Consider the following 57,671-nt stretch of genomic DNA (forward strand, 5'->3'; position numbering starts at 1 on the left):
AGGGCGCTTCCAAGCCCAGGCCGAGTGTTAGAATCTGGGTGCCGTCCATGTCATACCTCCTGCCGCTGTGGAGGTCATATTCTGGCCCAGCTCAGGGGGCGAATTCCACACCCAACGTCGAAGAGCCCTTTTTTGATGCGGGCCTTGCCTGGGTAAGCAAAACGTTTGGCTGGTACTACATGCTAGCGATCGTGGCCTACCTCGTGTTTGTGGTGTTCATCGGTATGTCGCGCTTTGGCAGTATTCGGCTTGGGCCCGACCACTCCCGCCCTGAGTTTTCGTTGCTGTCGTGGTCAGCCATGCTGTTTGCTGCTGGCATTGGTATTGACCTGTTGTTTTTCAGCGTAGCCGAGCCGGTTGCCCACTACTTGGCACCGCCCGACTTAACTCCTGAAAGCCAAGAGGCCATGCGCAACGCCGTCGTGCAAACCTATCTGCACTGGGGCCTTTCCGGTTGGGGACTGTACGTGCTGACGGGCATGGCGCTGGCTTATTTCAGCTACCGCCATCGCTTGCCGCTGGCTATTCGTAGCGCGCTTTACCCACTGCTGGGCAAGCGCATTCACGGCCCGATTGGTAACGCGGTCGATATTACGGCGGTGATTTCTACCGTGTTCGGTATCGCCACCAGTCTCGGTATTGGGGTGATTCAGCTTAACTACGGCTTGAACTATATGTTCGACGTGCCGGAAACCCTGACGGTCCAGGTAGTTCTGATTGCGCTGGTAGTTGTTCTAGCAACCATTTCGGTGGTGACTGGCGTTGAGAAAGGTATCCGTCGCCTCTCCGAGTTCAACATGCTGCTGGCCCTGGCGCTGATGCTGTTTGTGCTGTTCTCTGGCGATACTCTTGTACTGCTGGATAAAGTGGTCAACAACGCAGGCGACTACCTCTCAGGCTTCGTTGCTGCCAGCTTCGATACTTACGCCTTTGCCGATGAAGGTGCCCAGGAGTGGAAGATGTGGTGGACCATCTTCTTCTGGGGCTGGTGGATCGCCTGGACGCCTTTCGTCGGGCTGTTTCTGGCGCGCATCTCGCGCGGCCGTACCATTCGCCAATTCGTGGCTGGCGCTCTGTTCATTCCGCTGTCGTTCATGATGGTATGGATGTCGATTTTCGGTAATAGCGGCATCGAGCTGGTGGCCAATCAGGGCGTTGTCGAACTGGGTGAGCAGGCGCTGAACTCGCCGCAAACCACGCTGTATACGCTGCTTGAGTACTACCCCTATGTGGGCATTACCGCCGCCGTCGTGACCGTTCTGGGTATCGTGTTCTTCATCACCTCAGCGGACTCTGGCGCGCTGGTACTGGCTAATTTCACCTCGATTTTAAGCGACGTGAACCACGATGCGCCGGTGAGGCTGCGTATCTTCTGGTCGGCAGTGATTGGCCTGATTACCGTGGCCTTGCTGATGGCGGGTGGCTTAAACGCGCTACAAAGCGCAGTCGTGATTACGGCGCTGCCCTTCTCGGTGGTGATCTTCGCCATCATGGTGGGGACTTACAAAGCGCTGAAGCTGGAAGGCAGCAAAGCCGACGCCCGCCGCATGATTGCGGGCAGCGCGCCCGGCGGCGACTGGCGTGAGCGTTTGGACCGCGCGCTGGATACCTCTAACCGCGCAGGTGCCGCCGCGACCATTGAGCACTCGATTCGCCCGGCAATGACCCAGTTTGCCCAAGAGCTTGAGAGCCGTGGCCAAACCGCTAACGTCACCGAAGAGCAGGTTGAGGGGGAATCCCTGCCCAACCTAATGCTGCAGGTCGACTTTGGCGACGCCACCAGCTTTGTCTATCAGGTATGCCCGCATCGTATGCGTACACCGAACTTCATTCCCGCGGACGATGATTTCTACGTGCGTTTAGATGTGTACCTTGCCGAAGGTGGCCAGGATAAAGACCTCAACGGCTACACCCGTGGTCAGGTGATCGGTGATCTCGTGGCAGAGTACGAGCGCCACCTACAATTCCTTGCTCTGGCGGGTGGCCATGCGCAGGCAATGCCTGGCACCATCGGCGAACCGCCTGAAGATGCGCAGATGTAAGTAGCGCTTTACGTACAACGCGTAAAACGAAGAATCCCGGCCACGCGGCCGGGATTTTTTATGCGCGCTGGGCGTTTAACCCGCCATGTCTAGCACAATACGCCCTTCGATTTTACCGTCTATCATGCGCTGAAAAACATCGTTGATATTGTCCAGTGTATCCGTTGCGACGGTGGCTTCCACTTTACCTTCCGCCGCAAAATCGAGCGCTTCCTGAAGGTCGCTACGCGTACCGACAATCGAGCCACGAATAGTGATCCCATTGAGCACGGTGCTAAAGATGGGCAGTGGAAAATCCCCTGGCGGTAAGCCATTAAGTACCAGCGTACCGCCACGGCGCAGCATATTTTGCGCCTGATCGAAGGCCTTCGGCGACACTGCGGTGACCAGCGCACCATGGGCACCGCCAATGGTCTTTTTAAGGTATGCCGCGGGGTCGGTTTTCATGGCGTTTACCGTAACCGTCGCGCCCAAGCGCTCAGCCAGCGCCAGCTTGCCGTCATCAATATCGACAGCCGCCACGTTAAGCCCCATGGCTTTGGCATACTGCACTGCCATGTGGCCAAGGCCACCAATGCCCGAAATCACCACCCATTGGCCGGGGCGGGTATCGGTCATTTTTAAACCTTTATAAACCGTTACGCCGGCACACAGCACCGGAGCCAGCTCGACAAAGCCAACGTTATCCGGCAGCCGACCCACATACCCCGCATCGGCCAAGGTATAGTCGGCAAACCCACCATTAACGCTGTAACCGGTATTTTGCTGGGACTCACATAAGGTTTCCCAGCCGCCTAAGCAGTGTTCGCAAAAACCGCAGGCCGAGTAGAGCCAAGGAACACCAATACGGTCGCCCTCTTTGACATGGGAGACACCGGCCCCGACCGCCACAACATGCCCAACGCCTTCATGCCCTGGAATAAAGGGAGGTGAAGGTTTGACTGGCCAGTCGCCGTGCGCTGCGTGTAGATCCGTATGGCAGACCCCCGAGGCCGCCACCTTCATCAATACCTCCCCCTGCTTTGGGCGTGGAACATCGACTTCTTCTATGACTAACGGCTGTCCGAACTCGCGCACGACGGCCGCCCGCATTGTATTATCCATGATGCGACTCCTAATAATGGTTAACGGCAGTTCTAAGCTGCTCTTATCCGTAGAGTTAGCGCCAGAGGATGTGCAGCATCGCCCGGCCTAGGCCGGGCGATGGGACGACATAACAAACGTTTAGAAGAACCCAAGCGGATTGATATCGTAGCTGACCAGCAGGCTTTTGGTTTGCTGGTAATGCCCAAGCGCCATTTTATGGGTTTCACGACCAACGCCTGACTTCTTGTAGCCGCCGAAGGCTACGTGGGCGGGGTATTGGTGATAGCAGTTTGTCCAGACACGACCCGCTTGAATGCCACGCCCCATGCGGAAGGCCACGTTAATATCGCGGCTCCATACGCCTGCGCCCAGGCCAAACTCGGTGTCGTTGGCAATCGCCAGCGCTTCTTCTTCATCTTTGAAGGTCGTGACCGCGACCACTGGCCCAAAGATCTCCTCTTGGAAAACGCGCATCTGGTTATTGCCTTTCAGCAGCGTGGGCTGAATGTAGTAACCGCTGTTGATGCTGTCATCCAGCGTTTCTTTGTCACCACCGGTAAGGAATTCAGCGCCTTCATCCCGGGCAATATCCATGTACGACATGATCTTATCGAACTGCTCTTGGGATGCCTGAGCGCCCACTTGGACGTCGGTATCCAGCGGGTTACCCCGTTTGATGGTCTTGGTGCGCTCAATGACTTTCACCATGAACTCGTCGTACATGCTCTCTTGAATCAGCGCCCGCGACGGGCAGGTGCACACTTCGCCCTGGTTAAAGAAGGCCAGCACCAGCCCCTCTACCGCTTTGTCGATGAACGTCGGCTCGGCGTTCATAATATCGGCAAAGTAGATATTCGGAGATTTGCCGCCTAGCTCCACCGTGGAAGGAATAATATTCTCTGCCGCGCACTTCAAAATATGTGAGCCCACCGGCGTCGAGCCGGTAAAGGCGATCTTAGCGATGCGTTTACTGGTAGCCAGCGCTTGGCCTGCCTCTGCGCCAAAGCCATTAACGATGTTCAGCACGCCTGGAGGCAACAGATCGCCGATCACTTCTACCACTTTCAAAATTGACGCTGGGGTTTGTTCGGCAGGCTTCAGCACCACGCAGTTACCCGCCGCTAGTGCTGGGCCTAGTTTCCAAGCCGCCATCAAAATCGGGAAGTTCCACGGAATAATTTGCCCTACCACGCCCAACGGCTCGTGGAAGTGGTACGCCACCGTGTTGGCATCAATATCAGCGGCGGTGCCCTCTTGGGAGCGCAGGCAGCCTGCAAAGTAGCGGAAGTGGTCAACAGCCAGCGGAATGTCCGCATTGAGGGTTTCACGCACCGCTTTGCCGTTATCCCACGTTTCGGCCACGGCCAGCATTTCGAGGTTTTGCTCGAGACGGTCGGCGATTTTGAGCAGGATGTTACTGCGCTCTTGTACCGAGGTCTTGCCCCACGCCGGAGCGGCTTTATGGGCGGCATCCAGCGCTTTTTCGATATCTTCAGCGCTAGAGCGGGGAATTTCACAGAACACTTTGCCATTAACTGGGCTAATGTTGTCGAAGTATTGGCCCTTCACTGGGGGAACAAACTCACCGCCAATGTAGTTACCATAGCGTTTCTCAAACGAAACAACAGAGCTCGCTTCACCTGGGTTGGCGTAGATCATGGTACTGCTCCTGAGTATTATGATTATTAAAAGGTGCCTACCCAGTGTTGGTCATTCGCGCCATTCTCGATATAGCCCGATGGCAGGACGCACCCTCATCCCTTGGAAGGAGACGCCATGTACTCGCTGTTAGTCGCAGATGATCATCCGCTGTTCCGCGATGCGCTGCACGCGGTGATCAGCAGCGGATTCACCGATGCCCAACTGCTGGAAACCGACAGCCTAGCGGGGGCCATGGCACACATTGAAGCTTTGGAAGGGTTAGACCTGCTGCTCTTAGATTTAAGCCTGCCGGATGCCGATGGGTTAGAGGGGCTGAAAACCCTACGGGAGACCTTCCCCGGGCTGCCCGTTGCCATCGTGTCAGCCCATCAAGAGCGCCAGCTGGTGCTGGATGCGATTACTCTGGGGGCCGTGGGCTATATTCCAAAATCAACGCCAAGGGAGCAGCTTCTTAGCGCGCTGCATCAAATTCTTCAGGGCCAGCTCTACTTGCCCGCCGATATTATGCGCCGCCCGCCTCCTCGCGGCATGCCGTCTACCACGGCAGAGAGCACCGACAGCAAACCAACCCGACTGCCGCGGCTCACCGACAAGCAGTTGGATGTATTGAGCTGTATGAGCCAGGGAATGTCGAACAAACAGATAGCCCGCGAGTTAGCGATTGCTGAAACCACGGTAAAAACACACGTATCGGCCATTTTGCGCAAGCTAGGAGCTAGCAGCCGAGTACACGCTATTGTGATTGCAGGGGAAGAGGATTTAAGCGGTTTTCTCGCCAAACGTACGGCCCCGGCAAAGGGATAGATAGCGTAGGGCTAGCGGCTATCTAGCAGCGTGCCTAGCAACATTTTTAAGCGCAGCGGTTTGAGTGGCTTTAACAGGCAGTGCATGCCCGCCTGCCGCGTGGCACGTTTCACCTCCGCTTCATGGTTAGCGGTAATCACCACTGTGGCTAAACCGGGGTAGCGGCGACGCAAGCGGGCGGCTAAATCAATACCGTTTTCTCGATGCTCCCCTAAATGGTAATCCACTAGCAGCACGGCCGGGCGTTCCCCGTCGCTGGCGGCTTCCAGTGCGCTTACCGTTGCCGCTGCCCATACTCGGCACCCCCAACTGCCCAGCAGCGCCTGCATCCCTTCAATAATCGCGGGGTCATCGTCCACTACCCACACCACGCAGCCCTGCAGCGGGTCATCGCCCCACTGCGCGGATGGCACCGGTCTGGATCCGCCTTCTAACGCGCCGCAAGAGGCTGCGTAGGGCACCAAAATAGAGAACAGCGAGCCATGACCTAGCCGTGATGCCAGTGTGACGGGGTGATCCAACATGGTACTAATACGATCGACAATGGCTAGGCCTAGCCCCAGGCCGCGACTGTGGTTGGCCTGTGGCTGGCTGGCGCGACGAAACTCCAAAAAAATGGCTTTGCGCTGGGGCTCTGGAATACCGGGGCCAGTATCACCCACCATAATCTCCAGGCCATCGGCCCGGCGGCGGCAGCCTAACAGCAGGTGGCCGTGCTCTGTGTAGCGCACCGCATTGCTAAGGAAATTACGCACCACCCGCGCCAGCAGCGCTAAATCGGACTCCACCCACACCCGCGAAGGTACATAGTGAAGGGTGAGCCCGCGTACCCCCGCCACTTGGCGATACTCCTCCGCCAGCGCATCCAGCAGCGTACTTACGGCAAAGGGAGCTTTATCGGCATGAAGCACTCCGGCATCTAAGCGGGAGATATCCACCAGCGTCCCAAGCAAGCCCTCGACATCTTTCAGCGAGCGCCCGATATGGCCGACAAGCGCCTGGGAGGACTCAGGTAGTGCATGGGTTTCCAGGGCGCTGGCAAACAGCCGTGCCGCATTGAGCGGTTGTAAAAGGTCATGGCTAACGGCGGCCAAAAACTTGGTTTTAGAGACGTTAGCCGCGTGGGCTTCAGCGTTGGCTGCCAGCAAACGAGCGTTGACCTGGCTTAGCTCGTCCAACGTGCGGTGCAGCGCATCGGTGCGCTCACGCACCTGTTCGGCAAGCAGCACCGAGCGCTCAAAGGCTGCATAGGGCGCGCCATTAGGGCTACCGCCGGATTCCACTCGCTCCATTAACGCCGTACACACTTTGCGTAGCCGGTGGTTCTCTTCACGCAGGGCCGCAATATCATCGTCTTGTTGCGAATCAGGGAGTTGGAAGAGCGCCAAAGGCCACCCCCGTAAACGTCTGGTTAACATGCATGCCGTGGTGCTGCTCGCCGTAGGTATTAAATCCCACGACACGGGCTTGGCGCAGCAGCGTCGATGCCTGGTCAAGTTGCCCCAACGACTCCAGCGCCATCCGTCGCAAAAAGCAGTCGCAGCCAATAATCGCAGCGGGCTCGCCTAAGCGGGCTTCCACTCGCTGCAGCATGTGGGCTAAATCGGTGAGCAGCGGCGCGGGCTGCATGGCAGTCAGCACAATGCCGTTTTCCACCGCGCAGTAGAAGCTCAGGCTGCCGTCATCATTAACCCGTTGAATCGAGCGAATATAGTGCTGGCCGCCCAGGTGTACTGCCAGCGGGTGCTGGGCAAAAATGGGAGGCGCAAGCGCCTCAACCGAACAGCCCACCAGCGCGGCATACAGTTCGGCCGCGGGGACACCGTTAAGCTCCAGCACGCGGCGGCGCTCACGATCCGCAGCGGTGACCACTAGCTTGTGCTCAAGTGGCTCAAGGTGGTGGGTGGAGAATACTTCAAATGGTAGCCGAGTATTCATCATGACCACCACCGCCGCACGGGTATGAAAGCGCCCGTTGGCGTATACATGGGTATGGGTTAAGTGGTTATCGTCCCCTGCGGAACCACCAAAGCTCGGGATGCGCCCCAAGGCCGCATCCAGCGTTGCCAGCACTTGCTCTTCACGGCTGGATAGCCCATCCAGCAGCGTCAGGGCAAAGCTGTGTTCGTTGACCGGCGCCACGGCTTGCCGACGACAGCGCTCCAGTAGCCCATCGACCAGCGGTTGAGCGGTGGGCAAATCAAAGTGTTCGAGGTCATCGATCAGCGCGGTCTCGACGGCAAACAAGCGTCTATCGAAACAGATGGCGACAATAGAGCCGCGATCGTAGCCATCGGGCGTCAGCTCACCTGCCGTCGTACAGCCACTGACTGGAAGCTCGCCAAACGCCTGACAAAGCGCGTCCGCTAGCTGCGACAACGGATACTCAGCGCTACAAAAGAACAGCACGAAACCGGCGTGCTCGTGACACAGCGCGAGAGCCAGCGCATGGGCAGCATCCTGAGGGTTGGGCTCACGGCTCGCGGCCGCACTCAAACCATGATTAGTGAAGAGGGTGGTCACGACGCCATCTCTCCAGCGCGGCATAAGTTCGTGCAGCGCAGTGACGCAGCGTGTCAAAACACGCTGTTAGCGCCTCGAGCGATGCCTCGTCAAGCGCAGCCATGCTCTCCAACCGCTTGGCTTGCGCAGCCAACTGCTCTGCGCCCATGCTCACTGACTCGCCCCGCAGTTGATGCGCTAGCCGCTCGACCTGACGCCAGTGGTCACGACTCGATGTGCTCCCAGCAGCAAAGTAGCCAGAAAGCTGGGCAATGTAGTCGCTCGCCTGCTGATGATAGAGCACCGCCAGTTGATCGACACTATCAGCCCCGAGCGAGCCGACGAGAGTGGCCAACGTCGTTTCATTGAGTAGGGCCGCGTCACCTTCTTCCTGACGCAACGCAGAAGGGATCGGAGTCATCGGTGTTGGTGTCGTTGACAGCTGCAGCGCCAACACGTTGCCCAGCGCCAACAGCGAGAGCGGCTTGGTGATGTAGTCATTCATACCCGCAGCGAGACAGCGGCGACGATCATCCTCTGCCCCCCCTGCGGTCATGGCCACGATGGGCACCTCGCTGCACCAGCCGCCCATTTCACGCAATCGCTGGGTCACCGTCACGCCGTCGATATCAGGAAGCTGTATGTCCATAAAAATAAGATGTACCTGCTGGCGCCGTACCATGGCAAGGGCTTCGCGGCCGTTTTCTGCGCACACCACCTCGCAACCAAGTCGCGACAAAAGTCCCACCGCGACTTTGCGATTGACCGCATTGTCCTCGACCAGCAGCAACGAGATACCGTCAAAATCTCGCGCTGGCTCAACGGGCAGTGGGGAGCTGACAGGAGAAGCCTCGACTAACGGCAGTTCGCACCAAAACGTACTGCCTAGACCCGGCGTGCTGTCGACACCCAGACGTCCCTGCATGGCTTCGCTCAGCCGTTTACAGATTGCCAATCCCAAACCGGTGCCGCCGTAGCGGCGCGCGACGCTCTCATCCGCCTGCTGAAAGGGTTCGAAGAGCGTCTCTTGCTGTTCACTGTTCAAACCACAACCGGTATCGCTGATATCAAAAAGCAAATGCCCGACGGTCGAGGAGACACGTACCGAGACGCTGCCGTAGTCAGTGAATTTGATCGCATTAGCAATGAGATTGAGCAGTATCTGTCGCAGACGCCCCGCATCGATCATGACCCATGCTGGCACGAGTGGGTCCACATGAAGCGATAGTTGCAGCCCTTTTGCTTGCGCTCTTGGCTCGAATAGCGCCATGACACCTTCGACTAGCGGCGTCAGCGCCGTAGGCGACGTCTCCAGGGTCAAATGGCCGGCCTCGATTTTAGAAAAATCGAGAATCTCATTGATCATCGCCAGTAACTGATTGGCACTATCGTGAATAGTGCGAGCATAGTCTTCGACCTGGGCGGGGCTGGCGGGCTCGCGCAGCAGCTCGCTCATGCCAATCACACCATTGAGCGGCGTACGAATTTCGTGACTGACCATGGCGAGAAAGTCTGACTTTGCATGATTGGCCGCTTGGGCCTGCTTCGCTGTGACCTGGAGCTGTTTACTGAGCTGCTCTTGTTCTCGACGCGCCGCTGCGCTTTCGCGCATTTCACGCACCAAAAAGACGATGACCGTCAACACGGCAAAGCTGATTCCAATCAGCAGCGAAATGAGCAGCTTATAGAGCGTACTTAGCAGCGCCCTCTCTTCGGTGGCGGATTCCGCTAGATAACCGTTGATCGCAATCACCAAGCGCTCGGTCAAACGGGTAAGCGATTGAAGCTCGCTCTCCAAGGCCGTGACGGGCAGCCGATCCATGTCCTCGTGGGGTTCGAACATGGGATCGAGGGTGTCGAGCTGCTGCTGAATCTGATCCAATAGCTCGCTCGCTGCACTGATACTTTGCAATAGCGAACTAATCTCTCCCTCTCGCAGCAGGGTGATCCGGCTATAGAGCAATTCGAAGCGAAGATTGAGGGCATCCTGGGCGGCAGGCGATAGTCGGCCCCGCGTGTCGGCCAACAAATGATTGAGCAATTGCACGGCATCGCGGTCGAGTTTATAGACCACCCAGGCGGTGTCCTCTCGCAAACTCTGCGTCAAATTATCCTGCCGCCATGCCGAAAGGCCAGCCACCACCAACGCAGCCGCAAACAGCAGTACGGTGATAATCGCTACCAGCTTGAGGCGGCGCGGGTAGCGTAGCAGGCGGGGTGCCCGAGCGGACTCACTAACGGACATTGATGTGCATGACCTGCCATACGGCCCTGAAACGCATACGCTCGCTCAACAGCGCCTCATCATGGTCGAATGGATATAGCACCCATAGTGGGCCATATTCGCGGATAGGAATGGCCTGCCCGTCCCGCTCTAGTGCCAAAATAACGTCGTAGTCGTAAAAATCCTCAATAGGAATTTCGGCCTCATAACCGTTCAAGGCCGCTACGTTAATGGTGTTGCCTTCGGCCCCTGCATGCTCGAGCAGTGTGCGCATCAGCGGGCCGCGGTAGTGGCTCGCTCCCTCGGTCCACGGTGTACCGGTCGTAAAAGCGTGCTGCGGCAGCGCGCCCAACATCTCACGGTCAAAATGGGCCTCTTCCTCGACGTTGGCTGCCGTTACTTCACCATCTATTTTGAGGATGACGGGCCCATCAGGAGCGGCCAATTTATCCACGCCTGCCTCAGCCGCGTCCGCTAGCCCCGTATGGGGAATGCTGAACGCCAGCATAGTCCACCCCAATAACAACGCTTTCACCATCGACTCCTCGTATCGCAGTGCCTAAACGACGCAGCAGCGGCCACTCCAGGCAATAAAAAAAGAGATGGCGTTAGGGTACGCCATCTCTTTTCATTGGTCAGTCGAATGTCGACTTTTTTACTTAGCGATGAGAAATGTAGCGAAGATGTCGTTAAGTACTCAGCTTCTCGACCGGCTCGAACCGAACAAGTTCTTCGTAGGCATGCCAGCTAGCGTGACCAAGCACGGGCAGTATGAGGGCCAGACCGATGTAGAAGGTCATCACCCCAACGACGACGCAGCCGGTTAAAATAGCAGCCCATAACAGCATGGTCCGGAAGTTACGCGCCACGCAGCGCACGCTAGCCTCGATGCCTTCCATGAACGTCAGATCTTGATCCATCAGAGTTGGAATAGCGACCACGCTAATGGCGAAAGCGCCAAAGGCAAGAATGCCACCTGCCACTGTGCCGACCGCCAGCATGCTGAGCCCTTCCGGTGTGGTGACCAAGGCCGTATAAAGCGTTGCCGGACTGGGTACTTCAAAACCGAAGAAAAGCGCAAACAGCAGCGTAGCCAGGCGTATCCAGGCTAGAAAGAAAATCATCATCATCACGCCCATCATGGCCAACTGCCCAGCATGCGGTCGCCAACTGCCGAAGGCATCGCCCAAGTTAGGCACCCGCCCACGCTCGAGGGCCAAGCTGATGCCGTAAGAACCCACCGCCACGAGCGGCCCAATGAACATGAACCCCGCAATCATGGGCAGCAGCCAGTGCCAATAACCCAATGTGTAGGCCCCTAACGTGATGGCAATACTCAAACCAACCCAAAACATGCCATACGAAAGACTGACGGCAGTCGCACGGCGGAAGTCTTCCATACCGGCGGCAAGCCAAGCCTTTGGTCTGTCCATCCCGACTTTGTTGATGATAATTTTAACGTTCGGCGCACCGGATGAGTGGTCGTGTGTTTTTGTTGTTACTGCATTCATGGCGTAACTCCTGTGATTTACCCCAGATGGCTGTCACTGACCCAAGCACCAAGGGAAATAGCTACCATGTGTATTGATGACCATTAATCCAACGTTAATGGCTTAATGTTCTATTAATGTAGCTGAGCCGCTGCTTCGCGAATGCTTTTGAAGGCACTCAGTACAAAAAATCCTTCATCGGCGCTTTTAACGACAATTAATTCGATGCGTTAGCGTTTCGTTATATTCGAGCCAAAAAAAAGCTCCAAGCCGGGGCTTGGAGCTTTATGACGCACGTTGCGCTTACCGCACGATCATCACCGACACTTTAGCGTGGTGAACGACATGCTCGGCGTTGGGGCCCAGTACGTAATCGACGAATTTACGCTTAGTATGGGATGCCATCACAATTAAATCGGCATCAATCTTCTTGCCGACCTTGATGATGGCCTCCCATGGTGAGCCATCGACAATCACACTTTGGGTTTTGATCCCTTCAGGCACATGTTCCTGAATGAATTTATGCTGCGCTTCTTTCATCGCCGCACGCGCTTTTTCAGAGAAGTTTTTCGGAAAGTAAGCGCCAACCATGGGCATTTTAAATTCTGGTAGTACCGTGACCACATGTAATGTTGCACCAAAGGTTTGGCACAACGTTACCGCTGTGGGTAGCGCCTTCTTCCATGAGGCCTCTTCGTTCAAATCCACGGGGAGTAGCACTTTATGGTACATAGCAACCTCCTTAGGCAGCAGCCACTTCGTTGGCTTCTTCACGACGCCGACGGCGACGCTGCATCACGACGACCAAGCCAAAGATGCCCAGTGCTGGGAGCCACATCCACTCTTTTGTCCAACGATCTACCGGGGCCAGCACTTCGAGGATCTCTTGATCGAAATCGAAGCCTAGCTCAGCCGCCTGGCTGCCGAACTCGACGAAATCGACCAGGGTTTGGTCGCCATCTTCGTAAAGCTCTATGCCCAGGTTGGCCATGCGCTCTTCACCTGTTTCACCGCGCGGCACGGGGACGAGCATATAGGTGGTCATCGGCGCCCCGAAATCGTCTTCACCGGCAATTTGCACGCGCAGGTTGCTACCGTCATCGACCCGGCCCAGTGCCTCGGCAAATTGCGCAGGTGGCACCGATTCATAGGGGTCGTGGATTTTGTCCATCCAGAAGCCGGGGCGGAATAGCGTAAAGGCTACCAGCAGCAGCAGCAGCGATTCGTACCAGCGGTTGCGGGTCAGCATGTAGCCTTGCGTACCTGCTGCAAAGATCAGCATGGCGATGGTAGCCACAATAAACACCAAAATACCCTGCATCACCGTGACATCAATCAACAACAAGTCTGTATTGAAGATGAACAGGAACGGCAGCGCAGCGGTACGCAGGCTGTAATAAAACGCCTGGAAGCCAGTGCGCAGCGGATCCCCACCCGACACGGCCGCCGCCGCAAAGGAGGCCAAACCTACTGGTGGCGTGACATCCGCCATGATGCCGAAGTAGAACACGAACAGGTGCACAGCAATCAGCGGTACGATCAGGCCATTTTGCTGGCCCAGCAGCACAATCACCGGAGCCATCAACGCCGATACCACGATGTAGTTCGCCGTTGTTGGCAAGCCCATACCCAGAATCAAACTCAGCAGAGCCGTCAGCAGTAGAATCATCATCAGGTTACCGCCTGAGAGAATTTCCACTACGTCCGCGAGTACTAGACCTACCCCCGTTTGGGAGACCGCACCCACGACGATACCCGCCGTGGCAGTTGCAATACCGATACCAATCATGTTGCGGGCACCGGTCACCAGGCCATCCCACAGATCCTTAAAGCCTTCTTTGATATCGGCCGCCATTTGGCTGCGGCCACGGAAAATCGCGATGATCGGGCGCTGGGTAACCATGATGAAAATCATAAACATGGTGGCCCAGAACGCTGACAACCCAGGCGAAAGGCGCTCTACCATCAAGCACCACACCAACACGACAACCGGCAGAATATAGTGTAGGCCGACCATGACCGTCGGGCGAGTTTGCGGCAGCTTCACGACCTCTGAGTTGGGGTCGTCCATCTCCAGCTCAGGGTAGTTAGCGCCTACTTTCAACAAGCCGACATATACAATCGCCAGCCCTACAGAGACCACCCAGGGGGTCGCTTCACCCAGTACCGGCTTTAACCAGCCCAAGCCGTAGTAGACGGCGATGGAGAGGCCCATCAGCAGCAGCAAACCGGTCATAAAGCCGATCACTTTGTTCAGCAACGGGCGTGCCGGATTGCTGGACGGCAGGCCTTTCATATTGGCCTTGAGCGCTTCCAAGTGAACAATGTAGATCAGCGCGATATAGGAGATCAGCGCCGGTAAGAAAGCGTGCTTGATGACGTCGACATAAGGAATACCCACGTATTCCACCATCAAGAAAGCAGCAGCCCCCATGACGGGCGGCATGATCTGGCCATTCACCGAAGACGATACTTCCACCGCCCCCGCTTTTTCCGCGCTAAAGCCGACTCGCTTCATCATCGGAATCGTAAAGGTGCCAGTGGTAACGGTATTGGCAATCGACGACCCCGAGATCAAACCAGTCATACCAGAGGCTACCACTGCCGCTTTGGCTGGGCCGCCTTTGAAGTGGCCAAGCAGCGAGAACGCCACTTTGATGAAGTAGTTACCGGCGCCCGCTTTATCCAGCAACGCACCAAACAGTACAAACAGGAAAACAAAGCTGGTCGAGACCCCCAGCGCAATACCAAACACCCCTTGGGTACCTAGCCACTGGTGGTTAATCAAACCACCCAGACTAACGCCGCGGTGGGCCAAAATGCCCGGCATGTAAGGGCCAAACAACGAGTAAGCAATAAACACCGCCGCCACGATCATCAGGGGCGGCCCTAATGCGCGACGAGTCGCCTCTAACAGCATCAGAATGCCAACAACGCCCACGATAATATCCTGGGTAATCGGCAACCCAGGCCGCTGGGCCAAATCAGCATAGAAAATAAACAGATAGGCGCCGCAAAACGCCGCTACCGCTGCCAATGCCCAATCAGCTAAGGGCACACGATCACGAGGAGAGCGCTTAAAGGCGGGGTACGCCATAAAGGCTAAAAAGAGCGCAAACGCTAAATGAATCGAGCGCGCTTCCGTGGCGCTAAATACGCCGAAGCCAACAATATAGGGAAGTGGCGATGCAATCCATAGCTGAAACAGCGACCACACTGCTGCAATACTCACCAGCAGCTTACCGGGTACGCCTAAGGGTTTCCGTGCCCCTGTATCGCTGGAAGCGACCATATCCTCCAGGTCGTTCTCAGCGGCTGCCGAAGGTTGTTTGTCATCACGCATACGCTTGCCCTGCCTAATGGTCAGCGCTGACAATCAGCGCTCTCAACAAGAAGCGCGGACACCCAAGGTGCCCGCGCTTTGCAACTCAAAGCGACGCTACTCACCTTCCGTCAGTAGCATCACTCTTTTTACGACTTATTCGATCCAGCCACGCTCACGGTAGTAACGTGCCGCACCATCGTGCAGCGGCGCGGTCAAGCCGTCAGAGATCATGTCTTCTTCGTTGAGGTTCTCGAACGCCGGGTGCAGACGCTTGAAGCGATCGAAGTTTTCGAATACTGCTTTCACCGTTTCGTAAACAATGTCTTCATCAACAGCGGTGGAAGAAACGAAGGTTGCCGCCACACCGAAAGTTTCGACATCTTCGTCGTTACCACGGTAAAGGCCACCCGGAATCACAGAACGGGTGTAGTAGGGGTACTCTTCGATCAAACCGTCGATTTCGTCACCGGTCACAGAGACCAGACGCGCATCAATGGTGGTGGTCGCTTCTTGGATAGAGCCGTTCGGGTGGCCTACCACGTACACCATGGCATCGATGTTGTTGTCAGACAGGGCAGCTGCCTGCTCAGCCGCGTCGAGCTGAGACGCCAGTGCGAAGGTGTCTTCATCCCAACCGAACGCATCCATGACCACGTCCATGGTATTGCGCTGGCCAGAACCAGGGTTACCGATGTTGACGCGCTTGCCTGGGAAATCGCTGATGTCCTCGATTCCGGAATCCGCGCGGGCCACCACGGTCAGCGGCTCACCGTGCATGGTGAAGACGGCACGCATATCTTCCCAAGCGCCTTCTTCTTCAAAGTTGGCTTCACCGTGGTAAGCGCGGTACTGAACGTCAGACTGCACAACGCCCATATCCAGCTCACCGCTCTTCATGCCGTTGACGTTAGCAACGGAACCACCGGTAGACGGGGCGTTACAACGGATGTTGTGCTCATCGCTGCCACGGTTAACCATACGGCATACCGACTGGCCAACCACATAGTAAACACCGGTTTGGCCGCCGGTACCGATGGTGATGTAGCGCTCCTGGGCAACGGCCGGAGAGGCAAAGGTTGCCGCCGCAATGAACGCGCCTGAGAAAGCCGCGGTAGAAAATACATGGCGTTTCATGAACACACCTCTTTATCTTGATGTTGTGAGCGTTATGCGCTTTGAAGCCATCTGCAGAACGGTTCCCTTCAGGTGTTTCGGCTCCAAAACGTTGTCAAGACAGTCTGTTATCGATCTCGGCATTTAGTGCCGACTGTTCCTACTTTAGCGAAAAAAATGCTAATTGGCGAAGCGCGATGTCATTTAACCGAGGATGCAGTGCAGCATCGCCACTTGACGTTTCGTTCTTTTCACAAGTGGTGATCGCTGAGATAGGTACTGACAAAGACGTCACTCGGCCTATTGTTCTGAGCCGCACCAAGCATTCCCGTGAGCACGTTGGGTGATACTCGACAAGTCTAGCGGCCTGTAACGTTTAGTAAGCGTTAAACATAGGCATAAAGGTATGCCGGTTTGGCATGGGCCATCACTGATCGTATCCCTGCCATGCTCAAACGTTATAGCCCAGCACCGTGGGCAGCCACAGAGCAATGCTGGGAAATATCGCCACCAGTGCCAAGGCGCACCCCATGGCAACCACAAACAGCAGCGCCCAGCCGATCGTATGCTCTAGGCGTATCTTGGCAACTTCCGTGGTCACCATCAGGTTCACCGCCACCGGTGGCGTAAATTGACCAATGGCGATATTCATCGCCAGCAAAATGCCAAACCATACCGGATTCCACTCAAAATGCTGCATCACCGGAATCAGAATTGGCATCATGATCAGATAAATCGAAATCGCATCCAGCAGCATGCCCGCCACCAGTACCGCCAACATCACCAGTATCAACAGCAAGACGCCGTTATCGGTCAGGCTGATGATCCATTCCGCTAAATGGCGGAAGGTGCCGAGCATCGTGCCTGACCAGGCAAAAATGCCCGCCAGTGCGATAATCAGCATCACTACGCCAGAGATAATCGCGGCCTCCCCCAGTAGCTCCCACACATCCCGAAGTGTCAGCTCTCGGGTAAGAAACAGGCCTACCACCGCCCCATAGGCAACGGCCACCACGGCGGCCTCTGTGGGCGTAAACAGTCCTGAGCGCAGCCCACCTAAAATCAGCACTGGCGCAAACAAAGCAGGCAGCGCCTCGCGGAAGGTTCCGCGTACCGTCAGTTTTTCGGCTCCCTCTACCGGCGTGCCTTCCCAACCGTAATGCTTGGCGACCAGCATCGCCGGTACCAGCAGCGCCAAACCCGCTAGCACACCAGGGAAAAGCCCCGCGGCGAACAGCGCACGTAGATCAACGCCCGGCACCACAATCGAATAGAGAATCAGCGCCACTGAAGGCGGAATTAAGATAGCCGTGGATGCCGAAGCCGCAATGAGCGTGGCCGAAAACGGCTTGGGGTAGCCTGCCTTCGTCATGCTAGGCAGCATCACCATGGCCACGGCAGCGGCGTCAGCGGGGCCAGAGCCGCTCATGCCCCCCATAATCATGCACACCAATACCGCAACCAGCGCCAGCCCACCGTGACGGGGCCCAATGAGCGCCTGGGCAAAACGCACCAAACGCAGCGCCACGCCTGCTCGCTCAAAAATCAGCCCAGTGAGAATAAACAGTGGAATCGCAATGAGAGGGTATTTAGCGATGCTGTTGTAGGTATTGGTGCCCAGGGTAGCCAGCATATCTGGCGAGAGCCCAAGCACGATGCCCACCGCCCCAGAAAGCGCCAAGGAAAACGCCACCGGCACGCCAGCAATTAACAGCCCGGCAAATGCCAAAATCATCCAAATATCAGGCGTCACTGGTTAGCTCCCCTTTCAAACGGTCACGGGTTTGCTGCACCAAGCGCCATAGCATGGCAGCAGACAAAATAGGCAGCCACACCAAGTACCACCACTGGGGCAGGCCTAACCCGGGCGACAGCGACTCCCACTGATACTCCTGCCACGCCAACTTGCCGCCATACCAGGTAATTAAACCCAATACGATCAGGCCACACAGGGCTTGAAAAAGAATCAGCGCGCCCCGCCACCGCTCAGGCAGGGCACGCTCTAAAAAGCCAATGCGGATATGCCGGTCGCGACGCAAGGCAACCGACGCACCGGCAAAGGTCAGCACGACCAATAGAAAGACGGAAAACTCTTCCGTGAACGAAAATGAGCCACCTGTAAGGTAACGAGTGATCACATTACCCAGGCTAATCAATGAAATCACAATCAGCGCCAGCGCACCTAGCCAGCGCTCTGGGCGTGCATCAGGAAAGCCTTTCATGGCAGCCTCACAGCAAAGAACCGCCGCCCTGGTTAGGCGGCAGTCAAAACCCTCGAAGAATTAACGTGCGTTGATAGCGGCTTGGGCGGCATTTACCACCTCTTCACCAATGCGCGGAGTCCATTTTTCGTACACCGACTGAGTGGCATCCACAAACGCCTGGTACTGCTCATCGGTCAGCTCGGTTACCGTGACACCACGCTCTTGAATCGCGGCTAAACGCTCGCTCTCCTGCTCACGGGTCATGGCAATTTCCCACGCGCCCGCTTCTTCGGCTGTCTCACGCAGCATGGCCTGCTGCTCTTCACTCAGCGACTGCCATACCTGCTGATTAACGGCAAAAACAAGCGGGTCGTTCATGTAGTTCCAGAGCGTTAGATGCTCTTGGCCCACCTGGTCAATACGCGCCACATCAAATACGGAAAGCGGGTTCTCCTGGCCATCGACCGCACCCGTGGTGAGGGCCGGTTGGGCGTCGGTCCAGCTCATCTGCGTAGGGTCGGCACCTAGCGCGGAGAACGTATCCTGGAACAGCGGCGAACCCACTACGCGGATTTTCAGGCCATCCAGATCCTCCGGCTGGCTGATAGGGCCGAGGGAATTGGATACCTGACGGAAGCCATTTTCCCCCCAGGCAAGCGGAATAACGCCACGGGACTCAATCGCCTCGAACACCATAGTGCCCGCATCCCCGCCGGTCACGGCATCGACAGCGGCTTCATCAGGAATAAAGAACGGTAAAGAGAACAGGTTCAATTCCGGCACTTGGGGCGACCAGTTGATGGTTGAACCCACGGCGGCATCAATCAGCCCAGAGCGCATGGCAGAAAATTCGCGGGTTTGGTCACCCGACACCAACTGAGAGTTGGGGTAGACCCGCAGAGTGAGTTCACCACCACTGCGCTCTTCTACCAGCTCCGCCCACTTTTCAGCGGCCTGCCCCCAAGGAAAGGCTTCTGAAAGCACGGTAGAGACCGAGAGTTCGCGCGCTTGCGCGGAAAAAGCAGCCGAGAGCAGTGCAGCGCCAGCCAAGCCAGCGGTAAAACGAGCCATAGAGCGTGTCAGCATCATTATTGTCGATCCTTTTTATCCGTTCTTTTTTTATCAATACTTTTTGCGGTTCTTATGAGATGCCCGGCCCAGTGAAAGGCAACAGGCACACGCCCATTGTAGGCAGTTAGCAAGCGAAAGGAAGCCATCTAAGGTCGGTCTTGGCAACTCAGTGTTGTATCCTCAGGTGTATACATAGCAGAACGCCCTGCGCGTCAGGGCGTTATAGAGACTTACGTTAAAATGCTATTCGCCAGCGGCCAGCCACGTATCGATTAACTCGCGGTTCTCGCCGATCCAGGTGCGCGCTCCCTCTACTGGGTCGCCCTGCTGTTCAATCGTCGCCATCAACCCGCCTAAGGTATCGTCATCCATATGCCACTCGTTCAGCACTTGGGTGAGCCACGGGTCGTCTTCGGCGAAGCCTTTGCGTGAGAACCAGAAAATATCGTCGCTTTCACCGTAAACGCCCTGAGTATCTTCCAGGTACTTGAGATCATATTCAGCAAAGGCCCAGTGCGGGCTCCACAGCGTCACGGCAATGGGCTCTTCACGCTGATAGGCATCGTCCAGGGCCGCCATCATCGCCGGGTCGGAGCTATAGAGCTGACGCATCGGCAGGTCATAAGCATCGATGGCATCATCCGTTGACCCGGCAATCGCGGAGCCAGAATCAATCCCAATAATGGTGGGGCGCCCTTGATAGGAGAATTGTTCAGCGCTATCGCGCAGCGCGTCGATGGTGTCGATCTCAACGTAACTAGGTACCACAATGCCTAGGCCAGTGCCTTCGTACCACACGTCGTGCACATCAATCTCATCTTTATAGGGCGCAAGAAAATCTTTGTCCGTCGTGGGTAGCCAGATTTCCAAAGAGATATCGAAATCGTTATTGGCCAAACCGCTGTACAGCACGCTTTTGCCCACATCGGTCAGCTCAATCTCGTAGCCGTGCTCCTCTTCCAGCACGATTTTCCACATATTGGCGACGGCAATATTTTCAGCCCAGTTATTGGTACCAATGACCAACTGCTTGTCGTTTGCATGGGCGGAAGCCGCTAGCGCCATGGTCAGGCCTAACAACGTTGATGAGATTTTCTTCATAATCGTTCCTCTGTTATTACTATTGATCTCGATACAACGACTGTTGCCGCTTTACTATAACACTATGTTTAGATTATTAGCTTAAAAGCTCTCCAACCGTTATATAAGCACCCTTGATAGCCTCTCCCTCGCCCCCTAACCGAGATAACGCCGTGCCGCTTCGTGATTTTCTCCTGGGCCTGTTGGTCATTGTTATTTGGTCACTCAATATTATTGTGATCAAAGTGGGCGTAGCGGAGCTGCCGCCGCTGTTAATGACCACCCTGCGCTTCATATTGGTGGCCGCGCTGCTGGTGCCGTTTTACCCGGTAGCCCGGGCGCAGTTGCCCTTTTTAGTGCTGCTATCCATCACGTTTGGCAGCCTTCACTTTGCGCTGCTGTTTATTGGTTTGGGGCAAGCGGAAGCTGGAACAGGCGCGCTGCTTGTGCAGATGGGCACACCGTTTGCCACGCTATTGGCGGTGGTATTCCTAAAAGAGAAATTAGGGCCTAAACGCTTGGCAGGCCTGCTGCTCTCGTTTGCAGGTGTGGTGGTGCTGGCGGGCGGGCCAACGCTGCCCTCGCCGCTACCGTTAACCATTTTGCTATTGAGTGCGTTTGGCTGGGCGGTGTCGCAGCTATTGATCAAACGCGGGCCGCCCATTGCGCCACTAGCGCTGGCAGGTTGGGTAGCGCTCTTTGCGGTGCCTCAGGTTGCGCTCGGCTCGTGGCTCTTTGAGCAAAATCAGTGGCAAGCCATCGCTCAGGCAAGCTGGCTGGGCTGGGGCGCGGTGGCGTATACCGCCATTATGTCGTCCATCGCCGCTTACGGCATTTGGTACGCGCTGCTGCGCCGCCACCCGGTGAATCGCGTAGTGCCAATGACGCTGCTTACCCCGGTGTTTGCCGTTGGCCTTGGCGCACTGCTGATGGGCGACCCGATGGGTTTCCATAAACTGGTGGGCGGCGGGCTAGTAGTCGCGGGCGTTGCCCTAATTGTGCTGAATGTAGGAAAACAGCGGCCAACCAGGGCGTAACAAAGCACGTTATTCGGGGCGGCAAAAACCGGCCAGCGCAGGCACCGAGACACAGTCGCCTACCTGTATGCCACGCTCAGCAAAATAGCCCGCGTTCACTTCCAGCGCCGCATGATAGGCCGCCCCGGCAGGGTAAGAGGGGCACTCCTGAGGAGCATCAGATTCGCAGGGCGGCATGGTGTTGATGGCGACGATGCGCCCTTCGCCGTCGATATAAGCGATATCCAGCGGAATTAGCGTCCGGTACATCCAAAAGGCGTTACCGGCAGGCTGCTCGCTCTCAAATCGGAACAGCATGCCTCGTGTTTCTGGCAGATGTTCACGTCCCATCAGGCCGCGCTGGCGCTGGGAAGCGGTTTCGGCGACTTCGACATCCAGGCGATGCGGGCCACCTTCGCTATGGATCGCCAGCGGCAGCGTGTTGGCTGGCGCGGGTTCAGCCGCCCAAGCCGCTAACAGCGGCAGGGGTAAACAGGCGGCAAGCGAACCACAGGCAGCGGTTTTCAGCAGTTGGCGGCGTGTCAGGGTCATAACAGGTTCCTTTTGTTGTGTGATGCCGTTTGGGTACGCTGCGCGGGCATAAGATGAATCCCCTCAGCCAGCAGCGAGACGTGCACCCTTTTCCCCAAGCTAAGCTGATTACGTTTAGCCGCGTGGGTGGCGATGTCGAAACGTAGCATATCTCCGTGGGAAACACGCAGCGAGATTGATGTCATGCCGCCCAACACCACCATTTCACTGACCGTCGCCGCCACCGGGTTTTCGCGTTCGCCTTGGGAAGGCCGTCCCCGACGATGCAGTACAATATCCGACGGCGGCAGGTACCAGGCCAATGACTCTCCTACTTCACACTGGGCGATACCTTCGCTGACTTCTAGCAGCCATTCCCCCCACTGCAAGCGTCGCCCATGGACCGTCTCGACAACCTGCCCGGTAAAAACGTTATGGCGATCCAGCAGCCTAGCGACAAGCGGCGAAGCGGGCCGTCGAAACAGCACTTCAGGTGTGCCCTGCTGCAGGCTCACCCCGTTATGCAACACGCAGATTTGATCGGCGAGCGCGTTGGCTTCATCCAAGTCATGCGTAACGAGAATGATGGGGATGGAGATGTGTTGGCGCAGCAGTGCCAGCTCGCGCTGCAAGCGGCGACGCGTCACTTGATCCACCGCAGAGAACGGCTCGTCCAGCAGCAACGCTTGGGGCTCCCTCGCCAAGGCGCGAGCCAAGGCCACTCGCTGGCGCTGGCCGCCGGACAGCTCACTAGGGTAGCGCGCCTCTAAGCCTTCCAAGCGCACTTTAGTGAGCCACTGAGCAGCCTGTTCAAGCCGCTGGGCGCGGGGTAGATGCCCCATGGCAAGCTGAACGTTCTGCAGCGCCGTTAGGTGGGGGAACAGCGCATAGTCCTGAAACACCATGCCGATCCGGCGCGCTTGCGGCGTCAGCGATCGGCGCTGGCCCTCCTGCGCCCAAAACCACTCCGCGCCCGCGCAGCTCACCCGCCCCTGCTCCGGCTGGTAAAGCCCCGCAATGGTGCGTAGCAAGGTAGTTTTACCACTTCCCGATGGCCCGACCAGCGCCAGCAGCTCCCCAGGAGCGCAGCGAAACGATGCATTGAGTGGAATCGGGCCGGCCTGTTGGGCGGTCACTATCAGATCATCCACGTGACCACCTACGCTTGCTAGCGAGCCCATAGACAAGGCCTAAGGTTGCCAGGGAAATGACCAGCAAGAGGGCAGACATGCTCGCCGCACCCTGCTCGTCAAAGGCCTGGACGCGATCATAAATGGCAATAGAGAGCGTGCGGGTCTCGCCATCAATCGCACCGCCAACCAACAAAATCACGCCAAACTCGCCCAGTGTGTGCGCAAAGGTTAGCGCTGCCGCCGATAGAATGCCCGGCCACACCAGCGGCAATTCAATACGCCACAGGGTTTGCCATGGGCTTAGCCCACTGCACCACGCAGCCTCACGCAGGTTCGCAGGCACATGCTCAAAGGCACGCTGAATCGGCTGAATAGCAAAGGGGAGATTGGCAATCAGAGAAGCCAACAAAATACCGCTAAAGGTAAAGTTGAGCCCGCCCCCTGTCAGCGCCGCCCAGGCACCGCCTAACGGTGCATCACGGCCAAACTGCTGGAGCAGATAAAACCCTAGCACCGTGGGCGGTAGCACCAGCGGCAGCGCAATCAGCGCCTCACACAGCCCCTTGCCACGGAACTGTGCGGTCGCCAGCACGCGCCCCCACCAAATGCCTAGAGGTAATAAGAAGAGACAGGTAAACGCCGCGAGCCGCAACGATACAGAGAACGCCGACCAGTCCATTAATCGGTACTAAATCCGTAGGCTTCAAAAATCGCTTTCGCGTCAGACTGTTGCAGCCACTCATAAAACGCCTGAGCCACTTCTCCAGCCTGCGGCGTTAACACCATGCGCTGGCGCAGCGGCGTATGCCACGTTTCAGGCATCAACACCGCCTCGCTGCGCTCCGCCAGCGCGGGCGCGACTGCTAGCGAGTAAGCCACTAAGCCACCTCGCGCCTCGTCGGAAAGGGCAAACTGCATCGCCTGGGAGACATTCTCCCCTTGCACCCGCAGCGGTTCGCTGGCTTCCCATAGGCCCGCCTTTTGCAACACGTCTCGGGCAGCCACGCCGTAAGGGGCGTGTTCAGGGCTAGCAATGGCGATACGCAGCCGCTGCCCCTCTTCCCAGGCGGTAATGGCCTCCTGCACGCCGACAAGCGGCGCTTGCTCACTGGGTACGGAGTAACGGCCAGCCGGCTGTACCCAGGCTAGCCGTCCTCGGGCGTAAATCACGCCCGCGTTATCCACGTAGCCCTCGTCGTAAAGCGCCTGAACGAACCCTTCATCTGCTGACAAAAACAGCTCGAAGGGCGCGCCTTGGGCGATTTGGCGGCGAAAGTTGCCAGAAGAGCCAAAATTGAGACGCAGCGCCTGGCCGGTTTGCTGAGTGAACTGCTGGGCAGCCTCTTCCAAGGCGAACTGCAGGCTAGACGCCGCCGCCACAATGGGCGCGCCCGCCATCACAGGCGCGCTTAACAGCCAACCGCATAGCAACAGCAGTAAGCGCATATGCTAGGCCTTTGCGCTGTCGGCGTGTTGCTCGGTAATAGCCATCACTTTCATGGTGTTGGTACCACCGTGGGCGTTCATGTGGTCGCCACGGGTCAGGATGACGTGGTCTCCCGGCTTGGCGACGCCCTGCTTCACCAGCAGCGTGAGCGCTTGATCATTCAGCTCGGTGGCGGTCATTTGCGACGTGTCGAATGGAAGCGATACCACGCCCCGGTACAGGGCCATGCGACGCTGGGCAATCGGGTTGTGAGCCAACCCCACGATAGGCAAGCCCGAGCGGATGCGCGAGGCGATCAACGGCGTGTAGCCCGAGGCGGTCATGCAAGCAATCGCCACCACGCCGTTCATGTGATTAGCAGCGTACATCGCCGATAGCGCAATGGTTTCGTCCGGGCGGGTAAAGCCTTCGTGGATACGGTGGCCCGACTCTTGAGCGACCCGCTCACGCTCGGCACCCAGACAAACACGCGCCATCGCTTCTACGGTCTCCAGCGGGTAGTCGCCCGCGGCGGTTTCTGCCGAGAGCATGACCGCATCACTGCCATCCAGCACCGCGTTAGCGACGTCGAAAACTTCAGCGCGGGTGGGTAGCGGCGCGGAGATCATGCTCTCCATCATTTGGGTGGCGGTAATCACCGCGCGGTTAAGCGAACGGGCGCGCTTGATCATCCGCTTTTGCACGCCGACCAGCTTGGCATCGCCAATTTCCACGCCGAGGTCGCCACGGGCCACCATCACCGCTTCGGAGGCTTCGATAATGCCATCCAGCGTGGCGTCATCGGCCACGGCCTCGGCACGCTCCACTTTGGCAACGAGGCCAATTTCCTTGCCCTCTTCACCCAGCAAGCGGCGGGCTTCCTGCATATCCTCCGCTGAACGGGGAAAGGAAATAGCTAAATAATCAACGCCAATCTCGACGGCGGTTTTCAGATCGGCTCTATCTTTTTCTGTCAGCGCGGGGGCAGATAGCCCGCCGCCCTGCTTGTTAATGCCTTTATGGTTAGAGAGCTTGCCGCCCACCACCACCTCGGTGTGTACCTGCTTGCCCTCTACACGGGTAACATCCAGCACCACGCGGCCATCATCCAGCAGCAGGCGGTCGCCCGCAGTTACATCATCCGCCAGGGTTTTGTAATCGCAGCCGACGCCGTGGATATCACCAGCGTCACTATCCATGGCCATATCCAGTACAAACGGCTGGCCCTCTTCTAAATAAACCGCCCCCTCTTTAAAGCGGGCAACGCGAATTTTGGGGCCTTGCAAATCGCCCAGCGCGGCCACGCTGCGGCCTAGCTGAGCGGCGATTTCACGCACACGGGCAAGACGGCGACGATGGTCATCGGCCGTGCCGTGGGAAAAGTTCAAGCGGACCACATCCACCCCCGCCTTCAACATGGCTTCCAGCACGCCTTCACGGTCGCTGGCGGGGCCGAGGGTCGCGACAATTTTGGTACGACGAAGGGGGATATGGGTGTTTGCGCTCATAAATGTCCTAACCGTTCATATAGAGTGGAGTGTCAGCTTATCAGCATAACCCAACCAAGATGACACTCGCATGCACTTGCGGTGGGCTATTCCGCTAAAGTGACGGTAACAGCCAGGGGATATTCGTCACAGTTATTGCCATCCCCACCGCGATCCACCACCAGGAATTCCCCTTCGCGCTCCAGCACCGACTGAATCGCGTGCCAAGTACCGGCGTGGTAGTTCACCCCTTGGCGGCCGTCGGTGACGAACGCCTGCACCTCGTTTGGCGCGATGGTGTCGCCAGGTGGTGCCACCACCACAATAAAGCGCTCCTGATGCAGTGGCATAAACGCCTGACTGCCCTGGGGGTGGCGCTCTAAAAACGTGAGATTGAGCGGCAGCGTCACTGGCTGGCTGACAAAAATATTGATCAGCGTTCGAGCGTTGTCGCCGAGGGTTTCTACCTTGGCGAGATCGTGATGGCGCTGGGTGCACCCGGCGTTAATCGGGAACGATGCGGAGGTGCGGGCATCGATGACGTCTCCAAAGGGCGCAAACGCCTCCGTCGTCAGCGGTTTTGCCGTCAGATTTAACATAGCATCATCCTAACGAGTATTAGTTGTGGTGGGCTTCCCAACTCAGATTTTGAGCGCCGCATGGCGGTTAACGTCTTTGTACAACAGGTAGCGGAACGGGCCAGGGCCACCGGCGTAGCACGCCTGAGGGCAGAAGGCGCGTAGCCACATAAAGTCGCCCGCTTCCACTTCGACCCACTGCTGGTTCAAGTGATACACCGCTTTGCCTTCAAGTACGTAGAGGCCGTGTTCCATCACGTGGGTTTCATCAAACGGAATCACGCCGCCCGGCTGAAAGGTGACGATATTGACGTGCATATCGTGGCGCACGTCGTTAGGGTCGACAAAACGCGTCGTGGCCCAGCGGCCTTCGGTGCCCGGCATTTCGATCGGTGCAATCTCCTGCTCATTGGTCACGAAGGCTTTGGGCACTTCCAGACCTTCTACATACTCGTAGGCTTTGCGCACCCAGTGGAAACGCACCGGCTCGCGGGTTTCATTGCGCACCTGCCAGTGGCTGCCAGGTGGAATAAACGCGTAGCCACCCGGCCCCATCGTATGGCGCTCACCCGCTAAAGTGAGCGTTAACTCACCCTGCACAATAAACAACACGCCTTCCGCCTGGGGGTCTAGCTCAGGCTTATCGCTACCGCCCTCAGGCTGCACTTCCATGATGTACTGGGAGAAGGTTTCCGCAAACCCTGACAGCGGACGCGCCAGCACCCATAACCGAGTGCCCTCCCAAAACGGCAGGTTGCTGGTCACGATATCGCGCATCACGCCTTTGGGAATCAATGCATAGGCTTCGGTAAAGACCGCACGGTCAGCGGTGAGTTGGGTTTGCGGCGGGTGACCGCCGGAGGGGGCGTAGTAAGTCGTTTTATTCATTATGATGCTGCCTTTTAACGAGTCGGTGCCGGATGATGCTCCGCCCAGTGGCGGGCGATATCCACCCGGCGTGCTACCCACACTCGGTCGTGGGCTTCAATATGGTCTAAGAAGCGCTGCAGTGCGCGGAAGCGCCCCGGGCGGCCCAACAAACGGCAGTGCATACCAATTGAGAGCATCTTCGGCGCCTCTTCCCCTTCGGCGTACAGTACATCAAAGGCGTCGCGCAGGTAGGTAAAGAAGTGGTCCGCCGTATTGAAACCTTGCGGAGCAGCAAAGCGCATGTCGTTGGTATCTAAGGTGTAAGGCACGATCAGGTGGTTATGCTCAGCCCCCTGGCTATCGCTCACCTTGGTCCAGAACGGTAGGTCGTCGCCGTAGTAATCGCTGTCGTAAAGGAAACCACCTTCGTCCAGAATTAAACGGCGCGTATTGGGGCTATCGCGCCCGGTGTACCAGCCTTCAGGCTTTTCACCGTACAAGCGCTGGAAGATCTCCATGGCTTTTTGCAGATGTTCGCGCTCGACATGCTCAGGAGTTTCTTGGTAGTGAATCCAACGGTAGCCGTGGCACGCCACTTCATGGCCAAGCTCTTTAAACGCCTGGGCCACATCCGGATGGCGCTCTAGCGCCATCGCCACCCCAAATACGGTCAGTGGCAACCCACGGCGCTCGAACTCGCGCAGAATACGCCACACGCCAGCGCGGGAGCCGTACTCGTAGATGGATTCCATGCTCAAATGGCGGTCTGGATAGCTGGCCGCGCCAATAATCTCGGACAAAAACTGCTCCGAGCCTGAATCACCGTGCAGCACACAGTTCTCGCCGCCCTCCTCATAATTAAGCACAAATTGAACGGCGATCTTGGCCTTGCCTGGCCAGTTAGCGTGGGGCGGCGTGCGACCATAGCCGATTAAATCGCGGGGGTAATGAGAGGTCATGAACAGGCTCCTTAACAGAGGCAGAGCGTTTTAGTTTGTATACAAAACAGCCATTTTGAACAACCATCGCAATTCGACTCAGGGCTAATTAGTTGAGATAACGACGATTTTAGGCGTAATAGCGCGCTAACCCATTGAAACCTGAACACTTGGTCAACTCTACGAACGCCAACCCATCGCATGAAAGGGCTTGCGCATCGCAGAAAAGCGCTCTATTTTTGTATACAATATAGAAAATATTACAGCTGAGCAGATGCGTCGTCGCTAAACACCAAAAATCTGCTGCAGATCCGGTACATTCTCTTCCTCTTCAACCATGGAGAGCGAGGCTTCGATGGCTTTGAGGTGGCGGCTCATAAAGGCTTTGGCACGCTCGCCGTTGCCGGTTTCCAGGTAGCCAATCAGGTCATCGTGGTCGTGGGATTCGCAGCCTAGGTGGCCGCGCTGGCCGTAAACGGCGAGGATCAGCGATGAGCGCGAGCAGAGGCGTTCAACGAATTCCGCCAGGGTGGCGTTGCCGGAAAGCTGCGCGAGACGCACGTGAAAATCCGCCGAAAGACGAATCGCCACACTCTGCTGGCCGCTGCGTAGAGCTTGGCGTTCCTCACGTGCCATGTCGCGAAGCTCCGCTGCCGCCGCGGCGTTCATTCGCCTGGCCACATCGGGCATGAGGCCACACTCGATCAACTGGCGGGCATCGAACACGTCTTTCGCTTCATCGGCAGTGGGGCGCGTCACGCTAGCCCCACGACGCGGGGTCAAGGTAACAAGCTGCTCCAGCGCCAGCCGCTGAAGGATCTTACGAATCCCCGTGCGGCTAATACCGAATACTTCCGCTAGCGCATCTTCACGCAGCCGAGCGCCGGGCTTAAGGCGCTGCTCCACAATCGCATCGCTCACCGCCCGGTAAATCGCTTCGTGGCGCTCATCGCCCTCTTTGTCAGAAGGCCTCCGCTTTAACGCCGCCTGCGCATCACTCATAGTGTCTCCTGTCTGCGACTCTGATTACTCCTCCCAGGCCGCAATGATATCGCGCTCTTCGTCACTCATGTTGGTGATATTACCAAGCGGCATGTAGCGACTGCCAACGACCTGTTGGATTTGCGCTTTGTGACCAAGAATATCGTCCCAGCTATCAAAGGCATAGCCTGCAGGCGGCGCGGAGAAACCGGCATGCTCGGGGTTGCGGGCATGGCACTGGGTGCAGTGTTGCTCAATCAATCCAGATATCTGCGCTTGTGTGGGCGCACCGCCAGTGCTTTCTGCGATGCTACTTGGGCTGGGCGCGGCCACCCAGAACGCGAGCAAAATCAGCCCAACGCCTACTGCAGGGTAGGCAGGCTGAATGTTACCGGCATGCATCAGTACAAAGAACTGACGAATCAGCGCTCCGGCAAAGATAAACAGCACCATTACCACCCAAGAGAGCTCGTGGGCGTAGATAAAGGAGTAGTGATTACTCACCATCAGCAGCACCACGGGGAGCGTGAAGTAGGTGTTGTGCACCGAACGCTGCTTGCCGCGCTTGCCGTCTAGTGGGTTGGGAGCCTCGCCCGCCTTCATGGCTTTCACCATGCGGCGCTGGCCGGGAATGATCCAGAAAAAGACGTTGGCCGACATAGCCGTGGCCATTACCGCGCCGGTGAGCAGAAATGCCGCCCGCCCAGTAAACATCTGGGTGCTTAAGTAGGCCACCACCACCATCATCACCGCTACGGCAATACTCAGCAGTCCATCGCGCTCCATGTTGGGGCTGATGCGCTTACATAGCTCGTTATAAACCACCCAGCCGCCTAGCAGGAACCCAAGCGCCAGCAGATTGGCCTGCCAACCGGTAAGGTTAGCCGCCCAGGCCCAGTTGCTGTCCGGGTTCACTAAGTAGAAACCGGGGTTCACCATGTAGAGAATGACGAACAGCGCAAAACCCGATAGCCACGTCGTATAGGCTTTCCAGAACGACCAGTGCAGGTCGTTGGGCAGCTTGGCCGGGGCCGTGGCATATTTCTGGTTATGATAGAAACCGCCACCATGTACAGCCCACATCTCGCCAAAAACACCCTTTTCACGATCTTCAGCGGCTTTGGGAGTGCGCAGGCCGTTATCCAGCATCACGAAGTAGATCGACTCGCCGATCCATGCAATCGCTGCGATCACGTGTAACCAGCGCAGCAGTAGATTCACAAACTCGATGATATACGCTTGCATGCCTAGTCCTCTTAGCTACCACGGTAAGTGGAGTAGCCGTAGGGCGAAAGCAGCAACGGTACATGATAGTGCTGGCTTGCATCGGCCACGCCGAAGCGCAGCGGAATAACGTCTAAAAAGCGCGGTTCAGCGGCTTCTACCCCTTGAGCGCGCAGATAGTCTCCAGCGTGGAACACAAGCTCATACTCGCCTGGCGTTAGCGCATCGCCTTTTAAAATGGGGGCATCGCAGCGGCCATCGCTATTAGTGACGGTGGTGCCTAAATGCTCGCGGCTGCCGTCCGCTAGCCGAAAAACCTCAATGGTAATGCCTTGGCCGGGCTGTCCTTTGGCGGTATCCAGCACGTGGGTAGTTAAGCGTCCCATCGTCACTCCTTACATTGGCGGGGTTGTTGGTGTTATGGATGGAGGGTATGTGTAGAGCTTGACCTATTGGTCAAAGAGTACCGTTGATGCTATTTATTGTATACAGCATTTCCCTTTTCGCACGCCTGGAGAGTTTTTGTGCCGACCGCTACCCCACTCACATTATCCCCTGCCCCCAGCCAATGCAGCCTGGAAGACTTCGTCGCCCACTATGGCGATGTGTATGAGCACTCGCCCTGGGTGGCAGAAGCCGCTTGGCACCAGGGCCTGCGTCCTAAACATGACAACCCTGACGCGCTAGCCGAACTGATGGGTTTAATGCTGCGTCAGGCAACGCCCGAGCAGCAGATTGCCGTTATTCGGGCCCACCCCGATCTAGCGGGTAAGGCCGCACTGGCGGGAGAATTGACGCACGACTCCACCAGCGAGCAGGCAGGCGCAGGGCTCGACCAGTGCTCGCCCGAGGAATTTTCCCGCTTTGAGCAGCTCAACGCGGCCTATAAAGAGAAATTTGGCTTTCCGTTCGTCATTGCGGTGAAAGGACTGAACCGCTACGACATCCTCGCGGCATTCGAAGAGCGTTTGGAGAACGGCTTGGCCCAAGAGCGTGAAACCGCGATTCAACAAATTATTCGTATTGCACGCTTCCGGCTCCGAGCACGCGCTAACGAGGCCTCGCTATAATCGCCACGCCTCCTACTAACCAAAAAAACATGCTAAGTAACAAGTACGCAAAAAAATGCCGCGTCCTGGAATAATTCCAGGCGCGGCATCTTTTCACTCAAGCGGGATAATTACTGCTTGGCAGTCTCTACCGCTTTCTTGGTCGTTTCTTCGGCCATTTTCTGGCTGTCTTGCATGAAGCTCTGGCTGATAGAAGTGACTTTTTCAGAGTCGCCTTTCATGCGCTCCATCAGATCGGCAGCAGTTTTTTGCTGGCTCTCCATCGCTTTTTTGAAGCTGTCCGCGTCTTTTACGTCTACGTCTAACCACGTGCGCGCTTGGGCAATGGTCATGTCGGAGTAGGCACGGGCTGCATCCATCTGCGCGCCGACCAGCTGCTCGTAGTAGTTCAGTGCCGCCAACGTGTAGGAACGCATGGGGGACACGAATACCGACTCGAACTGCTGACTGGTTTTCTCTGCGGCCTTGTTCATCACGCAATCTCCTTGAGTGAGCTAGCGATTCGACCCGCGCCGAGGCAGGCCGGTAGTGGGCGTTTGCCGTTGCTACCCACAAAGCTAGCAGCGATTTTTGTGCAGCGCAACATGATTTTCAACATGCTGCGCTTGCCACACTTTCGCCCACTCAAAGACCAGAAAAAGCCGTTGGATTAACGGTTGCCAAACAGATGTTTACGAGCTTCATCATCCATCGTGATGCCCGCTTGGGGATTGATATCTTCCACTAGCGCGTAGGCTTTACGCACCGCCGGGCGTTGCGATACCTCTTCGAACCAGCGTTCAAGATCGGGGAACTCTTCCAAGGTTTGACGCTGCTTCTCCCAGGGCACAATCCAGGGGTAGATCGCCATATCCGCAATGGAGTAGCGGTCGCCGCCAACATAATGCTGCTGAGAGAGTCGTTGATCCAGCACGCTGTAGAGCCGGTTGGTCTCGCGTACATAGCGCTCTATGGCGTACTCAATTTTCTGCGGTGCGTAGTGGCAAAAGTGATGGTTCTGGCCCGCCATAGGGCCAAGCCCACCCACCTGCCAGTGCAGCCACTGCAGTACCACATAGCGTTCTCGCCCTTCTGCTGGCAGAAATTGCCCTGTCTTATCGGCGAGATATTCAAGAATCGCACCTGACTCAAACAGCGCCATCGGCTGGCCGCCGTCTTGGGGGGAGTGGTCAACAATGGCGGGAATGCGGTTATTAGGAGCAATGGTTAGAAACTCAGGGTCAAACTGCTCGCCGCGGCCAATGTTAACGGGCTTAACACGGTAAGCCAGCTTTGCCTCTTCAAGCATGATGGAGATTTTATGGCCATTCGGGGTTGTCCAGTAATACAGGTCAATCATTGCCATCTCCTTTCACACTAACGGACTACGCCGTTAGTGTTGCCTGTGGGTGTAAGGCGGCCATGGCCGCCTTACCTGTTATAGATCACGAATCGTCATGGCTTGGCCAGCAGCTGCATCATGCACCTCTAGCATACGCGCAAACCACGCTGCTACAGGGTCACTTTCTTCCACGAGCGGCTCGGTAGAAACGGTATAGGCCCACATCATGCTGCCAAACAGCAAGTAATCCGCACCACTGGGCGTTTCACCATCCAAAAATAGACTCTCTTTCAGTTGAGCGCTTACCGGTACCAGTGCCTGTTTAAGCTGCTGACGCCCCTGCTCCGGATTGCTGACGGCTTCTAAGGTAGCGCCAAAACGCGCCTCCCGGGTTTTACGGAAGTAAGCGCGGTCATCAGGGTGAATCGCCTCTAGGAGATCCAACACCACAATCTTGAACAGCGCAGGCGTAATGCTTCGCTCTACCAGCTGTTTAAAAAACATCACGCGCTGAAGGCTTACACCCTCGCCCAGCACCGGGGCTTCGGGGTAGGCGCGGTCCAGATAGCGCATGATCTCGAAGCTATCGGTCACTACCGTGTCGCCATCGGTCAACACGGGTACTTTGTCGTAGTTGGCAAACGCCAGCGCCTCTTTTTCTTGGAAACGCCAGGCTACTGTTGTGTAGTCCAACCCTTTATGGGCAAGCGCCATACGTACCCGCCAGCAATAAGGCGAAAAGCGTAGGCGCTCATCACGGCCGCACAGGTCATAAAGTGTTATTGCCATATTGTTAGTTCTCCTTTTTTACAGGGGTCAATCCGCCACCTACAGTGAGTCTAAGTGGTTAGCGACACAAGCGACGTTCGTAACCCACCGCGCGAAGGCCTGCTGCACTGTCTATTAGTCTAATGACTGTTGCTGTATTAACACTCTGATACAATGTTTAAAACATCTTAAAAACAACACGTTAAATTAAAACGACCGCTTAAATTATGCTCAAAACGGCCCACGTCAACTGGTAAGACCAATTTTCCAATGTAGTCATTCTGCCCGCCTAACCGTATCTTTCACGCTGACCCAACTATCATTGAAATGACACGTTGGCTTTCGCGGAGCATACCAAATCAATAACAAGGGGCCGTTCCTCCCATGAATGAAACTATACTCGCTCTACTGGCATTTCTGCCGCTATTGCTGGCTGGGATTTTGCTCATAGGCTTTAAAGTCCCGGCCAAGATAGCGATGCCGATTGTCTTCCTCACGGCGGCCATTATTGGCCTAACCGCCTGGGATATGTCGTTTAGCCGCGTGGCGGCATCCACCGTACAGGGGCTTATCCAGACCGCTGGCCTGCTGTGGATTATCTTCGGCGCTATCTTGCTGCTCAACACGCTAAAGCACTCGGGCGGTATTACTGCCATTCGTAACGGCTTTTCGGGCATTAGCCCAGACCGTCGCGTACAGGCGCTGATTGTTGCTTGGCTGTTTGGCTGCTTCATCGAAGGCGCGTCCGGTTTCGGTACGCCCGCTGCCGTGGCAGCGCCACTAATGGTAGCGCTGGGCTTCCCGGCTCTGGCGGCGGTGGTCGTGGGTATGATGATCCAATCCACGCCAGTGTCGTTTGGCGCCGTGGGTACGCCTGTTGTGGTGGGTGTGGGTAGCGGCTTAAACCGTGCCGACATTACCGCGCAGCTAGAAGCGAACGGCTCTACTTGGGACGTGTTTTTCCAGCAGGTGACCAGTTCGGTGGCGATCACCCACGGTATCGTGGGTATTTTGATGCCGCTAATCCTCGTACTGGTAATGGTGCGCTTCTTCGGTGCCAACCGCTCTTGGAAAGAGGGGCTCTCGATTGCACCATTCGCCATCTTCACGGGTGTCTCTTTCGTGGTGCCTTACATGCTGGTGGGCGTGCTGCTTGGGCCGGAATTCCCTTCCATGATTGGCGCGATGGTGGGCTTAGCGATTGTGGTGCCTGCTGCACGTAAAGGCTTCCTGCTGCCCAAAGATACCTGGGACTTCCCAGAATCGACCGCTTGGCCGGATGAGTGGATCGGCAACCTGCAAATCAAGCTTGACGATGTGGCCGGTAAAGCACCGATGTCGACCTTTAAAGGTTGGGTGCCTTACGTACTGCTCGCTCTGTTCCTGGTAGCCTCACGCACCATCGAGCCGCTCAAAGCTGCGTTAACCTCCATCAACCTGAACTGGGCCAATATCTTCGGCGAAGCAGGCGTGAGCGGTGGCATCCAGCCTCTCTACCTGCCCGGCGGTATCATCCTAGCGGTCGTGCTGGTGACCTACTTCCTGCACCGCATGAACCCGCGCCAGCTAAGCGCTGCAGTATCCGAGTCGACCAAAACCATTTTTGGTGCGGGCTTCGTCCTGATCTTCACTGTGCCGATGGTACGTATCCTGATCAACTCCGGCGTCAACGGCGCGGACCTGGTCTCGATGCCCGTCATGATGGCGCAAGCGGTGGCTAACGGTGTGGGCGGCATCTACCCGTTCTTTGCCCCCGCTGTGGGGGCCATGGGCGCCTTTATTGCAGGCTCCAACACGGTGTCTAACCTAATGCTGGCGGAGTTCCAGTTTAGCGTGGCCGAAACGCTGGGGCTGTCCACAGCCATGATGGTGGCACTGCAAGCCGTGGGTGCTGCCGCAGGTAACATGATCGCAATTCACAACGTCGTGGCGGCGTCGGCTACTGTTGGCCTACTCGGCCGCGAGGGCACCACCATTCGTAAAACGATCATCCCGACCATTTATTACCTAGTCTTTGCTGGCATTATCGCGCTGATCGCGTTTTATGTCCTTGGTGTTACTGACCCGTTGATGTAAAGGGCCTCTTTACCTCATTGGTCATCACCCGCTGGGTAGCCCTAGGGCTACCCAGCACTATATTAAAAAGATGTATTTTACCTGACCGACCACTCCTCAAGTACTTTATGAAAAACAATTCCAAAACCACTCATACGTTATGGAAGTATTTTCCATAAAGTGATTAGATAGCCATCTATCCTCCTCATCCATAGGAGTTAACATGAATATCCTTTTCGACGAGCGCCTCGATGGCGAGCTTGTCCACCGTGATAAAGCTGACGTACTCAGCGACCTGCAAGGCGCTGTCCCCTCTTTGACGCTATTGCATCGTGAGGAGGATTTACGTCCTTTCGAGTGCGATGGCCTCGCCGCCTATCGCGTGCTGCCCATGTTGGTGGCCCTGCCGGAAACGTTGGAACAGGTCGAGGGCCTGTTAAAGCGCTGCCATGCACTGGGCGTACCCGTGGTGACCCGGGGCGCAGGCACCGGCCTTTCCGGCGGCGCACTGCCGCTTGAGCAGGGCGTGCTGCTGGTTATGTCGCGGTTCAACCAAATTATTACCGTTGACCCCGACGCGCGCATTGCCCGCGTTCAGCCTGGGGTGCGCAACCTTGCCATTTCCGAGGCGGCCGCCCCTTACGGGCTCTACTACGCCCCCGACCCCTCCTCACAAATTGCCTGCTCGATTGGCGGCAACGTGGCTGAAAATGCAGGCGGCGTGCACTGTCTGAAGTATGGTCTTACCGTGCATAACGTCATGCGCGTGGATGTCCTGACCATTGAAGGCGAGCACATGACGCTGGGCTCTGAAGCCCTGGATGCCCCCGGTTTCGACCTTCTGGCTTTGATGAACGGTTCAGAAGGCATGCTTGGGGTGGTCACGGAAATCACCGTGAAGCTGCTGCCCAAGCCACAAACCGCCAAAGTGCTGATGGCCAGCTTTGATGATATTGAAAAAGCGGGCCGCGCGGTGGGCGACATCATTGCCGCAGGCATTATCCCCGGTGGCCTGGAAATGATGGATAAGCTCGCCATCAAAGCCGCCGAAGATTTCATCAAGGCAGGCTACCCCGTGGAAGCCGAAGCCATTCTGCTCTGTGAGCTGGATGGTGTGGAAGCCGACGTGGACGACGATTGCGACACCGTGCGCCGCGTACTGGAAAAGGCCGGAGCCACTAACATTCAACAGGCGCGGGACGAAGCCGAGCGCGCCAAGTTCTGGGCCGGACGCAAGAATGCCTTCCCTGCCGTAGGCCGCATGTCACCCGACTACTACTGCATGGATGGCACCATTCCCCGCCGCGAGCTGCCGCGCGTGTTGAAAGGCATTGCCGCACTTTCAGAAGAGAGCGGCCTGCCCGTGGCCAACGTATTCCACGCGGGTGACGGCAATATGCACCCGCTGATCCTGTTCGATGCCAACAAAGAGGGTCAGCTTGCCCTGGCGGAAGACGTAGGCGGCAAGATCCTGGAGCTATGCGTGGCCGCCGGTGGCTCGATTACCGGAGAGCATGGCGTTGGGCGCGAAAAAATCAACCAGATGTGCAGCCAGTTCCAGCCCGATGAGCTGACGGTCTTCCACGCGCTAAAAGCGGCGTTCGACCCCAAACGGCTGCTCAACCCAGGGAAAAATATTCCCACCCTGGCGCGCTGTGCCGAATTTGGCGCGATGCATGTGCATAACAACGAGTTACCGCATCCAGAACTGCCACGCTTCTGATGCTATAAGGATCGACCATGACCGAACTAGCGATACACGCTGCCGACCGAGATATCGCCAATGAGCTGTGCGAACAGGTTCGTAGCGCCTACCACGACCGCACCCCGCTACGCATTGTAGCGGGCAACACCCGGGCCTTTTATGGCCGCCCGGTGGAAGGCACGGAACTCAATGTCGCAGCGCATAGCGGCATCGTCTCTTACGACCCTATCGAACTCGTCGTCACGGTACGGGCAGGCACCCGCCTGAGCGCGCTGAACGCGGCACTGGCAGAAAAACATCAAATGCTGCCTTTCGAGCCACCGATCTTTGGCGACGCCAGCACCATTGGCGGCGCGGTGGCCACCGGCATGTCCGGCCCTCGCCGCCCTTGGGCAGGTGCCGCACGGGATTTCGTGCTGGGCACCCGGGTGATCACCCAGGAAGGCAAACTGCTGCGCTTTGGCGGCGAAGTCATGAAAAACGTGGCCGGCTATGACCTGTCCCGCATGATGGCAGGTGCCCAGGGCACGCTGGGCGTGCTGGCCGATATCTCGTTTAAGGTGCTGCCCATACCCACCGCCAGCCACAGCCTGCGCCTTGAAATGAGCTTGCAAGATGCCTTAGCGAAGCTCTCTGAGCTTGGCCGCCAGCCGCTGCCTATTACCGCTGCGGCATGGCACGCAGGTGAGCTGTTTATTCGGCTGGAAGGGGGTGAAAGCTCCGTCAAGGCCACGAAAGAGCGCCTAGGCGGTGAAGAACTGTCTGCGGATTTCTGGCAACAGCTGCGTGACCAGCAGCATGGCTTTTTCAGCCTCAATGAAGGGCAAGCACTGTGGCGCCTCTCGCTACCGCCCCATACCCCAGCGCTAGAGCTCGCCGTTGATGAAAGCGATATCTTCTATGATTGGGGCGGCAGCCAACGCTGGGTGAAAACCGCACTACCCGCAGACACGCTGCGCGATGCATGCCAGAAGGCCGGTGGCCACGCTACCTGCTACACCCCGCATGCCCAAGGGGGCGCGGAGTCACCGTTTACTCCGCTGAATGCTGTGGTCGAGAAGTACCACCGCAACCTGAAGGCCGAGCTGGATGCCCACGGCATTTTCAACCCTGGTCGTCTTTATGCGGCATTTTAATCAGGAGAGCTGACATGCAGACGCACTTTACCGATGCCGACCGCCAGAAACCGCATATCCAGGAAGCCGAGCGCATTCTGCGCACCTGCGTACACTGCGGCTTTTGTAACGCCACCTGCCCTACCTATCAGCTACTGGGCGATGAGCGAGACGGACCGCGCGGGCGCATCTACTTGATGAAAGAGTTGCTGGAGAGCCGCGATGACGATGACCAAGTCACCGAAGAGACTCGTCTTCACCTCGACCGTTGCCTAACCTGCCGCAACTGTGAGACGACCTGCCCCTCTGGCGTGGAGTACCACAAACTTTTGGACATTGGCCGCGCCGAAATCGACCGCCGCGTGCCGCGACCAGCCGCCGAGCGCGCCCAGCGCTATGCGCTGCGCAAAATGCTGGTGGATCCGAAACGCTTCAAAGCGCTACTAACGCTAGGGCAAACCTTCAAGCCCCTAGTGCCCGGCAAACTGCGTAGCAAAATGCCGCCCGCACCGGTCGATGCAGGCCAGCGACCCAACAGCCAGCGCCATGCCCGCAAGGTGTTGATTCTAGAAGGCTGCGTGCAGCCCGGCCTGTCGCCCAACACCAACGCAGCCACGGCGCGCCTGCTCGACCGTTTGGGCATTAGCGTCACACCGATTAGTGAAGCTGGCTGCTGCGGGGCCATCGACTTCCACCTCAATGCCCAAGAGGCGGGCCGCGAGCGGATGCGCGCCAACATCGATGCCTGGTGGCCGCAAATCGAGCAGGGCGCCGAAGCCATCGTACAAACCGCCAGCGGCTGCGGCGCGTTCGTCAAAGAGTATGCTGACATGCTCAAGGACGACCCCGCCTACGCTGAAAAGGCCAAAAAAGTCAGCGCACTGGCGAAGGATATCGTCGAAATACTGCGCGACGAGCCGCTCGAGGCGCTGCAGCTTAAAGAGCACCAGCGCTTAGCCTTCCACTGCCCCTGCACGCTGCAGCACGCCCAGAAACTCAACGGCGCAGTGGAAGGCGTGCTTAGCAAACTCGGCTTTGCACTCACGCCCGTGAAAGATGCCCACCTGTGCTGCGGCTCGGCAGGCACCTACTCGGTCACACAGCCAGAGCTCGCCACTCAGCTGCGCGATAACAAGCTGAATGCGCTAGAAGCAGGCAACCCTGAGGTGATTGTGACCGCCAACATCGGCTGTCAGACCCATCTCGCCAGCGCCAACCGCACGCCGGTACGCCACTGGGTAGAAGTCGTAGACGCTGCCCTGGTATAACCCTGTACACTCGCTGCGCTTTCACAACGTATTAACGGTTGGGCGCAGCGCTTTAATCCCTATGATAAGAAGGATCCTTTGATGCAAACCAAAGCTGTTTTAGGCCAAGCCGACGTTATCCAAGTTCTCGACGCTGCCCAGAAAGAAGCTGACAACAACGGATGGCCGGTCACCATTGCCGTTACTGACGATGGTGGCCACCTACTGGCACTGCGCCGTTTAGACGGTGCTGCCCCGTTCAGCGCCGATGTCGCTACCCAAAAAGCGCGTAGCGCGGCCCTGGGTCGTAAAGAGACCCAAGTGTTTGAAGAGATGATTAACGGTGGCCGCACGGCGTTTGTCTCTGCGCCGCTACAGGGTCTGCTATCTGGCGGCGTGCCGATCATCGTGGATGGCCAAGTCGTCGGCGCTGTTGGCATTTCTGGCGTCAAGCCAGATCAAGACGTGCAAATTGCCAAAGCAGGCGTCAGCGCAATCGCCTAACGCTTCCATAGCAAGTAACAAAAGCAAGTAACAGCACCGTGCAGCTCATTGACTGCACGGTGCTGTTAGCGTGTTATGTACGCGCAATAAAAAAGCCCGAATCTATGATTCGGGCTTTTTTGGAATTTTTTCGGCTTTATCTTAATGACTGCCGACAGGTGCTTAATGGCGGACCGGACGAGACTCGAACTCGCGACCTCCGGCGTGACAGGCCGGCATTCTAACCGACTGAACTACCGGTCCACTGTAAGACACATAACCATTCAACAGACAATTTAAGCGGTTCAGAGGCGCATAAATGTGAAACTGAATGGTGGGTGGTACTGGGTTCGAACCAGTGACCCCCAGCTTGTAAGGCTGGTGCTCTCCCAACTGAGCTAACCACCCGGGATATTGAAAGCTTATCGCTTATCAATATAACTACTTATTAAGTTATCGTGGCGGACCGGACGAGACTCGAACTCGCGACCTCCGGCGTGACAGGCCGGCATTCTAACCGACTGAACTACCGGTCCGAATAGCGATAACTTAGCGCATGCAAATAAACATAATGATGGCGGACCGGACGAGACTCGAACTCGCGACCTCCGGCGTGACAGGCCGGCATTCTAACCAACTGAACTACCGGTCCGCATATACATCAGTTACCGCATCACGTTTCCAGGGCACCAAATCAATGGTGGGTGGTACTGGGTTCGAACCAGTGACCCCCAGCTTGTAAGGCTGGTGCTCTCCCAACTGAGCTAACCACCCGCTGGTCACGTGGCGCTGCATTCTACAGAAGCCTGTTGGAATGTCAACACGTTGTGTTTAAATTTTTGATTTAAACCAGCGTGCTGCACGTTCTCGCGGCAACCGCTAACTGAGCGCGGACGAAGGATGCCGCAACTATGGCTGCTTCGTCAATCAAAACTTGCTGATTTACTCCAGAACTTCGTCGTGGCTTAAAATCATGGTCGCCATCGGTTAGCCAATGAACGTGTAGGGAGTCAGGTAAAGCGTAGTGGGCCACCTCATCACGAGAGCCAAACGGATCACGCTCACCTTGCAGAATCAGCATAGGCATAGAGATGTCAGGAAAATGATCGGTGCGAAGGGAGTCGGGCTTTTTGGGTGGGTGAAACGGATAGCCTGCCGCAATGACACCTGCGACACCTGCACAGCGATGCTGGCTGGCAAAGAGCGATGCCACACGCCCGCCCATGGATTTACCCCCAACCCACAAAGGCGAACCACTGCTTGACGCCAGCAGGGCATACCAAGCGGCAAAGTGTTCCAGCGTTTTCTTGACGGGAGGCGGAGGCCGGCGCTTTGCTTCCTCGCTCATCTGCTGCATATAGGGGAAATCGATCGCCCACACTTGTAGCCTCTTGCTGGCCAGCATCGCGGCAAATTGCCGCATAAACTCGGATAGGTGGCCTGCCCCGGCGCCATGAGCTAGCAGAATTCGCCCCAGCTCAGGGATGCCCGAGACGCTCACCGGGCCAACCCCCTCCACGAGAAACCGCTGAACAGCGGGGCTGGCGGTGCGTTCACGCAACGCCTCTGGGGTGATGGCCTCAAACCCAAGATCAGCGTAATAGGACACCCAGCCCTCCTAATAATTCAACGTTACATCCATTGGCGTGTTCAGCTTAGGGCGCGGCTGCGATAGAATCTAGGCCGGATCTTGACCTGCATCATCAAGCGGGTGGCCGCATCCGTGCAAAATGCCACGGGTTACCCCCTAACCGCGTTCGATGGGAACATGAAATGAGCACAGCATTGGAACACCCGACCTACAATTACAAGGTAGTTCGGCAGTTCGCGATTATGACCGTTGTGTGGGGCATTGTAGGTATGGCGCTTGGCGTTATCCTTGCCTCCCAACTGGTCTGGCCGCAGCTGAACCTCGGCCTACCTTGGACTAGCTTCGGGCGCCTGCGTCCGTTACATACTAACGCCGTTATCTTCGCCTTTGGTGGCTCAGCGCTTTTTGCGACGTCCTACTACGTCGTACAGCGGACCTGTCAGACACGGCTGTTCTCTGACAAGCTCGCAGCGTTTACCTTTTGGGGGTGGCAAGCGGTCATCCTGTCTGCAGTAGTAACGTTGCCGCTGGGCTACACCACTACTAAAGAGTACGCAGAGCTTGAGTGGCCGATCAATATACTGCTGGCAGTAGTATGGATCAGCTATGCGATCGTCTTCTTAATGACGATTAAGAAACGCACCACGTCGCACATTTATGTGGCGAACTGGTTCTTTGCTGCGTTTATTCTGACCGTTGCCGTTCTACACATTGTTAATAACGCCGCACTTCCCGTCACGCCTATGTACTCCACCTCGATTTACGCAGGTGCTGTCGACGCCATGGTGCAGTGGTGGTATGGCCATAATGCGGTCGGCTTCTTCTTGACCGCAGGTTTCTTGGGCATGATGTACTACTTCGTACCGAAGCAGGCAGAGCGTCCGATCTACTCCTACCGTCTGTCTATCGTCCACTTCTGGGCGTTGATCATGATCTACATGTGGGCAGGTCCTCACCACCTGCACTACACCGCGCTACCCAACTGGGCGCAGTCACTGGGTATGATTATGTCGATCATTCTGCTGGCACCTTCCTGGGGTGGCATGATCAACGGCATGATGACCCTGTCAGGCGCTTGGCATAAGCTGCGCACCGACCCAACGCTGCGCTTCCTGGTAGTAGCTCTGTCGTTCTACGGCATGTCGACCTTTGAAGGCCCGATGATGGCGATCAAGACCGTCAACGCGCTGTCGCACTACACCGACTGGACCATTGGGCACGTACACGCTGGCGCACTTGGCTGGGTAGCCATGATCACCATCGGCTCCATGTACCACCTGATCCCGCGGGTCTTCGGTCGCACCGAAATGTACTCCGTCAGCCTGATCGCCGTGCACTTCTGGCTGGCCACCATCGGTACCGTACTGTACATCGCCGCCATGTGGGTCAACGGCATCATGCAGGGCCTGATGTGGCGCGCCATCAACGCCGACGGCACGCTGATGTACACCTTCGTGGAGTCTGTTGAAGCCAGCGGCCCCGGCTACATTGTCCGCATGATTGGCGGCCTTTTCTGGGTAACCGGCATGCTGATTATGGCGTTCAACGTGTACATGACCGTCAAGCGTCGTGAAGCCATCAGCCTCACTGCGCCGCAAGCCGCTTAAACCGGGGAAGTTCAGACCAATGAAACATGAGATTGTCGAAAAGAACGTTGGCCTACTCGCCGTCTTGATCCTGGTTGCGATCAGCTTTGGCGGCCTGGCCGAAGTTGTGCCACTGTTCTTTCAAAAGGATACGACGGAGCCCGTGGAGGGGCTGCGCCCGCTAAGCGCGCTGGAGCTGGAAGGTCGAGACATCTACCGCCGCGAAGGCTGCGTGGGCTGCCACTCCCAGATGATTCGCCCGTTCCGCGCCGAAACCGAGCGCTACGGCCACTACAACGTTGCTGGTGAGCAAGTATACGAGCACAACTTCCTGTGGGGCTCCAAGCGTACTGGGCCAGACCTGGCGCGCGTAGGTGGTCGTTACAGTGATGATTGGCACCGTGCCCACATGTACAACCCGCGCGATGTCGTGCCCGAGTCCATCATGCCGGCTTACCCCTGGCTGTTCGAGCGCACCCTGGATGGCGAAGCGACACCGCGCAAGATGCGTGTGCTGCGTCAGCTGGGCGTTCCCTACACCGATGAAGATATCGCCAACGCCACCGCCGAAGTACGCGGCCAGCAGGAAATCACTGCGCTGGTGGCCTATCTACAACAGCTAGGAACCGTGCTCGAGGGCACTCGTTAAGTTATGGATACGGGAACTTTCCGCGGCCTTATCACGCTGATTTTGATCGTCGCTTTTATCGGTATCTTTTTCTGGGCCTACTCCAAGCGTCGCAAGCCAGACTTCGACGAAGCGGCTAACTTGCCCTTTGCCGACGATGATGAGCAGCCGACCCGTGACAAGCATGCTTCGACAGAACACGAAGCGGATTCCCGCCACGACAGGGGAGATAAGAATAGATGAATAATTTATGGGGTGACTCCCTATCCAGCTTCTGGAGCGCCTGGATCATCGTCATCACTTTGGGCACGATCGCGCTAAGCGTTTGGATTTTGCTAGCCAACCGCCGCACCGATAAAACCCCAGATGCTGATGGCAATATCGAAACCACTGGCCACGCGGCTGACGGAATTGAAGAGTATGACAACCCACTTCCGCAGTGGTGGTTTAAGCTCTTTATCCTGACCGTCGTATTTGCCCTTGGCTATCTGGTGCTCTACCCAGGCCTGGGTAACTACGCAGGCATACTGGGCTGGTCCCAGGAGAGTCAGTGGGAAGAGGAAGTGGCCGACGCCGAAGATCGCTTTACGCCAATTTTTGCTCAGTATCAGGAAGTGCCTATCCCCGAGCTGGCGCGTGATGGTGAAGCCATGCAGGTGGCCGAGCGTATCTTCTTGAACAACTGCGCTGTGTGTCATGGCTCGAACGCCCAGGGCGGCTACGGTTTCCCCAACCTGACCGACGATGACTGGCTATACGGTGGCGAACCCGAGAACATTCTGACCACGCTCAACAACGGCCGTAACGGCCTGATGCCGTCCTGGCAGCAGCTGGGTGAGAACAACATCGAAAACCTGACTCAGTACGTGCTGTCGCTCTCCAACCTGGAGCACGACGAGGAGCGCGCAGCCAGCGGTGAAAGCACCTTCCTGGCCGCTTGTGCCGCCTGTCACACGCCCAGCGGCACCGGCAACACGGCACTCGGCGCGCCCAACCTGACCAACGATATCTGGCTGTATCAGGCACCGGGGCAGAGCGTTGCCGACTCCATTCGCCAAACGCTGCGCAATGGCCGTAACGGCCACATGCCTGCCCAGGCGGCGTATATCGGTGAGGAACGCGTCCATCTCGTCGCCGCTTACGTGTATAGCCTGCGCTTCAACGACTAGTCCCGTTGACAGGCGTTTAACGCAAGCGTAAACGAAGGGGTGCGGTTACATACCGCACCCTTTCTACATCTAACGACCGCTCAGCCGCCCGACGATCCGTTACACTATTGCTAGTCATGTGCGATCAACGACTCGGCATAACACAACGCAACCGGCACTGTGTGCTGACGTCGAGTTTGCCGGGCTGATGTCCACTCCTGCCTATTGAGCTGCGATCACCGCCATGGAAAAAATACCTAGCCACGATATTACGCCGCCAACCGTTGGGCACCACACGCCTGGTGAAACAACTACTCAAGAGATGTATGCCAAACGGCGACACATCTATGTACGAGAAATCAAAGGGCTGTTTCAAAAGGTGCGACGCAGCGCCAACTGGGCGCTGATGATGGGGTTCTTTCTGCTGCCCTGGTTAAACTGGGGCGACCGCCCTGCGGTGTGGTTTGACTTAGCGGGCCGAGAATTTCATATCTTTGCCGCCACGTTTTACCCTCAAGAGTTTGTTCTTCTGTCGTGGCTGCTGATTATTTGCGCCTTTGGGCTATTTTTTATTACCGTTTTTGCGGGGCGGGTATGGTGCGGTTACACCTGTCCGCAAAGTGTTTGGACATTTCTCTTTATCTGGCTTGAACACCGGATCGAAGGCTCGCGCAACCAGCGCATAAAGCTAGACAACCAACCGATGAATGCCAATAAAGCCTGGCGTAAGGGCGCGAAGCATACCGCTTGGCTGCTGATCGCTCTGGCAACCGGTGTGACGTTTGTAGGCTACTTTACGCCGATTCGTGAACTTGTCATGGAGCTTCCCACTCTAGAAGCCCACGGCTGGTCCTATTTTTGGGTTGGGTTCTTTTTAGTCTTTACCTACCTCAACGCAGGCTGGCTGCGTGAGCAGGTATGTATTTATATGTGCCCCTACGCCCGCTTCCAGTCGGTCATGTTTGATCGCGATACGCTGATCGTCTCTTACGACGAAGCGCGAGGCGAGCCACGTGGTAGACGTAAGAAATCACTTAGCCATACGCAAGCGCGAGAAGCGGGCTTGGGAGACTGTATCGACTGCGAACTCTGTGTGCAGGTCTGCCCCACCGGCATTGATATACGCGACGGCCTGCAATACGAGTGCATCACATGCGCCGCTTGCATCGATGCCTGCGACAGCGTGATGGATAAAATGGGCTACCCCAGAGGACTTATTCGCTACACCACTGAAAACGCGCTGGAAGGCAAGAAAAGTCATATTCTTCGCCCGCGCTTGATTGGCTATTTCGTTGCTTTGGTGGTGATGATGGCGACTTTTGCCTGGGCAGTTAATGACCGTACCCCGATGAGCTTTGACGCTGAGCGCGAGCGTACTCAGCTCTACCAAATGACCCGTGACGGGCAGATCAGCAACGTCTACAGCCTGACTGTGCGCAACCTGGACTCCCAAGATCACACCTATGATATTAGCGCGGCAGGCTTACCTAATTTGCAGTTGGATAACACCTCGCTGCGTGTACCTGCGGGTGAATCACGCACTCAGGTGATTACCGTACTGGCCGACCCAGCGTCGTTAAGCGAGCCCAGCCACGCGATTACGTTTACGCTGCAGGCGCAGCAAGATGAGCAAATTCGCCAGACCCGCGAAACGCGGTTCTTGAGCGACATTAGGAGATAAATGCGTCATGTCAGACACCTCGATTCCGCCCTGGTACAAACAGTTTTGGCCGTGGTTTTTACTAGGGCTGCTGTTTTCGTCCATCCTATTTAGTACTGGCTTCGCCATCATGTCGATCAAGAGCTACGACGGCATGGTGGTCCAGGAGGATTACTACGAGCACGGTAAAGCTATTAACATGGTGCTGGCGAAGCAGGAGCGCGCGCGCGAACTCAATTTGAGCGCCGACCTGCGCATCGACCCACTGACTAGTGATATTGTGATCGACCTTGCTGGCGATGCTCGTCCGGATAAACTCTATTTAGATCTCATCTTCCCCACCGAAGATGACCGTGATCAATCCTTCGTACTAGAACACGTGCGCGAAGGCCGCTATATCACTCAGGGGCCGGATAATTTGCGCTACCGCTGGTACCTACAGATTCAGCCCGTGCAAGGCGATGACGCCGAGTGGCGCCTGATCGGCGAAGCCCGCTTCCCCAATGAAACGAGCGTTGCCCTTCTGCCCGGAGGGCGGTCAGAGAGCGAATGAGCACTAAAGCGCTAAGCTGCTACCACTGCGGAAGCCCGGTGCCCGACGGGGCACCGTGGCGTATCGTCATTGATGACACGTCCCACTCTTTATGCTGCCCCGGCTGCGAAGCCGTGGCCCATGCCATTGTCGACGGCGGATTAGAGAGCTACTACCGCTACCGTACCGAACTGCCTGAGCGCCCCGATGAGCGTCAAGCTGCAAAAGCGGATACTTGGTCGGTATTTGACGACCCTGGCCTACAGTCGCAGTTTGTTCATCCGGATGGCGATGAGGGCCACGTTAGGGCAACGCTTGCCGTAGAAGGGATTACCTGTGCCGCCTGCGCCTGGCTTATCGAGCACCGATTGAACGCGCTTGAAGGCGTTGTCTCCAGCGCGGTGAATCTGACCCATCACCGCCTGCGGGTTTCCTGGGACCCAAACGTAGTAAAGCTATCGCAGCTATTCGCTGAACTTGCCGCGATTGGTTACGATGCTCAGCCCTATGAACCCGACCAAGCCCAGACGCGGCTGCAGCATGAAGAGCGCATGAATGTGCGCCGCTTAATAGTGGCGGCGGTCGGGATGATGCAGGTGATGATGTTCTCCATCCCCATTTATGTGTCGGGGCCTGGGGAACTCAGTGAAGACTTCTTTGCGCTGTTTCACTGGCTCTCGTTCGCTCTGGCAACGCCGGTGGTGTTCTTTTCGGCGCTGCCCTTCTTCCGTAACGCCCTGCGCGATCTCAAAACCGGCGTACTAGGGATGGATGTGCCTGTTTCATTAGCCATTGGTGGCGCGTATTTCGCCAGCAGCTACGCGGTGCTGTTTAACGTGGGTGAGGTCTATTTTGACTCGGTCGCCATGTTTACCTTCTTCCTACTGTTTGGCCGCTACGTGGAAGGACGCGCTAGGCGGCGCAGCGGCCATAGCGGCAATGCGCTTAGTGGCGTGCTACCGGTGTCTGCTACACGGCTGGAAGCTGACGGCAGCGAACGCATTCTGCCCGCTAGCGAGCTTGCCCCAGGCGACCGCGTACTTATCAAGCCCGGCCATGGCGTCCCCGCCGACGGTATTATCGAAGATGGCGAGTCTAGCCTGGACGAGTCGATGCTGACCGGCGAGTACCTGCCCGTCACCCGCCGAGTGGGCGAACAGGTGGTAGGTGGCAGCCAAAACATGGAAAACCCGCTCACGGTGCGGGTTACTCATGCAGGCAACAATGCACGCGTGGCGGGCATTGTGGATTTAACCGACCGCGCCTTTGCCAGCCGCCCACGTTTGGCGCAAATGGCGGCGCGCATGGCCCACCTGTTTGTACTGCGCCTGCTGGTGGTCACCGCTTGCGTGACCGTGGCGTGGTGGTTTATCGACCCTTCCCGCATGCTTTGGGTGCTGCTCTCCGTTCTAGTGGTGACCTGCCCCTGTGCGCTGGCACTCGCCACCCCAACGGCTCTCACGGCAGGGCATGGACAGCTGCGCCAGCGTGGCGTGCTGATCACCCGCGCCGATGCCATCGAATCACTTTCTAACGCCACGCGGGTGATTTTTGACAAAACCGGCACGCTCACCCGTGGCGAGATGCAGCTCACCCAAACCTGCCCGTTAAACGAGCAAAGTAGCGAACAGCTACGGGCCATTGCCGCCGCGCTGGAAGCCCACTCCGAGCATCCCATTGCCCGCGCGTTTCGCCCGTTCCGCGATGCCACACTGCAGGCGCGTCAGGTGAAAAGCGTCACCGGCAGCGGGCTAGAAGGCGTGCTTAACGGCACAACGTGGCGCTTGGGCAAGCCCGATTTTGCAACGACCGAGCCACTCACGCCGCCCAGCGCCGGGCAGTGGCTGCTGCTGAGTGAAGATAGCGCCCCGCGGGCCTGGTTTAAGCTCCACGACGGTATCCGTGAAGATGCTGCGCAAACCGTAGCCGCCCTGCAGGCCAGAGGGCTTAACGTTGAGTTACTGTCAGGCGATACGCAGGAAGCCGTAGAGAGCTTAGCCGAGCAGCTCAACATCACCACCTGGCACGCGGGCAAATCACCAGAAGGTAAGCTGGAGCGGCTGCGTGAACTGCAGGCGCAGGGCGAACGTGTGGTCATGATTGGCGACGGCATTAACGATGTACCCGTGCTCGCCGGTGCCGATGTGGCCATTGCCATGAATGGCGCCACCGACTTGGCACGCACTCGGGCCGATGCGGTCTTGCTCAGCCCACGCTTAATACGTATTTTCGAGGCCATCGAGATTGCCAGCGCCACTCGGCGCATCATGCGCCAAAATATGATTTGGTCGGCTTGCTATAATTTCTCTGCGCTTCCCCTGGCCGCGATGGGGCTGGTACCGCCTTGGTTGGCGGCGATCGGTATGTCGCTAAGCTCTCTCTTCGTGGTAGGTAATGCGCTGCGCCTCACGCGCTGGCGTACCTCACCCGCTCCTCAGATAGCCCCAGCCACACCGGTGACCGTATGACCATTCTCTACCTACTGATTCCGCTGTCGCTGATTCTGTTGGGGCTGGCAGTGTGGGCGTTCTTCTGGGCCGTGAAGAATGACCAGTTCGACGACTTGGAAGGCCCTGCCCATCGCATTCTGTTCGACGACGATGAGAACGATCTCACCCCCGAACAGCGCGCCGAGCGCAAAAAAGGTACCAAGCCACCCCGTGACCGTGAGCCACCGCCGTGAACCCGACCGGACTTGACCTGCCGCCGTTGATGGCGGCGTTTGTGTTTGGCCTGATGGGCGGGGCTCACTGCATTGGCATGTGCGGCGGCATCATGAGCGCCCTCACCTTCGCCGTGCCACCCAGCATGCGCCACCCAGCTCGCATGGGGGGATTACTGCTCAGCTATAACACGGGCCGTATCCTGAGCTATATGACGGCAGGAGCCTTGGTGGCCGCGCTCGGCACCTTGGTATCGCTGTCACCTCAGGCGCGTATCGCGCTGCAGGTCGTCGCGGCGGTGATGCTGATCCTAATGGCGCTGTATATCGCCAACTGGTGGAAAGGGCTATTGAAAGTCGAAGCCGTGGGGCGCAGGCTATGGCGCTTCATCGAACCCGTCGGGCGGCGTTTGATGCCCGTGGTTCACCTGCCGCAAGCCTTTGCGCTCGGTGCCCTGTGGGGCTGGCTGCCTTGTGGGCTGGTGTACTCGATGCTCGCCTGGAGCTTGGCCATCGCCGACCCGCTACAAGGGGCGCTATTGATGGGGGCCTTCGGCCTGGGAACGCTGCCTGCCCTGTTAGCCACGGGTCTGGCCGCCCGCCAGCTCAGCCAGTTAATTCGTCACCCGGCGACCCGTAGCCTTGCCGCGCTGACGATTATCGGTTTTGCCCTGTGGCAGCTTTGGGCGCTGATGCCCCATGCCGGGCATTAAGAGCTTACCCATCAAACTCCTCTAGACAATACTCAATACAAACATCCTATCGCTTGATATAGCTCAACGCTTTCCCTTCTACGCTGACGTAGCATTCCAACACGCGTTCGAGCTGCGAAGCTCGTCGCTTATGTTGATCGGTTCTTGCTTTGCCCTGCTACTTAGGAGCGCTCCTTATGCCCGTTCATGCCACTGCTGCTCTCGCTCACCCTATTTCTGCAGCGGTTGAGGCCACCGCCTGGGATGACGCCCTGATACGCCGCTACGACACCAGCGGCCCTCGCTACACCTCATACCCTACAGCACTCTCGTTTCACGACCAGTTCACCGCTGACGATATGACCCAGGCGCTTGAACGCAGCAATGCCAGCCAAAAGCCGCTCTCACTTTATGTTCATGTGCCCTTTTGTCGCAAAATCTGTTTTTACTGCGCGTGCAATAAAATCGCCACGAAAAATACAGCCCTCGCAGAGCCCTACTTGTCTCGGCTGGATCGAGAAATGGTGCTGACCTCCCGGCATCTTGATACAAAGCGGCCAGTGCAGCAGCTGCACTGGGGCGGCGGCACGCCGACGTTCTTAACCCTGGCGCAGATGAGCGATTTAATAGACCGCCTGGATGCACGGTTTGGCTTATCGAGCGCACCGGACCGCGACTACGCTATTGAAATTGACCCACGCGAAGCGGATGTCTTTACCCTGCGCCACCTGCAGTCGCTGGGCTTTAATCGCTTAAGCCTGGGCGTTCAGGATCTCAACCCACAGGTGCAGGCAGCGATTAATCGCGTGCAGCCACGGGTGCTCACTGAAACCTTGATGGATGAGGCGCACCGGCTTGGTTTTCGCTCGCTCAACCTCGATTTAATTTATGGCCTGCCCTTTCAAACCGAGCAAAGCTTCGCTGATACCCTAAGCCAAGTGATTGAACTGGGCCCGGCACGGCTGTCGGTCTTTAACTATGCCCATATGCCAACCCGCTTTGCGCCCCAACGACGTATTAATGAAGCCGACCTGCCCAGCGCGGATGAAAAACTGGCTATTTTGCGTACCACTATTGAGATGCTGACCCAAGCGGGCTATGTACATATTGGTATGGATCACTTTGCTCGCCCAGAGGACAGCTTGGCTCAGGCACAGCGCTACGGTACGCTGCAGCGCAACTTCCAGGGATACTCAAGCCATTCCCAGTGCGACTTGATTGGTTTGGGGGTGTCGGCTATTTCTCGGGTAGACGACGTTTACGCACAAAACCCCACTCAGCTGTCCCACTATGAAGCTGCCTTAGATGAAGGTAGGCTAGCGACCGTAAAAGGGTTACTCTTAAATAAGGATGACCTAATGCGCAGAGAGGTGATTGAGCGCTTAATGTGCGATATGGCCATTGACCTTGAAGCAATAGGCCAGCGTTGGCAGATAAATGCCGCTGATTACTTTTCAACCGCTCTTGAACGGTTGAAAACCGCCGAGCAGGATGGCCTGCTAGTGCGCCAAGGCCTCTATTTACAAGCTACGCCCACCGGACGGCTGTTGATTCGGCACTTAGCCATGGCCTTCGATAATCACCTGCAACATCAGGGCAACCAACGCTACTCGAAGATTTTATAAGCGTATCGAGACACCTACCCCCTGCGCCTATGATGGCTAATAAAAAGGGAGCACCACATGTCATATCCTGCCAGCCAACGACGTTCACTGCTGCAAGAGGCGCGCTGCCAAACCTGTAGCCTAAGCTCGCTGTGCCTACCGCTTGCCCTAGAGCTTGAGGATATGAGCCAGTTCGATGCGATTATCCGCCGCCGCTCGCCGTTGAAAAAAGGCGAGCGGCTGTTTCGCCAAGGAGATCCTTTCACCAGCGTTTACGCGGTGCGCTCTGGCAGCTTGAAGCAGGTGACTAGCGAAGGGAATGGCAACGACCAGCTCACCAATTTCTTTCTACCCAGCGAGCTGGTGGGTCTGGATGGGATTGACGAAGAACACTACCCCGGCACCGTGATTGCCCTGGAAACCACCACGGTATGCGAAATTCCGTTTGACCGTTTGGACTCGCTCTCCGAGGAGCTGCCCGAACTGCGCGGCCAGCTTTACCGCAGCATGAGCAAGGAACTACGAGACGACCGGCGGATGATGCGTTTACTGTCACGCAAAACTGCCGATCAGCGGCTGGCCAGCTTTTTGATTACACTTTCTGACCGTTTTCGGCGCCGGGGCTACTCCCCCTATAGCTTCCGGCTTTCCATGTCACGGGCAGATATGGGCAACTATCTAGGCCTCGCGGTGGAGACGGTTAGCCGTATTCTTAGCCGCTTTCAGCAGCAAAACGTGGTGGCCGTCTCCGGGCGCGAGGTCAATATTTTGGATATGCGGCGCCTCATCACCCTAGCTGAAGAGGAAGCCCAAGCGGTTAACTCACGTTAAACGCCTGAATGCGCCCCTCCATCAATGCGGCCTGCTTCGCTTCCAGACCGGCAAAATCAAACAGCTCACGGTCGGCAAGCTGCGAAGGGGCAACGTTGGTCACCGCTTTGAACATACTCTCCAACCGGCCGGGGTGTTTTTTATCCCACTCCGCCAGCATCTCTTTGACAACCTGGCGCTGCATATTGGGCTGAGAGCCGCACAGGTTGCAGGGAATGATCGGAAACTCCATCAGCCTTGAAAACTCCGCAATATCCGCCTCTTTGCAGTAGGCCAGCGGGCGAATCACGATGTTTTTACCATCATCCGAGAGCAGCTTCGGTGGCATGGCTTTTAAGGTGCCGCCAAAGAACATATTGAGAAACAGCGTCTCCAGGATATCTTCCCGGTGGTGGCCCAAAGCAATTTTGTTGGCCCCAATCTCCTCGGCAAAGCCATACAACGAACCACGCCGCAGCCTTGAGCAGAGCGCGCAGGTGGTTTTACCTTCCGGGGTTTTCTCCTTCACCACCGAGTAGGTATCACGCTCCAGAATGTGATATTCCACGCCTTGCTTATCCAGGTACTGGGGCAACACGTGTTCTGGGAAACCTGGCTGCTTCTGATCCATATTGACCGCTACCAGGGAAAAATTAACCGGTGCGTTGCGCTGTAGGTTGCGCAGAATCTCCAGCATCGTATAGCTATCTTTACCACCAGAGAGACACACCATGACCCGGTCGCCATCCTCGATCATGTTGTAATCGATGATGGCGTTCCCTACTTCGCGCCGCAGGCGTTTTTGCAACTTGTTGAATTCACGCTTCTGCTTGGCATCCTGCAGCTCATGCTGCTGGACAAGGGGCTCGTCAGACGCGCTGTCTGACGAAGTGGGGTCAAAGTAGTCAGGTTGTAACATGATCGTCGCACTGCCGATGGGTGAAGGAGCAGCGCATATTCTAACAACACTACGAAGCTCTACCCAATACAAACCCTAGGCAGTTAACGCTATCTCGCGCTGAAGACGCAGATACAGCAACGCGCTGGCGGTGGCTTCGCTGACCACGCTGGGCCAGGTTAATGGGGGCAGTTTCCATCGGGTAAGCGCATCACCAAGGCAACTGCTGGCTTCGATATGAGGATGCAGCCGCCGTAGCTGACGCCCGTGCAGCTTGGCAATATCCACCTGCGCGTTAGGCAGCCCGAATCCCAGCACGTTTCGAAACAGCCCATTAAGCGGCTCAATGGTGTTCTCTAATTGCCACCCGACTAACGGCCGATTGCCAATAAACTCCGCCAGCTCACTCAGACACTCAGCATCGGGAGAACGGGGCGAGTGCGTGGTATGCAACTGATGATGGCGTCGCAGAGTAGCAGGCGCCAGCGCCGATGATGCAACTAAGGTGGCCACCCACGTACGACTGGTGTGCACTTGGCGCGGGCTTAGCACCACCGCCGCCACACTCATTACAGCGGGCTGAACGGCGCTTACCTGGCACGCCATGGCCACGGCCTCTTCCCCCATATAAGGCTGAAACAGCCAGGCATAGGGCGAGTCCGCCCAGCGACGGCGGTCGCTCTCACGCTGAAGCAGCGTGCGCAGTGAACCGCTGAACAGGGTCATATGTCGATCTAACAAGCGCATTCCGCTCACGAATACTCCAAATGGTAACGATGGGAAAGACGCTGCTTAAAGTCTTTCACGATGTGTAGGGCTTCACGCAACAAGTCCCGTTCTAGCGAAGAGAGCTCCTGAACGACCACTCGATTGGTACGTTTAGGGTTGGCGTTATCCAACTCCTGAAGCTGCTGACGAAGGCGTAGCTCGGTAAACAGCGCCAGTGCCTCGCCTAGATCATCAGCAAAGCGGCGGTCAAGCCGCCCATCGGCGGCCAAGGCATCTAAGCGGTCCAAGGTAGAGGTCGCATTAATGCGCCGCTCAAGGGCCATCGTACGCACACCGTGGACTATCGGAAAAATACCGCCTTTTTTGATATCAATACCGTGCTGGGGCTTTTTCAGCGAGCCAAATAGCGTCAGCGGCGTCGAGAAGCGCAGTGCCGCCCGGGCAAAGTAAGAGAGCAGCAGTTCATCGTGGGAGCAGCGCTCAAACAGCGCTTCACGCACCTGATCCAGTAGCGCCGGATTACCCGCCACGCAGTGGGAGTCCAATAGAATCGCTAGTTTCATCAGGCTATCGCCATCTCGGGCATTGACCCACTTAGTGATATTGTTTTTCCACTGGGAAACCGTACCTACCCACTCTGGGTTAGACACCATGATATTGCCGGGGCAAGGTGGATAGCCTAGCTGGATTAGCGTTTCCGTTAGAGTGTTCATCTCCTCAGCCACTGTGGGCCACTGGCAATCATCAGCTAAGATCAACCCGTTATCTTGATCGGTTTTGAGGATCTGCTCGCCGCGTCCTTCGCTGCCCATCACCATTAAGCAGCTTTGGGTGTGGTACTGCTCAGGCACTGTGAAGCTCCACGCTTTGCTCATAATGCGCCCGTTCAGCGCCGCCAACAGATCCATGGCAAAACGCAGCTTTACGCCCTGCGCCATCAGCGCATTCACTAATTCCGGCGTACGCTGGCTGGCCGCCGCCAGCGCTTCCAGACTGTTGGCCTGCTCCACCTGCAGGCTGACCACGTAGCTACGGCTAGAGAAGAAGCTCAACACGTCCATTAGCTCAACGACGCCTTTAACACTCCCCCCGTCCATTACCACCACCCGCGCCACTTTATGGCGGGTCATTAAAATCAGCGCTTCAAACAGGTACTGCTCGGGAGCTACCGTGACCAAGGAGACGTTGGCCAGCGCTTCAACCGGTGTTGCCTGGGTGCAGTTACCCAATACCAATCCATTGAGTAGATCGGTTTTGGTCACCATGCCCAGGGAGCCTGCAGTAGCGACCAGTAGACTGTCCGCATGACTATCATGTAGCTGTCGAACAGCGTCATGAATACTCTTTGAGGCATCAATGAGCAGCGGCTCGCGCATACACTCATTCACTTTGGCCAGCATAAAGCCCGCCATAGTGACGCCGCCTTCGGCGCGTTTTTCGGTGAGCAGGCGCGCTTTGTGTGAGAGCGACTGCTTAAAGAACTGCTCAAACGGTGGATAGTGACGGCACAGTTGAGTAAACAGCGCTTTAGGCATCACATAGCACAGGCACTCTTGTTCAGCTTGGAAGCGGTAGCGGCTTTTGCCGTTGAGGATACTGATGGCGCCAAACAAATCGCCTGCGGTGTAGTGGCCAATGCGCGCACTAGCAGCAGGCAGGGTGGGATCAAGTTCGGCGACCTCGCCTTTATGAATCAAGAAAACGGATTCGCCCGCCTGGCCCATCTCCAGAATAATTTCATCGCGGTCAAAGTAGGCAAGATCCATCCCGCGACGAACATGATCGCGCCCCGCCTCATCCATCAGCGTAAACGGTAGCTGGGACAGATCCACTTCCACCATGGGTGACCTCGCTCAAGCGCAATGATTAGGAAGGACAACGAACGGTTTGATTACTTTTCAACCAATGCATTTATACTTTTTGCTATAGCACGAACGTCTTAACGACGTTCGTTTAGCGACTAAAGTAGCGGCTTTTTAAACACAATTAAACCAACTAAACGCCTCTTATTAAGGTAGCAAACATTACTTTTAATCGAGCCATAGACTATTGTCCTACCACTTCTCAGACGGCGTTTAAATATCGATGAAAAATCAATAAAAATAATGCTTTATATTCAAAACAGCCAATTTCACTGCCTTGCAAAGAGCACCTGATACCAAAGTCTGGGATTTATTTTTTGCAATTATTGCCCAGTATTATCAACGAGTCATACAGGGTAATCGCACGACACCTATCTAACGCACTTCAAACCGCTGACGATAACTTGCCGATCACCCAATAACGACACAAGACGGCTTAACAATAAGAAGGTGACGTGCCTGGCAACACTGTCTTACCGCCCAACACCCAGCGCGGTTTTCTATGCGGGGTCGCCCTGATGAACCAAACGCTATCTTGAGTTCACTTTCCAACCCTAAAAATCACAACTGGAGAGCAACACAATGGCAGACGATAAATCCAATGCTGCTGAATACTGGAAGGCCAACGTCCGGCTAATCTTCGGATGCCTCATGGTTTGGGCATTTGTCTCCTATGGATGTGCCATCCTGTTCCGTCCGCTACTCGCGGGCATTCCCG

53 protein-coding genes and 5 tRNA genes (1 of these 58 running past the window's edge) are annotated in these 57,671 nt (G+C 56.8%); 21 read left to right on the forward strand and 37 right to left on the reverse strand.

The window, feature by feature from the left end; genetic code table 11:
- Positions 1 to 47: 47 nt before the first annotated feature.
- Positions 48 to 2,042 carry a choline BCCT transporter BetT gene (betT, locus tag L1249_RS05100; protein WP_235253420.1) on the forward strand — a complete coding sequence of 665 codons (1,995 nt, stop codon included), beginning with the start codon at positions 48 to 50 and terminating at the stop codon, positions 2,040 to 2,042.
- Positions 2,043 to 2,117: 75 nt separating this feature from the next.
- Here the strand turns inward: betT and adhP are convergent, their stop codons facing one another.
- Both adhP and exaC read right to left on the reverse strand, forming a co-directional pair.
- On the reverse strand, positions 2,118 to 3,146 hold the full coding sequence (gene adhP, locus L1249_RS05105; RefSeq protein ID WP_170968122.1) for an alcohol dehydrogenase AdhP: 1,029 nt from the start codon (positions 3,144 to 3,146) through the stop codon (positions 2,118 to 2,120).
- 120 nt (positions 3,147 to 3,266) lie between these two features.
- Entirely contained in the window at positions 3,267 to 4,787 is a 1,521-nt protein-coding gene (exaC, locus tag L1249_RS05110) for an acetaldehyde dehydrogenase ExaC (RefSeq protein ID WP_235253422.1), read from the reverse strand.
- Between the two features lie 117 nt (positions 4,788 to 4,904).
- Here exaC and L1249_RS05115 point away from each other — a divergent pair, with 117 nt between their 5' ends.
- Positions 4,905 to 5,594 carry a response regulator gene (locus L1249_RS05115; RefSeq protein ID WP_062360646.1) on the forward strand — a complete coding sequence of 230 codons (690 nt, stop codon included), beginning with the start codon at positions 4,905 to 4,907 and terminating at the stop codon, positions 5,592 to 5,594.
- An 11-nt stretch (positions 5,595 to 5,605) separates the two neighbouring features.
- Here L1249_RS05115 and L1249_RS05120 read toward each other — a convergent pair whose 3' ends face one another.
- The 12 genes from L1249_RS05120 to L1249_RS05175 all read right to left on the reverse strand — a co-directional run bounded on the left by L1249_RS05120 (position 5,606) and on the right by L1249_RS05175 (position 20,624).
- Positions 5,606 to 6,982: an ATP-binding response regulator gene (locus tag L1249_RS05120; RefSeq protein ID WP_235253423.1), complete on the reverse strand. Its 1,377-nt coding sequence runs from the start codon at positions 6,980 to 6,982 to the stop codon at positions 5,606 to 5,608.
- Positions 6,960 to 8,117, reverse strand: coding sequence for a nitric oxide-sensing protein NosP (gene nosP / locus L1249_RS05125; protein ID WP_235253424.1), 1,158 nt, complete (start codon positions 8,115 to 8,117; stop codon positions 6,960 to 6,962). Before nosP ends, L1249_RS05120 begins: the two co-directional genes overlap by 23 nt.
- Positions 8,098 to 10,341, reverse strand: coding sequence for an ATP-binding protein (locus L1249_RS05130; protein ID WP_172514822.1), 2,244 nt, complete (start codon positions 10,339 to 10,341; stop codon positions 8,098 to 8,100). Before L1249_RS05130 ends, nosP begins: the two co-directional genes overlap by 20 nt.
- Positions 10,331 to 10,858, reverse strand: a complete 528-nt coding sequence (locus L1249_RS05135; protein WP_058577191.1) for a molybdopterin-dependent oxidoreductase — start codon at positions 10,856 to 10,858, stop codon at positions 10,331 to 10,333. The genes L1249_RS05130 and L1249_RS05135 overlap by 11 nt, the downstream gene beginning before the upstream one ends.
- Positions 10,859 to 11,009: 151 nt before the next feature.
- Positions 11,010 to 11,831 carry a DUF2189 domain-containing protein gene (locus tag L1249_RS05140; protein WP_235253425.1) on the reverse strand — a complete coding sequence of 274 codons (822 nt, stop codon included), beginning with the start codon at positions 11,829 to 11,831 and terminating at the stop codon, positions 11,010 to 11,012.
- A 282-nt stretch (positions 11,832 to 12,113) separates the two neighbouring features.
- Positions 12,114 to 12,542 carry a universal stress protein gene (locus L1249_RS05145; RefSeq protein WP_213262145.1) on the reverse strand — a complete coding sequence of 143 codons (429 nt, stop codon included), beginning with the start codon at positions 12,540 to 12,542 and terminating at the stop codon, positions 12,114 to 12,116.
- 10 nt (positions 12,543 to 12,552) lie between these two features.
- Positions 12,553 to 15,153, reverse strand: a complete 2,601-nt coding sequence (locus L1249_RS05150) for a TRAP transporter permease (RefSeq protein ID WP_235253426.1) — start codon at positions 15,151 to 15,153, stop codon at positions 12,553 to 12,555.
- A 135-nt stretch (positions 15,154 to 15,288) separates the two neighbouring features.
- Complete coding sequence (locus tag L1249_RS05155) at positions 15,289 to 16,269, reverse strand: TAXI family TRAP transporter solute-binding subunit (protein ID WP_044628677.1); 981 nt, start codon at positions 16,267 to 16,269, stop codon at positions 15,289 to 15,291.
- 430 nt (positions 16,270 to 16,699) lie between these two features.
- On the reverse strand, positions 16,700 to 18,001 hold the full coding sequence (locus L1249_RS05160) for a TRAP transporter large permease (RefSeq protein WP_044628678.1): 1,302 nt from the start codon (positions 17,999 to 18,001) through the stop codon (positions 16,700 to 16,702).
- Entirely contained in the window at positions 17,991 to 18,470 is a 480-nt protein-coding gene (locus tag L1249_RS05165; RefSeq protein ID WP_044628679.1) for a TRAP transporter small permease, read from the reverse strand. The genes L1249_RS05160 and L1249_RS05165 overlap by 11 nt, the downstream gene beginning before the upstream one ends.
- A 60-nt stretch (positions 18,471 to 18,530) precedes the next feature.
- Entirely contained in the window at positions 18,531 to 19,541 is a 1,011-nt protein-coding gene (locus L1249_RS05170) for a DctP family TRAP transporter solute-binding subunit (protein WP_235253427.1), read from the reverse strand.
- Between the two features lie 225 nt (positions 19,542 to 19,766).
- Positions 19,767 to 20,624: a glycine betaine ABC transporter substrate-binding protein gene (locus L1249_RS05175; RefSeq protein WP_044628681.1), complete on the reverse strand. Its 858-nt coding sequence runs from the start codon at positions 20,622 to 20,624 to the stop codon at positions 19,767 to 19,769.
- A gap of 152 nt (positions 20,625 to 20,776) precedes the next feature.
- On the opposite strand from L1249_RS05175, the gene L1249_RS05180 reads away from it, so the two are divergent.
- Entirely contained in the window at positions 20,777 to 21,640 is an 864-nt protein-coding gene (locus L1249_RS05180) for a DMT family transporter (protein WP_235253428.1), read from the forward strand.
- A 9-nt stretch (positions 21,641 to 21,649) separates the two neighbouring features.
- On the opposite strand, the gene L1249_RS05185 is transcribed toward L1249_RS05180, so the two are convergent.
- The 11 genes from L1249_RS05185 to uraH form a co-directional block, all read right to left on the reverse strand.
- Entirely contained in the window at positions 21,650 to 22,171 is a 522-nt protein-coding gene (locus L1249_RS05185) for a DUF192 domain-containing protein (RefSeq protein WP_044628683.1), read from the reverse strand.
- On the reverse strand, positions 22,168 to 23,301 hold the full coding sequence (locus L1249_RS05190) for an ABC transporter ATP-binding protein (protein WP_235253429.1): 1,134 nt from the start codon (positions 23,299 to 23,301) through the stop codon (positions 22,168 to 22,170). Before L1249_RS05190 ends, L1249_RS05185 begins: the two co-directional genes overlap by 4 nt.
- On the reverse strand, positions 23,294 to 23,962 hold the full coding sequence (modB, locus tag L1249_RS05195; RefSeq protein WP_044628685.1) for a molybdate ABC transporter permease subunit: 669 nt from the start codon (positions 23,960 to 23,962) through the stop codon (positions 23,294 to 23,296). The genes L1249_RS05190 and modB overlap by 8 nt, the downstream gene beginning before the upstream one ends.
- Positions 23,962 to 24,729 carry a molybdate ABC transporter substrate-binding protein gene (gene modA / locus L1249_RS05200; protein ID WP_062360630.1) on the reverse strand — a complete coding sequence of 256 codons (768 nt, stop codon included), beginning with the start codon at positions 24,727 to 24,729 and terminating at the stop codon, positions 23,962 to 23,964. Before modA ends, modB begins: the two co-directional genes overlap by 1 nt.
- 3 nt (positions 24,730 to 24,732) lie before the next feature.
- Entirely contained in the window at positions 24,733 to 26,217 is a 1,485-nt protein-coding gene (gene pyk, locus L1249_RS05205; RefSeq protein ID WP_058577180.1) for a pyruvate kinase, read from the reverse strand.
- Positions 26,218 to 26,303: 86 nt separating this feature from the next.
- The gene (locus L1249_RS05210) at positions 26,304 to 26,795 is read right to left on the reverse strand and encodes an ureidoglycolate lyase (RefSeq protein ID WP_235253430.1); all 492 of its coding nucleotides are present in this window, start codon (positions 26,793 to 26,795) and stop codon (positions 26,304 to 26,306) included.
- A gap of 42 nt (positions 26,796 to 26,837) precedes the next feature.
- A complete protein-coding gene (locus L1249_RS05215; protein ID WP_100732247.1) occupies positions 26,838 to 27,662 on the reverse strand; it encodes a bifunctional allantoicase/(S)-ureidoglycine aminohydrolase in 825 nt (274 codons plus the stop codon).
- Between the two features lie 14 nt (positions 27,663 to 27,676).
- Entirely contained in the window at positions 27,677 to 28,603 is a 927-nt protein-coding gene (gene puuE / locus L1249_RS05220; protein ID WP_044628690.1) for an allantoinase PuuE, read from the reverse strand.
- A gap of 264 nt (positions 28,604 to 28,867) precedes the next feature.
- Positions 28,868 to 29,584 (reverse strand): GntR family transcriptional regulator, encoded by a 717-nt coding sequence (locus L1249_RS05225; RefSeq protein ID WP_235253431.1) that lies wholly within the window; start codon positions 29,582 to 29,584, stop codon positions 28,868 to 28,870.
- Between the two features lie 24 nt (positions 29,585 to 29,608).
- Positions 29,609 to 30,808, reverse strand: coding sequence for a urate hydroxylase PuuD (locus L1249_RS05230; protein WP_089675526.1), 1,200 nt, complete (start codon positions 30,806 to 30,808; stop codon positions 29,609 to 29,611).
- A gap of 11 nt (positions 30,809 to 30,819) precedes the next feature.
- Positions 30,820 to 31,173, reverse strand: coding sequence for a hydroxyisourate hydrolase (gene uraH, locus L1249_RS05235; protein ID WP_044628693.1), 354 nt, complete (start codon positions 31,171 to 31,173; stop codon positions 30,820 to 30,822).
- 138 nt (positions 31,174 to 31,311) lie between these two features.
- On the opposite strand from uraH, the gene uraD reads away from it, so the two are divergent.
- Positions 31,312 to 31,857, forward strand: coding sequence for a 2-oxo-4-hydroxy-4-carboxy-5-ureidoimidazoline decarboxylase (gene uraD, locus L1249_RS05240; RefSeq protein WP_235253432.1), 546 nt, complete (start codon positions 31,312 to 31,314; stop codon positions 31,855 to 31,857).
- A 110-nt stretch (positions 31,858 to 31,967) separates the two neighbouring features.
- Here the strand turns inward: uraD and L1249_RS05245 are convergent, their stop codons facing one another.
- The 3 genes from L1249_RS05245 to L1249_RS05255 form a co-directional block, all read right to left on the reverse strand.
- A complete protein-coding gene (locus L1249_RS05245) occupies positions 31,968 to 32,330 on the reverse strand; it encodes a phasin family protein (RefSeq protein ID WP_235253433.1) in 363 nt (120 codons plus the stop codon).
- A gap of 176 nt (positions 32,331 to 32,506) precedes the next feature.
- Positions 32,507 to 33,196, reverse strand: coding sequence for a glutathione binding-like protein (locus tag L1249_RS05250; protein WP_235253434.1), 690 nt, complete (start codon positions 33,194 to 33,196; stop codon positions 32,507 to 32,509).
- Positions 33,197 to 33,274: 78 nt separating this feature from the next.
- A complete protein-coding gene (locus L1249_RS05255; RefSeq protein ID WP_044628697.1) occupies positions 33,275 to 33,967 on the reverse strand; it encodes a glutathione S-transferase family protein in 693 nt (230 codons plus the stop codon).
- A gap of 363 nt (positions 33,968 to 34,330) precedes the next feature.
- Here L1249_RS05255 and L1249_RS05260 point away from each other — a divergent pair, with 363 nt between their 5' ends.
- The 5 genes from L1249_RS05260 (at position 34,331) to L1249_RS05280 (ending at position 40,572) form a co-directional block, all read left to right on the forward strand.
- A complete protein-coding gene (locus L1249_RS05260; protein ID WP_062360612.1) occupies positions 34,331 to 36,022 on the forward strand; it encodes an L-lactate permease in 1,692 nt (563 codons plus the stop codon).
- Between the two features lie 202 nt (positions 36,023 to 36,224).
- Complete coding sequence (gene glcD / locus L1249_RS05265; RefSeq protein ID WP_235253435.1) at positions 36,225 to 37,724, forward strand: glycolate oxidase subunit GlcD; 1,500 nt, start codon at positions 36,225 to 36,227, stop codon at positions 37,722 to 37,724.
- A gap of 17 nt (positions 37,725 to 37,741) precedes the next feature.
- Complete coding sequence (gene glcE / locus L1249_RS05270; RefSeq protein WP_058577159.1) at positions 37,742 to 38,842, forward strand: glycolate oxidase subunit GlcE; 1,101 nt, start codon at positions 37,742 to 37,744, stop codon at positions 38,840 to 38,842.
- Positions 38,843 to 38,856: 14 nt separating this feature from the next.
- Positions 38,857 to 40,089, forward strand: coding sequence for a glycolate oxidase subunit GlcF (glcF, locus tag L1249_RS05275; RefSeq protein WP_139526394.1), 1,233 nt, complete (start codon positions 38,857 to 38,859; stop codon positions 40,087 to 40,089).
- 81 nt (positions 40,090 to 40,170) lie between these two features.
- Positions 40,171 to 40,572: a GlcG/HbpS family heme-binding protein gene (locus L1249_RS05280; RefSeq protein ID WP_235253437.1), complete on the forward strand. Its 402-nt coding sequence runs from the start codon at positions 40,171 to 40,173 to the stop codon at positions 40,570 to 40,572.
- Positions 40,573 to 40,738: 166 nt separating this feature from the next.
- Here the strand turns inward: L1249_RS05280 and L1249_RS05285 are convergent.
- The 6 genes from L1249_RS05285 to L1249_RS05310 form a co-directional block, all read right to left on the reverse strand.
- Positions 40,739 to 40,815, reverse strand: a tRNA-Asp gene (locus L1249_RS05285).
- 68 nt (positions 40,816 to 40,883) lie between these two features.
- Positions 40,884 to 40,959, reverse strand: a tRNA-Val gene (locus L1249_RS05290).
- Between the two features lie 51 nt (positions 40,960 to 41,010).
- Positions 41,011 to 41,087 (reverse strand) — tRNA-Asp (locus L1249_RS05295).
- Between the two features lie 39 nt (positions 41,088 to 41,126).
- Positions 41,127 to 41,203 (reverse strand) — tRNA-Asp (locus L1249_RS05300).
- A 46-nt stretch (positions 41,204 to 41,249) separates the two neighbouring features.
- Positions 41,250 to 41,325: transfer RNA gene (locus L1249_RS05305), tRNA-Val, on the reverse strand.
- A 70-nt stretch (positions 41,326 to 41,395) separates the two neighbouring features.
- Complete coding sequence (locus L1249_RS05310) at positions 41,396 to 42,160, reverse strand: alpha/beta fold hydrolase (protein ID WP_228219496.1); 765 nt, start codon at positions 42,158 to 42,160, stop codon at positions 41,396 to 41,398.
- Between the two features lie 164 nt (positions 42,161 to 42,324).
- On the opposite strand from L1249_RS05310, the gene ccoN reads away from it, so the two are divergent.
- From ccoN to fnr, 11 genes are all read left to right on the forward strand, one after another.
- Positions 42,325 to 43,749, forward strand: coding sequence for a cytochrome-c oxidase, cbb3-type subunit I (ccoN, locus tag L1249_RS05315; protein WP_213262159.1), 1,425 nt, complete (start codon positions 42,325 to 42,327; stop codon positions 43,747 to 43,749).
- Positions 43,750 to 43,768: 19 nt separating this feature from the next.
- Complete coding sequence (gene ccoO / locus L1249_RS05320; protein WP_016916188.1) at positions 43,769 to 44,377, forward strand: cytochrome-c oxidase, cbb3-type subunit II; 609 nt, start codon at positions 43,769 to 43,771, stop codon at positions 44,375 to 44,377.
- 3 nt (positions 44,378 to 44,380) lie between these two features.
- Complete coding sequence (locus L1249_RS05325) at positions 44,381 to 44,599, forward strand: CcoQ/FixQ family Cbb3-type cytochrome c oxidase assembly chaperone (RefSeq protein ID WP_044628705.1); 219 nt, start codon at positions 44,381 to 44,383, stop codon at positions 44,597 to 44,599.
- Entirely contained in the window at positions 44,596 to 45,525 is a 930-nt protein-coding gene (gene ccoP / locus L1249_RS05330) for a cytochrome-c oxidase, cbb3-type subunit III (RefSeq protein WP_044628706.1), read from the forward strand. The genes L1249_RS05325 and ccoP overlap by 4 nt, the downstream gene beginning before the upstream one ends.
- Before the next feature lie 223 nt (positions 45,526 to 45,748).
- The gene (ccoG, locus tag L1249_RS05335; protein ID WP_228168332.1) at positions 45,749 to 47,185 is read left to right on the forward strand and encodes a cytochrome c oxidase accessory protein CcoG; all 1,437 of its coding nucleotides are present in this window, start codon (positions 45,749 to 45,751) and stop codon (positions 47,183 to 47,185) included.
- Between the two features lie 7 nt (positions 47,186 to 47,192).
- Positions 47,193 to 47,717, forward strand: a complete 525-nt coding sequence (locus L1249_RS05340) for a FixH family protein (RefSeq protein ID WP_058577155.1) — start codon at positions 47,193 to 47,195, stop codon at positions 47,715 to 47,717.
- A complete protein-coding gene (locus L1249_RS05345) occupies positions 47,714 to 50,164 on the forward strand; it encodes a heavy metal translocating P-type ATPase (RefSeq protein WP_235253438.1) in 2,451 nt (816 codons plus the stop codon). Before L1249_RS05340 ends, L1249_RS05345 begins: the two co-directional genes overlap by 4 nt.
- Complete coding sequence (ccoS, locus tag L1249_RS05350) at positions 50,161 to 50,379, forward strand: cbb3-type cytochrome oxidase assembly protein CcoS (protein ID WP_044628710.1); 219 nt, start codon at positions 50,161 to 50,163, stop codon at positions 50,377 to 50,379. The genes L1249_RS05345 and ccoS overlap by 4 nt, the downstream gene beginning before the upstream one ends.
- Positions 50,376 to 51,071 carry a sulfite exporter TauE/SafE family protein gene (locus tag L1249_RS05355; protein WP_044628711.1) on the forward strand — a complete coding sequence of 232 codons (696 nt, stop codon included), beginning with the start codon at positions 50,376 to 50,378 and terminating at the stop codon, positions 51,069 to 51,071. The genes ccoS and L1249_RS05355 overlap by 4 nt, the downstream gene beginning before the upstream one ends.
- 176 nt (positions 51,072 to 51,247) lie before the next feature.
- Positions 51,248 to 52,675: an oxygen-independent coproporphyrinogen III oxidase gene (hemN, locus tag L1249_RS05360; protein WP_058577153.1), complete on the forward strand. Its 1,428-nt coding sequence runs from the start codon at positions 51,248 to 51,250 to the stop codon at positions 52,673 to 52,675.
- A gap of 57 nt (positions 52,676 to 52,732) precedes the next feature.
- Positions 52,733 to 53,485, forward strand: a complete 753-nt coding sequence (fnr, locus tag L1249_RS05365) for a fumarate/nitrate reduction transcriptional regulator Fnr (protein ID WP_137093288.1) — start codon at positions 52,733 to 52,735, stop codon at positions 53,483 to 53,485.
- Here the strand turns inward: fnr and ttcA are convergent.
- From ttcA to L1249_RS05380, 3 genes are all read right to left on the reverse strand, one after another.
- A complete protein-coding gene (ttcA, locus tag L1249_RS05370; protein WP_044628714.1) occupies positions 53,472 to 54,383 on the reverse strand; it encodes a tRNA 2-thiocytidine(32) synthetase TtcA in 912 nt (303 codons plus the stop codon). The two genes, fnr and ttcA, sit on opposite strands and share 14 nt — an antisense overlap.
- Before the next feature lie 75 nt (positions 54,384 to 54,458).
- Entirely contained in the window at positions 54,459 to 55,109 is a 651-nt protein-coding gene (locus tag L1249_RS05375; protein WP_044628715.1) for a DNA polymerase III subunit epsilon, read from the reverse strand.
- Between the two features lie 5 nt (positions 55,110 to 55,114).
- Positions 55,115 to 56,932 (reverse strand): putative nucleotidyltransferase substrate binding domain-containing protein, encoded by a 1,818-nt coding sequence (locus L1249_RS05380; protein ID WP_044628716.1) that lies wholly within the window; start codon positions 56,930 to 56,932, stop codon positions 55,115 to 55,117.
- Between the two features lie 603 nt (positions 56,933 to 57,535).
- On the opposite strand from L1249_RS05380, the gene L1249_RS05385 reads away from it, so the two are divergent.
- Positions 57,536 to 57,671: the 5' portion of a DUF4212 domain-containing protein gene (locus tag L1249_RS05385; protein ID WP_044628717.1), read on the forward strand. 125 nt of this gene lie beyond the right edge of the window; only the first 136 of its 261 coding nucleotides appear in the window; the start codon lies at positions 57,536 to 57,538; its stop codon lies off the right edge, out of view.

The organism is Halomonas sp. Cn5-12, assembly GCF_021532545.1.
GTDB classification, from domain to species: Bacteria; Pseudomonadota; Gammaproteobacteria; order Pseudomonadales; family Halomonadaceae; genus Vreelandella; species Vreelandella aquamarina.

Excerpts from the sequence above, each read along its gene's own strand:
- uraH (WP_044628693.1), bottom strand. The coding sequence starts at position 31,173 with ATGGGACGCTTAACTACCCACGTGCTGGATACCGCCAAAGGACAGCCC.
- betT (WP_235253420.1), top strand. The coding sequence starts at position 48 with ATGTCATACCTCCTGCCGCTGTGGAGGTCATATTCTGGCCCAGCTCAG.
- L1249_RS05175 (WP_044628681.1), bottom strand. The coding sequence starts at position 20,624 with ATGAAGAAAATCTCATCAACGTTGTTAGGCCTGACCATGGCGCTAGCG.
- modB (WP_044628685.1), bottom strand. The coding sequence starts at position 23,962 with ATGGACTGGTCGGCGTTCTCTGTATCGTTGCGGCTCGCGGCGTTTACC.
- L1249_RS05145 (WP_213262145.1), bottom strand. The coding sequence starts at position 12,542 with ATGTACCATAAAGTGCTACTCCCCGTGGATTTGAACGAAGAGGCCTCA.
- pyk (WP_058577180.1), bottom strand. The coding sequence starts at position 26,217 with ATGAGCGCAAACACCCATATCCCCCTTCGTCGTACCAAAATTGTCGCG.
- L1249_RS05245 (WP_235253433.1), bottom strand. The coding sequence starts at position 32,330 with ATGAACAAGGCCGCAGAGAAAACCAGTCAGCAGTTCGAGTCGGTATTC.
- L1249_RS05255 (WP_044628697.1), bottom strand. The coding sequence starts at position 33,967 with ATGGCAATAACACTTTATGACCTGTGCGGCCGTGATGAGCGCCTACGC.
- hemN (WP_058577153.1), top strand. The coding sequence starts at position 51,248 with ATGCCCGTTCATGCCACTGCTGCTCTCGCTCACCCTATTTCTGCAGCG.
- L1249_RS05225 (WP_235253431.1), bottom strand. The coding sequence starts at position 29,584 with ATGAGTGATGCGCAGGCGGCGTTAAAGCGGAGGCCTTCTGACAAAGAG.
- L1249_RS05260 (WP_062360612.1), top strand. The coding sequence starts at position 34,331 with ATGAATGAAACTATACTCGCTCTACTGGCATTTCTGCCGCTATTGCTG.
- ccoN (WP_213262159.1), top strand. The coding sequence starts at position 42,325 with ATGAGCACAGCATTGGAACACCCGACCTACAATTACAAGGTAGTTCGG.
- glcD (WP_235253435.1), top strand. The coding sequence starts at position 36,225 with ATGAATATCCTTTTCGACGAGCGCCTCGATGGCGAGCTTGTCCACCGT.
- L1249_RS05130 (WP_172514822.1), bottom strand. The coding sequence starts at position 10,341 with ATGTCCGTTAGTGAGTCCGCTCGGGCACCCCGCCTGCTACGCTACCCG.
- L1249_RS05140 (WP_235253425.1), bottom strand. The coding sequence starts at position 11,831 with ATGAATGCAGTAACAACAAAAACACACGACCACTCATCCGGTGCGCCG.
- L1249_RS05115 (WP_062360646.1), top strand. The coding sequence starts at position 4,905 with ATGTACTCGCTGTTAGTCGCAGATGATCATCCGCTGTTCCGCGATGCG.
- L1249_RS05340 (WP_058577155.1), top strand. The coding sequence starts at position 47,193 with ATGTCAGACACCTCGATTCCGCCCTGGTACAAACAGTTTTGGCCGTGG.
- ccoO (WP_016916188.1), top strand. The coding sequence starts at position 43,769 with ATGAAACATGAGATTGTCGAAAAGAACGTTGGCCTACTCGCCGTCTTG.
- L1249_RS05155 (WP_044628677.1), bottom strand. The coding sequence starts at position 16,269 with ATGAAACGCCATGTATTTTCTACCGCGGCTTTCTCAGGCGCGTTCATT.
- exaC (WP_235253422.1), bottom strand. The coding sequence starts at position 4,787 with ATGATCTACGCCAACCCAGGTGAAGCGAGCTCTGTTGTTTCGTTTGAG.
- L1249_RS05345 (WP_235253438.1), top strand. The coding sequence starts at position 47,714 with ATGAGCACTAAAGCGCTAAGCTGCTACCACTGCGGAAGCCCGGTGCCC.
- L1249_RS05185 (WP_044628683.1), bottom strand. The coding sequence starts at position 22,171 with ATGACCCTGACACGCCGCCAACTGCTGAAAACCGCTGCCTGTGGTTCG.
- L1249_RS05250 (WP_235253434.1), bottom strand. The coding sequence starts at position 33,196 with ATGATTGACCTGTATTACTGGACAACCCCGAATGGCCATAAAATCTCC.
- L1249_RS05375 (WP_044628715.1), bottom strand. The coding sequence starts at position 55,109 with ATGCGCTTGTTAGATCGACATATGACCCTGTTCAGCGGTTCACTGCGC.
- L1249_RS05170 (WP_235253427.1), bottom strand. The coding sequence starts at position 19,541 with ATGATGCTGACACGCTCTATGGCTCGTTTTACCGCTGGCTTGGCTGGC.
- modA (WP_062360630.1), bottom strand. The coding sequence starts at position 24,729 with ATGCGCTTACTGCTGTTGCTATGCGGTTGGCTGTTAAGCGCGCCTGTG.
- L1249_RS05325 (WP_044628705.1), top strand. The coding sequence starts at position 44,381 with ATGGATACGGGAACTTTCCGCGGCCTTATCACGCTGATTTTGATCGTC.
- L1249_RS05215 (WP_100732247.1), bottom strand. The coding sequence starts at position 27,662 with ATGAATAAAACGACTTACTACGCCCCCTCCGGCGGTCACCCGCCGCAA.
- L1249_RS05165 (WP_044628679.1), bottom strand. The coding sequence starts at position 18,470 with ATGAAAGGCTTTCCTGATGCACGCCCAGAGCGCTGGCTAGGTGCGCTG.
- adhP (WP_170968122.1), bottom strand. The coding sequence starts at position 3,146 with ATGGATAATACAATGCGGGCGGCCGTCGTGCGCGAGTTCGGACAGCCG.
- glcF (WP_139526394.1), top strand. The coding sequence starts at position 38,857 with ATGCAGACGCACTTTACCGATGCCGACCGCCAGAAACCGCATATCCAG.
- ccoP (WP_044628706.1), top strand. The coding sequence starts at position 44,596 with ATGAATAATTTATGGGGTGACTCCCTATCCAGCTTCTGGAGCGCCTGG.
- L1249_RS05135 (WP_058577191.1), bottom strand. The coding sequence starts at position 10,858 with ATGGTGAAAGCGTTGTTATTGGGGTGGACTATGCTGGCGTTCAGCATT.
- L1249_RS05210 (WP_235253430.1), bottom strand. The coding sequence starts at position 26,795 with ATGTTAAATCTGACGGCAAAACCGCTGACGACGGAGGCGTTTGCGCCC.
- L1249_RS05150 (WP_235253426.1), bottom strand. The coding sequence starts at position 15,153 with ATGCGTGATGACAAACAACCTTCGGCAGCCGCTGAGAACGACCTGGAG.
- fnr (WP_137093288.1), top strand. The coding sequence starts at position 52,733 with ATGTCATATCCTGCCAGCCAACGACGTTCACTGCTGCAAGAGGCGCGC.
- L1249_RS05280 (WP_235253437.1), top strand. The coding sequence starts at position 40,171 with ATGCAAACCAAAGCTGTTTTAGGCCAAGCCGACGTTATCCAAGTTCTC.
- L1249_RS05380 (WP_044628716.1), bottom strand. The coding sequence starts at position 56,932 with ATGGTGGAAGTGGATCTGTCCCAGCTACCGTTTACGCTGATGGATGAG.
- ttcA (WP_044628714.1), bottom strand. The coding sequence starts at position 54,383 with ATGTTACAACCTGACTACTTTGACCCCACTTCGTCAGACAGCGCGTCT.
- ccoS (WP_044628710.1), top strand. The coding sequence starts at position 50,161 with ATGACCATTCTCTACCTACTGATTCCGCTGTCGCTGATTCTGTTGGGG.
- L1249_RS05230 (WP_089675526.1), bottom strand. The coding sequence starts at position 30,808 with ATGCAAGCGTATATCATCGAGTTTGTGAATCTACTGCTGCGCTGGTTA.
- puuE (WP_044628690.1), bottom strand. The coding sequence starts at position 28,603 with ATGACCTCTCATTACCCCCGCGATTTAATCGGCTATGGTCGCACGCCG.
- ccoG (WP_228168332.1), top strand. The coding sequence starts at position 45,749 with ATGGAAAAAATACCTAGCCACGATATTACGCCGCCAACCGTTGGGCAC.
- glcE (WP_058577159.1), top strand. The coding sequence starts at position 37,742 with ATGACCGAACTAGCGATACACGCTGCCGACCGAGATATCGCCAATGAG.